This window comes from Phenylobacterium sp. (genome assembly GCF_030645195.1).
In the GTDB taxonomy this organism is placed as follows: Bacteria; Pseudomonadota; Alphaproteobacteria; order Caulobacterales; family Caulobacteraceae; genus Phenylobacterium.
Genome location: NZ_JAUSLW010000110.1, coordinates 1 through 48,096, shown reverse-complemented (window position 1 = coordinate 48,096; position 48,096 = coordinate 1). Strand labels below are relative to the sequence as shown.

The window sequence follows — 48,096 nt, the reverse complement described above, 5'->3', positions numbered from 1 at the left end:
TGAACGGCGCCATCGCCACGGCCCAGAAGCGCGTCGAGCAGCGCAACTACGAGATCCGCAAGAACCTGCTGAAGTACGACGACGTCGTGAACGACCAGCGCAAGGCGGTGTTCGAGCAGCGCGCCGAGTTCATGGACGCCGCCGACCTGTCCGACGTCATCAACGAGATGCGCCAGGACACCATCGAGGACCTAGTGACCCGCCACCTGCCGCCCAAGGCCTATGCCGAGCAGTGGGACGTGGCCGGCCTGCACGAGCACGTGGTCGCCATGCTGGGCATGGACCTGCCGATCGCCCAGTGGGCGGCCGAGGAGGGCATCGCCAACGAGGAGATCCAGGAGCGCATCCAGAAGGCCGCCGACACCCGCGCCGCCGAGCGCGAGGCCGCGGTCAGCCCTGAGCAGATGCGCACCATCGAGAAGAGCTTCCTGCTGCAGATGGTGGACCTTCAGTGGCGCGAGCACCTGATGCACCTGGACCACCTGCGCAACGTCATCGGCCTGCGCGGCTACGCCCAGCGCGATCCCCTGAACGAGTACAAGACCGAAGCCTTCTCCCTGTTCGAGAAGCTGCTGGTGGACCTGCGCCAGAACGTGACCCGCTGGCTGATGACGGTGGAGTTCAGCTACGCCGAGCCGGAGGAGCCCGCGCCGCTCTCCAACTACACCGAGGTCCACATGGACCCGCTCACCGGCGAGAATGCCGCCGAGATGGGCGCCCTGCCCGACGGGCTGTCGGTGGAGCAACGCCAGGCCCTGCCGCTGTCGGCTCTGCCGGACGGCTGGCAGCAGACCGGGCGCAACTCGCCCTGCCCCTGCGGCTCGGGCAAGAAGTTCAAGCACTGCCACGGGGCGCTGATCTAGGTGTCAGGCTTCCTGCTGGAGGTCGATGGCGTCTGCCCGGTCTGCGAACAGCAGGCCACCTTCACCGCCAAGGACGAGTGGCTGCGCGACCATTTCCTGTGCGGGAATTGCGGCAGCCAACCCCGCGAACGGGCGCTGATGAAGGTCCTGGCCGACCTGCGCCCCGACTGGCGGAGCCTGGCCATCCATGAGAGCTCGCCGGGCACGGCGGCCAGCCGCCGGCTGGCGGCCGAGGCGCCGGGCTATGTGTCCAGCCACTACGGCCCCGACGTGCCCCTGGGCGCCGCTCATCCGCAATGGGGCTGGCGCTGCGAGGATCTGGAGAACCAGACCTTCCCCGACAAGAGCTTCGACCTGGTGGTGACCCAGGACGTGTTCGAGCACCTGTTCGCGCCCGACCGGGCCATCGCCGAGGTGGGGCGCACGCTCAAGCCCGGCGGATTCCACATCTGCACCGTGCCAATCGTCAACAAGGCCGCGCCCTCGGTGCGGCGGGCCCGGCGCGACCGGCAGGGCAAGGTCGAGCACCTGATGGAGCCGGTCTATCACGCCAATCCCATCGACGTTCAGGGCTCCCTGGTGACCGTCGACTGGGGCTATGACATCGCCGACTACCTGGACGAGGCCAGCGGGCTCTCCACCACCATCTGGACCCTGGACGACATGAGCCGGGGCATCCGGGCTGAGTACATCGAGGTGCTGGTCTCCCGCAAGGAGCCCCAGTCCCAGGTCACCCCCGACGGCCTGCCGGCGCCCTGGAAGGGCGTCCGTGAGACGATCCGCCGCCTGCTGAGCTGACCGCCGAGCCCGCATCCAGGCTTGCGCCCTCGCCCCCGCCCGCCTAGCAAACGAGCGCAATTACGGGGAAGGTTCAACTATATGCGTGTCGTCATTGTCGGCGCCGGGATCGGCGGCCTCACCCTGGCGCTCAGCCTGCACGCCGCCGGGATCGAGGCGGAGGTCTACGAGGCCGCCCAGGAGATCCTGCCCCTGGGGGTCGGGATCAATGTCCTGCCCCATGCGGTGCGGGAGCTGACGGACCTCGGCCTCGCCGAGCGGCTGGCCGACAACGGCGTGGCCACCGAGGCCCTGATGTACGCCAACAGGTTCGGCCAGGAGATCTGGCGCGAACCGCGCGGGCGCCACGCCGGCTACAACTGGCCGCAATATTCGATCCATCGCGGGGTGCTGCAGCTCTTGCTGTTCAACGCCGTGCGCGAGCGCCTGGGCAAGGGCGCGGTGCGCCTGGACCACGAGGCGACCGGCGTCGAGACGGGCGAGGACGGCGCCACGGTGCGCTTCCGCTCGCGGACGACGGGCGCCGACCTGCCCAGCGCGCGAGGCGACGTGGTGGTGGCCGCCGACGGCATTCACTCGGCCCTGCGCGCCCAGTTCTATCCCGACGAGGGGCCGCCGATCTGGAACCGCCGGGTGCTGTGGCGTGGGGTGACCGAGGGCGCGCCCTTCCTGGGCGGGGCCACCATGGTCATGGCCGGCCACCAGGACATGAAGTTCGTCTGCTACCCCATCGACCCGAAGGCCGAGGGGCGAGGGACCTCCACGATCAACTGGATCGCCGAGCTGCGTTTCCCCGAAACGGTGGAGTGGCGCCGCGAGGACTGGAACCGCAAGGGCGAGCTGGCCGACTTCCTGCCCCGGTTCGAGACCTGGGACTTCGGCTGGCTGGACGTGCCCGACATCATCCGCGGGGCGAGCCAGGTCTACGAATACCCCCTGGTGGACCGCGACCCCGTGGAGCGCTGGACCTTCGGCCGCACGACCCTGCTGGGGGACGCGGCCCATCCCATGTACCCGATCGGCTCCAACGGGGCCTCCCAGGCCATCCTGGACGCCCGGACGCTGGCCTATGAGCTGGCGACCCGGGCCGACGTCGACGCGGCCCTGGCGGCCTATGAGGGGGCCAGGCGGCCCGCCACCAGCCGCATCGTGCTCTCCAACCGAGGCAACGGCCCGGAACAGGTCATGCAGATGGCCGAGGAGCGGGCGCCCAAGGGCTTCTCCCACGTCCACGACGTGATCAGCCGCGAGGAGCTGGAGGCGACCGCTGGGGAGTACAAGAAGCTGGCCGGCTTCGATCGCGAGGCGCTGAACAGCCGGGCCTCGCTGATCCCGGCGAGGGTCAAGGCCTAGCCCTGACCCGCCCATCCCGGCCTTCGCCGAGATGGGCCGATAGGTCTAGCTGAAGGCGTGACCGGACCAGGTCGACATCGCCATGCTGATCGTCACGCCGAGCGTCAGCAGCGGCCAAAGGATTTTCACGTCTATCTCCAAGAGCAGGATCGTCGCCGGGGGAGCGGCGACGATCCTGATATGGTGCGAGCTTGGCCTTTGCGGGAGGGGTCAAGATTGCAGACCCGCTCTGCAGGACTGCATGGGTCTCAGGCGGCGGCGAGCGTCACATAGAGCTCGGACTCGATCACCCACTGGCCGGTGACCTTCTTCCAGACCGCCAGATAGATCCCGGTCAAGGTGGGCGACCCGCGCCAGGTGGCGACCCAGGTTCCGGTCTCGGCGGCGCGGGCCTCCTCCTGGTCGGGGCGGACGGCCTCGGTGGTGCGCAGGTAGGTGACGAAGCTCGCGTCGCGGAACTGAGCTTCGAAGGCTGCCAGCACCGCCTCGATCCCCACCAGCAGGCCGCCGTCCCCGGAAATCAGGTTGATGTCGGACGCGAGGAAGGGGCGCAGGCGCGCGGCCTCGTGGGACGCGATCAGCTTGTTGGTCAGCTTGCGCCGGGCGCGGATGGCGGTCTCGGCCGGGGTCACGGCTCCACCACCACGGTGCCGATCTTGCCGCCGGACTCCACCAGCTCGTGGGCGCCGGCGCAGTCGGCCAGGGGGAAGCGGCCCGCCACGGAGAGGATGCGCTCCCCGGTCGCGATCCAGCGGGTGATGTCGGCTTGCGCCCGCCTGCGGGCCTCGTGGGGCGTCACCGGCAGGTAGACGCCGTGGACGCCGAGGTTCAGCCCCATGACCGCGCCCGCCGGAACGACCGGCTCACGATTGCCTTTGGTGGCGTAGAAGGCCACCGAGCCGTTCATCCGCAGCACCTGCAGGGTGGTGGCGATGTTGCCGCCGAAGTCGACGTCGACGACGTGGTGGACACCCTCCCCGTCCGTCAGATCCCGGACGCGCCGGGCGACCTTTTCCTGGCGGTAGTCGATGACGTGGTCGGCGCCGCCGGCCAAGGCGCGCTCGCCCTTCTCGTCGGAACTGACGGTGGCGATCACGGTGGCGCCGGCCCACTTGGCGAGCTGGACGGCGTAGTGGCCCACGGCGCCGGCGCCGCCAGTCACCAGCACGGTGCGACCCTGGACCGGGCCTGCCACGAACAGGCTGCGATGGGCGGTCATGCAGGGGATGCCGAGGGTCGCGCCCTGCGCGAACTCGACGCTGTCGGGCAGCTCCATCAGCAGGTCTGTGTCGAGCTCGATATATTCAGCCGCCGAGCCGAAGGCCCGGCCATTGCGCTGGCCGTTGTAGAACCAGACTCGCTTGCCGACCCAGGTCTGCGCCACGCCGGGGCCCACCGCCTCGACCACGCCGGCGCCGTCGCTGTTGGGGGTGATGCGCGGATAGGCCATGGCGGCGGGGCCGGCGCGCATGCCGGCGTCCGACGGGTTCACCCCGGACGCCTTCACACGGATCAGGGCGTGGCCGTGGCCGGGCTCCGGGGTCGGCCGCTCGCCATACTCCAGCACCTCGCGAGCCGGGCCGGTGCGGTCGTACCAGATCGCCTTCATGTCGCGCTCCGCTTGAAGGGCCAGTCGATCACGCCGCCGACGAACAGGGCCCACCAGACGAAGATCGGCTGAAAGGCCAGGCGGGGTCCGTGGCGCCACCAGCTTGAGGGAAGACCGCTCGGGGCCACCCCGGCGAAGGCGTGGTGCAGGTTGGCCGGATAGACGCAGACGGCGTAGAGCGCCAGCATGACGCCCGACGCCCATCGCAGGCGCGGGATCAGTAGGCCGATCGCGCCAAGGATTTCGCAGACCCCGGTGATCAGCACGACCTCCAGCGGATACGGGACCCAGGCCGGCATGATCGCCAGGAAGCCCTGGGCGCCGCGCAGGTGCGCCAGGCCAACCACCCCATAGGTCAGGGCTAGCAGCCACCGCAGCCCCATCCGCAGGCGCGGGTGGGATCGGGACGGATCGGGAGTCACAAACAGGGCGGTCATCGGACCGACCATCGCGGCGAGCCGGCCGAGGGGCAAGCCCTCGGCCGCTTTGAAGACCTAGTCGGCCACCCAGTTGCCGTGGAAGCCGAAGGGCACGCGGCGGGGCATGTGGGCCATGCCGATGGGACCCTTGGCCACGTCCAGGGCGTCGAAGACCACGAAGTCGCTGCGGTCCTCGGCGGCCCGATAGACCACCGCCGTCAGCCAGCCGTCGCCCTCGGCCGCGTCGGCGGAGCGCGGCGTGAAGACCGGCTCGGAGGTCAGGTCGCCGCCGGTGAAGGCGTGGACCTGCCGCTTGCCGGTGGCCAGGTCGATGTGGGCGATGGCGTTGAGCTTGACCGATTTCGAGTTGGTGGTGTCGCCGGCATAGAAGCCGTGGCGATAGGCGCTGCCGGCCAGGCGCTCGTCGAAGCGGGGGAACTCGCAGTCGAGGTCGTCGATGGCCTCTTCCTTGATGGCGTCGCTGGCGCCCGACAGGTCGAAGGTCCAGCGATAGAGGCGCGCCGCGGTGCGCAGGCCCGGCGAGCCGTCGGCCATGGGGAACAGGGGGGCGGCGTCGTAGCGCGCCACCTCGGCGACGATCTTGCCGTCAACCTCATGGGCGTTCATCGGGTGGAAGACGTAGCAGGCCGCCACGTTGAACCAGCGGATCGTGGAGACGTCGGCGTCGCGGCGCATGACCCCGACATAGCCGCCCTTCTCCGGCTCCCAGGCATAGGGGGGCAGGCCCTTCATGGCCCGCTCCAGGCTGCCGGTCAGCGGCAGGACCGGGAACAGCACGTAGTTCTCGGTGACCAGGAAGTCGTGGATCATGGCCGAATAGGGCGCCTGGAAGTCCGAGCGGCGGGTGACCACGCCCTTGGCGTCGGTGACTCCGTAGCTCATCCCGGCCGAAAGCGGCATATCGCCGACGCCATAGCCGAACCACACCATCTCGCCGGTCTTGGGGTCGATCTTCGGGTGGGCGGTGACCCGGCCCTTGTACTGTTCGACATAGCCCTTGGGGGCCATGGTCCCCGGGGCGACCTCGAAGGGCATGTGGCCTTCCTCCAGGGCCAGCAGATGGCCGGCGTGCCAGAGGATGTTGGTGTTGGCCACGCCGCCGTCCTTGCCGGCGGCCAGCGGGTCGCTGAGCATGGGGTTGAAGCCGCCGAACAGGGACCGGCCGTGTTCGTGCTCCAGCTCCCACTTGGGCGTGCGGACATAGCGGTTACGGTAGCTGACCTTGCCATCCTCGACCCGGAAGGCGTGCAGCATGCCGTCGCCGGTGAACCAGTGATAGTTGGGGTCCCGCGGCTCGAACTGCGGATTGGGGCCGGTGCGGTAGAGCGTGCCGCGAAGGCCCGCCGGAATCTCGCCGGTGACGGCCAGATCGAAGTCGTCCTCCGACCGCACGGGGGCGAAGTTGCCCGACAGATAGGGGTTGATGCGAACCTCGCCGTCCATGGCGTGTCTCCCTCTGATGACCGGTTCAGCCCGGCGTTATGATGTGTCCGTCCTGCGGCCGAACGCGGCCTTCCAGGACCTGGTGATAGGCCTCGGTAAGGCCCTGGGCGCCTTGGTGACACACCAGGCTCAGCCAGGGGTTGGCGGCGACGAAGCCGCGCAGGCCCTTGTCGAACCGGGTCTCCACCTCCCCCGGGCCCCAGTCGGCCATGCGCTTGCGGATCTGGTCCGGCGCGAAGAACAGGGTGGGCGTGGGCCCGACGATGGCGGCGTCCTCGCGTCCGGCTTCCCAGTGGGTGGCGCCGACGATGAGGCTGCGGGTCAGGGTCGCACCCAGGGCGGCGTGCACCGCCGCGGTGGTGGCCCGGTCGCCGGCGAAGTCCACGAAGGCGGCGGAACCGGCGGTCTTGAGCGAGCCCACCTGATCGTAGGTCAGGACCTTGTCATAGAGGCCCAGGCCCGCGATGGCCGCGGCGTTGGCGGGCGAGGAGAGACCGATGACCTCCAGGCCGCGCGCCTTGGCGAACCAGGCCAGGCCCATGGCGGTCTTGCTCGAGGCGCTGGAGAGCACCAGCGACTTCAGGCCGGCGTCCTCCCCCAGGAAGTCGTCCAGCAGGAAGGAGGTCATCAGCAGGGGCCGCAGCAGGGCGCGATGGTCGTCCAGGGGATCGGCGGGCGCCTCGGCATAGGCGTTGTAGGTCGGCGGCAGCTCGGCGCGGTGGGGCGCCCGGTCGACGAAGCCGGCGCGGCCCTTGGCGAGCTGCATGGTGAAGGCGCTCGACATGGGCAGGTAGCCGAACAGGCGCAGGCCGACCGGGGCCTCGGGGACCTTCGACTCGACGATGGTGGCGAAGCCCCAGACCGGGATGCGGCCCTGGCCCTCGGGGGCCGGGAAGAACTTCCAGTAGCCGAAGGAGTCGCCCATCAGGCCGTAGGTCACGTTGTTGGCGGTGAACGAGAACCGCTCGACCCGGAGGCGAACCTCGCCGTCGGCCAGGGGCGGCGCCTGCGCCGGCGCGATTCGCGCCTTGCGCAGGTCCTTGCGGTCCACCAGCAGGTCCCAGTCACCCATCGTCCGCCCTTGTATTTTCTTACGTTGTAAATTTATTGCGTAAGAGGTAACGCCTTGCAAGCGAATTGTTTGCTAGAGTTTCCGGTATGCCGCGCGTTCTATCCGAGACCGATGTCGCCGAGTTCCGGGAGCGCCTGTGCGTGGCCGCCGAAAGGCTGTTCGCCGAGCGGGGGCCTGACGCGGTGACCATGCGCCAGCTGGCCGCCGAGCTCGGGGTCAGCCCCATGACCCCCTACCGCTACTTCGCCGACAAGGAGGACATCCTGGCGGCGGTGCGCACCAACGGATTCAACCGGTTCGCCGAAGCCCTGGAGACCGCCTACGCCTCGGCCAAGGGCGCGCGGGCCAAGGGGGCGGCGGTGGGCGAGGCCTATCTGAACTTCGCCTTCGAGCACCCTCAGACCTACAAGCTGATGTTCGACCTCGATCAGCCGCACGTCGAGAAATATCCCGATCTGGTGGCGGCGGGACACCGGGCCCACGAGACCCAGACCCAGTACGTCAAGACCCTGGTGGCCGATGGCGTGCTGGCGGGCGACCCCGAGGAGATCGGCAAGATGTTTTGGGCCGCGGCCCACGGCGCGGTGGGCCTGGAGCTGGCCGGCAAGCTGCCACCCGGCGCGGCCCGCGAGCTGCACCGCCACCTGAACCACGCCCTGGCCCGGGGCCTGCGCCCGGGAAACTAGCTCCACGCTTGACCGCCCCAGCGTCACTGGCCGAGCTTGCCGCCAAATCATAAGAGGAGGCGCGCGTGGCCGAGATCCAACCGTTTGAAGTCCGCTGGGCCGAGGCCGACGTCCAGGCCGTGCTGGACCAGGTGCGCGCCTATCCCTGGCCGGCGATCCCGGAGGTTCCGGACGGCTGGGCCTATGGCTGCGACGGCGCCTATCTGAAGGGACTCTGCGAGCACTGGACCGAGCGCTACGACTGGCGCTCGGCGGTGGCCGACCTCAACCGCTTCCCGCAGTTCACCGCCAAGGTCGAGGACTACGACCTGCATTTCCTGCATGTGGTGGGCGAGGCCGGCGGCAAGCGGCCCCTGCTGGTGACCCACGGCTGGCCCGGCTCCCACTACGAGTTCTGGGGCGCCATCGAGAAGCTGGCCTTCCCCTCCCGCTTCGGCGGGGACGCCAAGGACGCCTTCGACCTGGTGATCCCCTCCCTGCCCGGCTTCGGCTTCTCCTCCAAGCCCGTCCGCCCCATCGGCCAGAGGACCACGGCGCGTCTGTTCAACACCCTGATGACGGACGTCCTGGGCTATCCCAGCTACATCGCCCAGGGCGGCGACTGGGGGGCCATGGTGACCTCGTGGCTGGGCCACGATCACGGCGCCCAGGTTCGCGCCATCCACCTGAACATGATGGCCTTCCGCCCCTTCGGCGGCCCTCAGACCCCCGACGAGATCGCCTGGCTCACCCGCCAGGGCGCCATGATGGACGTCATGGGCGCCTATTTCCGGCTGCAGGCCTCCAAACCCCAGTCGCTGGCCTGGATGGGGGCGGGCAATCCGGTGGGCCAGGCCGCCTGGATCGCCGAGCGCTTCCACGACTGGTCGGACCTTCGCGAGAAGTCCCTGGATCAGGCCCACCCCAAGGACCGGATGCTCACCAACATCATGATCTATGTGATGACCGGCAGCTTCGCGACCGGCGCCTGGTACTATCGCGGCCTGCTGGAGGAGGGCGGGATCGCCTTCCAGGAAGGCGAGCGCTGCGAGACCCCCACCGCCTTCGCCAACTTCCCCGGCGAACCGCTCTACACCGCCCCGCCGCGCTCCTGGGCCGACCGGGCCTACAACATCACCCGCTGGACCGAGATGCCCCGCGGCGGGCATTTCGCGGCCATGGAGGAGCCGGACCTCTTCGTCGCCGACGTGCGGGACTGGGGACGAGGCGTCTAAGCGCAAAAGCGGTTTCCAAGGACGCGGGATCGGTTCTATTCGGCGGATGGCCCGATACGACTTCGCATCCGACAACACCGCCCCCGCCACGCCCGAGGCGATCAACGCCCTGGTGGCCGCCAACACCGGCGCGACCTCCGGCTACGGCTCCGACCCCATCACCCGGCAGGGGGCCGACGCGGTGCGCGCCCTGCTGGACGCCGACGCCACGGTGCGGTTCGTGGCCTCGGGCACGGCGGCCAACGCCATCTCGCTCGCCACCCTGTGCCAGCCCTTCGAGGCGGTGCTCTGCCACGAGCATTCCCACGTCGCCACCGACGAGACCGGGGCGCCGGGCTTCTTCGGCCACGGCCTGGGGATGATCGGCCTGCGCGGCGCCTCGGGACGGATCGACCCGGCCAGTCTGACGGCGCCCCTGGCGGCCCCCGACCAGCCCCACTGGCAGGCGCCGGCGGCGCTCTCGGTCACCAACGCCACCGAGTACGGCACGGTCTATTCGGTCGAGGCCCTGAAGGCCCTGATCGAGCCGGTGAAGGCCAAGGGCTACCGGGTCCACCTCGACGGCGCGCGCCTGGCCAATGCGGCGGCGGCCGGCTTCGACCTGAAGGCCATCAAGGGCCTGGGGGTCGACATCCTGGTGGTGGGCGGGACCAAGGCGGGAATGACCCCCTCGGAGGCGGTGGTGATCTTCGACCCCGCCCTGGCCCGCCGGCTCGACGCGCGGCTGAAGCAGTCGGGGCAGCTGCCCTCCAAGGGCCGGTTCTACGCCGCCCCCTTCATCGGCATGCTGGCCGACGGCGCCTTCCTGCGCCACGCCGCCCAGGCCAACGCCATGGCCCAGCGCCTGGTGGGCCTCATGCCCTTCCCGCTGGCCCATCCCGTGGAGGCCAACGCGGTCTTCGTGACCATGGACGAGCCCACCCTGAAGCGGCTGCACAAGGCCGGCTGGTTCGTCTACCGGTTCATCGATGGCTCGGTGCGGTTCATGTGCTCCTGGGCCACGACGCCCGAGGCGGTGGACGAGCTGGGCGAGGCGCTCGCCCAAATCGCCTGAAACATTGATTGTGTGCGATAAGTAATTGGCACGAATTGACGCTTTTTCGCCACAACACGGCCGCAATTCGTAACAGGCCCGTAACTTTATCTTTGATCCTGTGACGGCGGCGTGACAGCGTCTGGCACCGCCAAACAACATGTGTCGGCTTCTGGCCTTGATCTCGGAAGGCTGGAGTTCACGCCGCTGTTTGGCCCCATGGCGTGGGATCCAACCCCACATATTCCGCAGCTAGATCAGGCCGGGGGCCCGAATGACCAATCCTATGAAGAACGCCTTGAGAGCGGCTCTGCTCGCGTCCGTCGCTGCGGCCAGCTTCGCCGCGCCGCAATTCGCCTTCGCTCAGACCAATGAAACGGCCAAGTCCGTCGATGTCGAAGAACTGGTCGTCACCGGTTCCCGCATCCGACGCGCCGATCTGACCTCCATCCAGCCCATCCAGGTCATCACGACCGAAACCATCGACAAGCGCGGTTTCACCAACGTCGCCGACGCCCTCAATGAGCTCCCCTCTTCCGGCATCCCGGTGAACGGCATCGGCGACCAGGGCTCCTTCGGCACCGGCCGTCAGTACATCAATATTTTCAACCTTGGCACGAACCGCACGCTCACGCTGGTGAATGGCCGCCGCTTCGTCGGCGGCAACGCTGCGTCCATCTTCACCGGCGCCAATGCTGGCGGCCAGGTGGACTTCAACGTCATCCCCACCGCCCTGATCGACCGGATCGAAACGATCCAGGCCGGCGGCGCGGCGGTCTACGGCTCCGACGCCATCGCGGGCGTCATCAACATCATCACCAAGACCCGCTTCGAGGGCTTCGAGGCCGACGGCCTCTACGGCGTGGCTCAGGAAGGTGACGCGGCGACCTATCGCGCCCGCTTCACCGGTGGAAAGTCCTTCCTCGATGACCGTCTGAACATCCTGGGCAGCTACGAGTACGCCAAGGTCGAGGGCTTGGCCTATACCGACCGCGACGTGACGGCCCGCCAGATCGCCTTCGCCGCCAACCCGCAGAACACCAGCGCGACGGACAACATTCCGGGCACCATCCTGATCCTGAACCGCCGCATTCCGGAGGTCACCACCGGCGGCCTGGCGTTCCGCAACAGCGGTTCATCGCTCGCCAACCTGCTGACCATCGTGGATCCGAGCAATCCGGCCGCACGCGTCACGGCCCAGTTCGGCCCCGGCGGCAACCTGGTGCCCTACAGCACCGGCGCCTTCTATCAGACGTCCATCGCCTCGGGCGGTCAGGGCATGAACCTGGCCGAACTGACTTCGCTGCAGTCGCCGGTGGAACGGCACGTCGTCACAGGTTTTGCGAAGTACGAGTTCACCGACAACATCCGCCTGTCGGGCGAACTGTTCTACAATAAGCAAAAAAGCAACGAGCCCTTCAACCAGCCGATCTACAATGCCGCCCTGTTCGGCGGCAACTCAGCAGCTCTCCGCTTTTCGACCGCCAACCCGTTCCTGACCACCCAGGCCCGCACGGCGATCCTCTCGCAGCCGACCCCGCTTCCGGCGGATACGGCCTCGCCGGGCGATCAAATCTTCTTCCTGGATCGCGCCTCGATCGACATCGGCACCAACAAGACCACCGCCGAGGGCGAAACCCTGCGCGGCGTCCTCAATCTCGACGGCGACCTGCAGCTCTTCGAGCAGAATTTCTACTGGAACCTGTCGGCCAACCGCGGCAGGGCGGAAGGGTTCTTCTCCTCGCCCAACATCAATCAGTCGAAGTTCCTTCTGGCCATCGACGCCGTGCGTGACGGGGGCGGCGCCATCGTCTGCCGCGACGTCGCGGCCCGCGCCGCCGGTTGCGCCCCGCTCAACATGTTCGGCCTGGGGTCTCCGAGCGCCGCGGCCCTGAGCTACGTGCAGGTCCAGTTCCGCAGCGACTTCGAGATCACCCAGACGGTCTATGAAGGCAACTTCGGCGGCGACCTGATCGATCTGCCCGCCGGTCCGCTGAGCTTCAATGTCGGCTTCGAGCACCGCACGGAAGAATCGAGCTTCACGCCGAACGATCCCGCCCGACTTGGAGTCGGCCGCAGCTCCGCCATTACGGCGATCGACGGCAAGTTCGACACCAAGGAATATTACGGCGAAGCCCTGCTGCCGGTGTTCGGCGGCGACTTCACCTTGCCGGGTATGAAGAGCCTGGAGTTCGAGGGGTCCTATCGGAAGATCGACAACTCACAGTCGGGCGAAGACAAGGCCTGGAGCTATGGCTTCCGGTGGAAGCCGGTGGATGACATCATGTTCCGGGCGTCCAAGAGCCGTTCGTTCCGGTCGCCGGCCATCGTTGAACTGTTCCTGCCGACGGCGGCGATCTTCACCTCCGCCACCGACCCCTGTGACCAGCGCAACATCGGCACCGGCCCGAACCCGGCCACTCGGACCGCCAATTGCCAGGCCGCATTCCAGGCGCTGGGCCTGCCCGCAAACTACGCTCTGACCTCGAACGTGCAGTCGGCCACGGTCCAGGGCCAGACTCGGGGCAACCCGAGCCTCCAGAACGAGGTCGCCGAGCAGTGGTCGGCAGGCTTCGTGATCCAGCCTCACTTCGTGCCGGGCCTGGCGATCACCTTCGACTGGACCAACATCGACCTGAACGACGCGATCTTTAACTTCAACCTGAGCTCGATCCTTCAGGTTTGCTACGACTCCCCGACGGCCCAGCCGGATGCGTGCTCCCGCTTCCAGCGCGGCAACGCGGGGTCGGGCGCCCAGGCCGGTCAGATCCTGACCCAGAACCTGCCGGCGGGGATCCCCGGCCCGACCACCGGCTACGTCAACGCCGGCTACATCAACTTCCAGGGCTTCACCTTCGGCATCGACTACGAGATCGACCTGTCGAACCTCTCGGACATCGGCCAATGGTTCGGCGGCAATCCGGGCCGGCTGGGCTTCGGCTTCGACCTGTTCGCGGTGAACAAGCAGCAGACCTCGGTGACGGGCCTGGGCTTCGACCTGAACGACGACAAGAACGAGATCGGCAACTCGGACCTGCAGTGGAAGCTTGAGACCGCTTACGATCGCGATCCCTTCAGCGTGGTCTGGACGGTCAACTATATCGGCCAGTCGGAGTTCAATCACGACTTCACCCTGGAGACGCGTCTCCCGCTGAAGGTGGAGTCCTACATGATCAACGACCTGGCCTTCAGCTACGACCTGACCAAGCTGGTGGGCCAACCGCTGGGCCTCGACAAGATCAAGGCGCGCTTCATCGTGAAGAACGTCGCCGATGTCGAGCCGCCGTACGGGACGACTGGGATCGGCGTCTATGACGTCATCGGCCGCTACTTCGAGTTCGGCCTGAACGCCCGCTTCTAGGCTCGGACGAGCCCCGGAGAGCACGAGAACCCGCCGGCGTTCCACGCCGGCGGGTTTTTCGTGTCAGGCGGCCAGCCAGGCCAGCACCTCGGGCCAGTGCTTGTGGGGCAGGAAGTGGCCGACGCCCGGGAAGGTGCGGACGGTCTGCTGGCGGGCGTTCAGCCAGGCGGTGACGTCGGCGGCGCTGGACATGGGGTCCTCCTCGCCGTGCCAGACGGTGATGGGGGCGGCCAGGCCCGACAGGTCCAGGGTGGGGCTGCGGGCCGAGCACTTGATCTCGTCGGCGATGCCCCGGCTGGTGAGCGCCAGGGACTCCGAGATGTAGTCGACGATGAACTCCAGCACGCCCGGATGGCTGCGCAGATAGGCCGCGTCGCCGGGGGCCGAGGCCGCGGCGCGGACGAACTTCTCCAGCTGCCGGCGGGTGAGCTGCAGGCGCATGACCGCGAAGACCATGTCGGCCAGCCAGGCGTTGCGCAGGATGCGGCGGCGGAACAGCACCACGGCGTGGCCCCTGTCCTGCTCGGTCTCCAGGGTCTGACCCGAAGGCCGGGCGGAGGCCAGCAGCACCCGGCTGGCCAGGGGGCCAAGGTCGCGGGCCGCCATCAGGGCGAAGGGGGCGCCGGACATGAAGGCCGCCACCTGGACCTGGGACAGGCCCTGGTCGCGGCAGAGGTCGGCCAGGTCACGCCCGACGCCCTCATAGCTGAAGTCCGGTCGCGGGTCGGAGCGGCCCGCGCCGGGGCGCTCGGGACAGAGCAGGCGCAGGCCGAGATCCCGGGCCAGGATGTCGGTGCCGCGCGGCATGACGCTACAGCCCAGGCCCTGGTGGACCATCAGCACCGGCCGGCCCCTAGGATCGCCATAAGCCCGCCAGGCCAGGCGGCGGCCGTCGGGCAGGGTCAGGTGGCGGATGGGCGGCGCGGCCTCCACGGCCCCGCGCTCGGTGGCGGCGATGGGCGGGCCCAGCAGGCCGCGGCCGGAGCTTTCCTGGAAGGAGGTGGCCAGGGATCCGAGCTGGGTCAGGGTTCGGATCAGCTCGCTCTGCCGCGACAGGCCCACCTTGTCGAAGATGGCGCGCAACTGGTTGCGGACCGTGTTGAAGCTGACGTTCAGTTCGCCCGCCGCCTCCTTCAGGGTCAGGCCGTCCTTCAGGCGGGCGGCCAGCCGGGTCTCGGCCGGGGTCAGGCCGAAGCTTTCGCGCAGGTTGGCCCACAGGCGGTCGGTGGCCTCCACGGCCGGGAAGACCACCGCGCAGGCGCCCTCCCCCGCGGTCGCGGCGCCGCCGAGGCCGGCGGCCAGGGCGGGGGGCAGGCCGTCGGCGGGGACCACATAGGCGAAGTGGGGCGCTTCGTCATTGGCCTGGGCGAACTTGACGATGACCTGGCGGCCCTGGGTCCCGCGCAGGCGACGGCGGGCCTGGTCGAGGGCCTCGTGGTTGGCGGGATTGAAGAACCTCAGGCCCTGAGCCTCGATGACCCCCAGGCGCTGGTGGAAGACCGCCTCGCCCGCCGCGTTCCAGGCGCTGGCCCCGCCAGCGGCGTTGATCAGCACCACCCCCACCGAGGCGGGCTCGGCCCGGTCGGCGGCGAGGACGGCCAGGCGGGCGGCGCCCTCAGCTTCCGGCGGCGGCTCGCTGGCCTCCACGTCCAGGGCCTGGACGATCTGCTCCCACTTATCGGGTTCGGCGGCGATGGCGTACATCGTCTCGATCACCATCGAGACGTTGGCCTTGGTCTTGGGCGTCAAACTGGGGGGCGGCACGGGCGGGCTGTGTCTCGAAGGCTCGGGGGAACCTTCAGCTTACACAACCCGCGCCGAGAACGACCGCGGATATCAGGCCCTGGCCATCTGCTTCTTGGTGACGAAGCCCGCCAGCCGCCCGGTGATCAGGGCCTCGGCCTCGGCCACGATGCGGGAGATCAGCTCCTCGCAGGAGGGGATGTCGTGGATCAGGCCCTGGATCTGACCGGCCGACCAAATGCCGGCGTCGTTGTCCCCCACCTCGTAGACATTGCGGCCGCGGCTGCCGGCCACCAGTTCGCGGACGTCCTCGAACTTGGCGCCCTGCTTCTCCAGCGCCACCACCTGCTGGCTGACGGCGTTGCGGGCCACCCGGCTGGTGTTGTGCATGGTGCGGAAGATCAGATCGGTGGAGCGCTCGTCATTGGCGACGATCTGCTCCTTGATGGCCTGGTGGATGGGGCTTTCCTTCGTCGCCATGAAGCGGGTGCCCATGTTGATGCCCTCCGCGCCCAGGGCGAGGGCCGCCACCAGGCCGCGCGCATCGCCGAAGCCGCCCGAAGCGATCATCGGGATCTTGATCTTGTCGGCGGCGACCGGGATCAGGATCAGGCCGGGGACGTCATCCTCGCCCGGGTGGCCGGCGCACTCGAAGCCGTGGATGGAGATGGCGTCCACGCCCATCCGCTCGGCCGACAGGCCGTGGCGGACCGAGGTGCACTTATGGACCACGATGATGCCGTGCTTTTTGAACTCGTCGACGTGTTCCTGGGGCTTGTTGCCGGCGGTCTCGACGATCTTGACGCCGCTATCGATGATCGCCTGGCGGTACTCGGCGTAGGGCGGCGGGTTGATGGCCGGCAGGATGGTCAGGTTCACGCCGAAAGGCTTGTCGGTAAGCGTCCGGCAGCGGGCGATCTCCTCGCGCAGCTTGTCCGGCGTCGGCTGGGTGAGAGCGGTGATGAAGCCCAGGCCCCCGGCGTTGGCCACGGCGGCCACCAGCTCGGCGCGGCCGACCCACTGCATGCCGCCCTGGACGATCGGGTGTTCGATCCCGACGAGCTCGGTGAAACGGGTCTTCAGCGCCATGACGTCCTCCCAAACGGATGTTTGAGATCACTCAATCTGTTGAACGGCGTTTGAGCAAGCCGTCCCGTTACGTCAGCGGTCGGGATAGTTCGCCAGCTCGTCGGCGCGTTCGGATGTGCGGTCGAGGACGCACATATTGGCGGTCACCCGGGACAGGGTGCCCCAGTCATCGTCCCAGAGCGATTGGCAGTCAGCGTCCTTGAAGGCGATCCAGGCGCGCTGGGCGGCGCGGAGCTTGACCTTCTGCTCCGGAGTCAGGGCCTTCATGGCCTTGGCGTAGTTCTGGTTCAGCCGCGCGTCCTGCGCCTTCACGGCGTCGCCGATGCACTGGATCTGGCCCATGGTGCTGGCGCCGGCCGGCGAGGCCAGGCAGCGGTCGAGGGCTGTCTGGGGTTTCGGCGCCGCCTGCGCGGTCGCCGGGACCCCGGTCGCCAGCACCGCGGCGATCAGCAGGGCCCTCATTGCAGGCCCGTCCGGCCGATGGCGTAGAAGCGGTCGGCCCGCTGCTTCTTGAGCTCCGGCGCGGTCATCTTGATCAGGCCCGCCAACTCCTCCTCCACCGCGTCCCCCACCGAGGTGATGGTGGCTTCCGGATCTGAGTGGGCGCCGCCTGGGGGCTCGGGGATGACGCGGTCGACGATCTTCATGCCGATCAGGTCCTGGGCGGTGATCTTCAGGGCCTTGGCGGCCTCCTCGGCAGTGCGGGCCCCGCGCCAGAGGATGGAGTTGGCCCCCTCCGGCGGGATCACGGTGTAGATGGCGTGCTCCAGCATCAGCACCCGGTTGCCGCAGGCGATGCCCAGCGCCCCGCCCGAGCCGCCCTCGCCGGTGACCACGGCCACCATGGGCACCCCCAGCATCAGGGACTTCTCGGTTGCCCGCGCGATGGCCTCGGCCACGCCGCGCTCCTCCGAGCCGACGCCGGGATAGGCCGCGGCGGTGTCGACGAAGCTGATCACCGGCAGGTGGAAGCGTTCGGCCATCTCCATCAGGCGGACGGCCTTGCGATAGCCCTCCGGGCGGCCGGCGCCGAAATTGTGCTTCACCCGAGTGACGGTGTCGCGGCCCTTCTCGTTGCCCATGACCACCACCGGCTGGCCGCGGAAACGGCCCAGACCGCCCATGATCGACTGGTCGTCGGCGAACTTGCGGTCGCCGCGCAGCTCCACGAACTCCTCGATCAGGCCGGCGGCGTAGTCGACGAAGTGCGGGCGCTCCGGGTGTCGGGCCACCAGGGTCTTCTGCCAGGCGTCGAGCTTGGAATAGGCCTCGCGGCGCATTTTCTGCGCGCGTTTGCGCAGGGCCTCGATCTCGGTCTCCAGGGCGCCGGACCCGGTGGTCTCCGACAGCTTGGAGAGCTCCTCGATCTTGGTTTCGAGGTCGGCGATGGGGCGCTCGAACTCGAGATAGTGGCCGACCATGCGCGGAATCTTCCTTCCGTTTGCGGAAGCGCCGGAAACTAGGCGGGAACCTTCAGCCTAACAAGTACGTGGCGCGGCGCCAGGTCCCTGTGGGCCCGAACGGGAACGAAATCGGCCCTGAAGACCTCAGCCAGGATGAAATTCGCCCTTCCCCTGCTGTTGGCCGCCGGCCTGGCCTCCCCCGCCCTGGCCGCCGGCGGCTTCAACGCCCCGCCCACCGTGTCGGCGAAGGCCGAGGGCGGCTCGGCCGGGGTGATCCGCGCGGCCATGGACGTGGCCGCCCCGCCCGCCGTGGTCTGGAAGGTGCTGAGCGACTGCGCCGGCGCTCCGCGCTATATGCCCAAGCTGCTCTCCTGCAGGACCCTGGAACGCGACCCTGCCGGCAGGTGGGACGTGCGTGAGCACCGCCTGCGGGGCAACGCCTTCAAGCCGGTGATGCGCAATGTGTTCCGCACGACCCTGGAGCCGCCCCGTCGCCTGGCCTTCCACCGCACCGGCGGGGACTGGAAGCGCTCGGACGGGGAGTGGCAGCTCACCGCGATCCCCGGGGGCACGCACGTGACCTACGAGCTGCACGTGGCCGTCGACGCCCCGGTCCCCGCCGGCATGGTGCGGGGCGCGGTGGCCAAGGGCATGCCCGCCTCCATGCTGGCCCTGCGCAAGGAAGCGCTCGCCCAGGCGCGCGCCTCGTGACGGCGGAGGATGAGGCCCTGGTGGCCCTGCTGCAGGCCCTGAAGGCGCGGGACTACCGGTTCGTCACCCCCACCCCCGACACCCACCGCAAGATGCTGTGGCGGCTGTTCCAGGGCGGACGCCACACCCTGCGCGACGTCTTCGGCTGGAACCGGCCGTTCCGGTCCGGCGACGTGGACAGCGAGATCCTCGACCTGATGCGGGCCGGCGGGGTGTTGGCCGAGCGCGGCCAGCGGCTCTCCAGCAAGGTGCGGGTCGCCAGCCTGGGGGAGGACCTGTTCCTGCACTCGGGCTTCCCGCCCCGGGCCAGGGACGCGGTGTTCCTCGGTCCCGACAGCTATCGATTCGCCGACTTCCTGCGGGCCGAGTTGGGACCCGCACGGCGCATCGTCGACATCGGCGCGGGGGCGGGCGTCGGCGGGATCGCCGCGGCGCGGGTCTGTCCGCAGGCCGCCATCGTGCTGGCCGACATCAATCCCCAGGCCCTGCGCCTGGCGCGGATCAACGCCGCGGCCGCCGTGGTCAGCGCCGAGATCGTCGAGAGCGACGGCCTGGCCAAGGTGATCGGGCCCTTCGACACGGCGATCGCCAATCCGCCCTATCTGCGGGGCTCGGGCGGCCGCACCTATCGCGACGGCGGCGATCTGCTGGGGGCGCGGCTGTCCCTGGACTGGGCGCGGGCGGCGCTCGCGCGCCTGCCGGCCGGTGGCCGCCTGCTGCTCTACACCGGCAGCGCCATCGTCGAGGGGCGCGACCGCCTGAAGGCCGAGCTGGAGACCCTGGCGACCGAGCAGGGAGCGAGCCTACGCTATCGCGAGATCGATCCCGACGTGTTCGGCGGCATGCTGCTGCACCCGGCCTATCGCCGTGTCGACCGCATCGCCGCGGTGGGGGCGGTGATGGAGATGGGAGGGAACGCCTCGCCAGCTTGAGCGTACTGGCCAGGCGGGTTCACTATGGGGTCGTGCCCGGTCTCTGAGACATTGCGAGGCTCCCATGAGCGAACTGCAGACGCCCTCGCCCCTGCTGCCGGGGGCGTCAAGCCTCTCGCCCAAGGGCGGCTGGTTCAGCGACTTCCAGTTCCATCCCGGCGGCCTGACGGTCCACAAGACCGGGACCAAGATTAGGTTGGACGCCACCCTGATCGGGGAGTGCCTCAACTGGTTTGGCTACCACGTGATCGTCCGCGCGCGGTCCTGGTGGCTGATGGCGACGCGGGCGCCGGGGCCGGCCATCTGGTTCGTCCCCGACAAGCCAAGGCCCTGGTACCTGATCTGGGCGGCCATGGCCTGGAGCGGCTGCCGCATGGCGCGCGCGCCGGAGGCCGCCGACGCCTGCTTCCGCTTCGAGGACGCCACCTGGGGCCTGCGGGCCGCGCCCACCCATGAGCGGGCCTTCAACTTCGGCTGCCTGGACGTCTCCAAGAGCCATGTGGCGGCGGTGTTCGAGGCGGTGTTCGGCTATCCCCTGGCCATCGATCCGGAGACCTTCGTCGGCCCGGCCGTGGAGAAGGGCGAACTGAACGGCGTGCACGACGGCCGGGTGATCACCTGTCCGCACCCCCGGACGCCGGGCAAGACCTATCAGAAGCTCGTCGACACCGCGGTCGGCCCCTACATCCACGACCTGCGCACCCCCTGCGTGGGCGGCAAGCCCGTCGTGGTCTGGATCAAGCGCAAACCCGCGGAGAACCGCTTCTCCATCCACAACCTGGCGGTCACCCGCGCGGCGCCGGAGGACATCTACAGTCCCGAGGAGCTGGAGCTGATCGCGCGGTTCGCGGCGCGGATGGGGCTCGATTGGGGCGGCCTGGACATCCTGCGCGACCAGCCCAGCGGCAGGATCTACATCGTCGACGTCAACAAGACCGACGTCGGCCCCGTCATCGCCTTGAGCCTGGCCGACAAGCTGAGATCGACCCAGGCCCTGTCCCTGGCCTTGCTAGAGTTGCTCAAAGGCAAGACGCGCAAGGCGTTGCGGTAATCGAACAGCGTTCGTGCAACTCCGATCACGACTCCACGTTTGGTAAACTGAGGTCAACACGGCCCCAGTGTTCACGTGGCTGCCCAGACGGCGGCTCTACGTCGTTTGTTCGAGGAGAACGTTCACCATGAAGACGCTCAAGACCGCCTTGGTGGCGACGGCGATGCTGGCCATGGCCGCCCCCGCCTTCGCCCAGTACCAGCCCACCCAGCAGTACCAGCGCGACATGCGCAACTACGAGCAGGAGCAGGCCGATTATCAGGCGAAGCTGGCCGACTACGAACGCGCCCGCGCCGACTATGACGCCCGACGCGATCGCTACGAGCGCGACCGCGCCCGCTACGACGCGCGCTACGGCTACGGCGCCTACGCCCGCAATTACGGCCCGGCCCCTGCCTGGGGTTCGGCGGACGCTGACCGTTATGGGCGCGACACGTCCTATACCGGCTCGGCCTATGCCGATCCCTGCCGGTCCTACCGCAACAACAACAGCCAGGTGGCCGGCGGCCTGATCGGCGCCCTGGCCGGCGCGGCCCTGGGGTCCAATATCGCGGCCCGCAACGCCCGGACCGAGGGCGCCGTGCTCGGCGCCGTCGTCGGCGGCGCCCTGGGCGCCAGCATCGGCAAGCAGGCCGGCAAGGCCAAGTGCGACCAGGCCGGCTACTACTACAACTACGCCGAGACCAAGCCCTATCGCGAGAGCCGCTACGACCGCGGTCAGCGCACCGGCCAGTACGACTACAGCTACTACAGCCGCCAGCGCTGCCGCCTAGCCCTGGCGCCGACGGACAACTACGGCGATGAAGTGCGCTACGTCCGCGTCTGCCCCGACAGCCAGGGCCGCTATCGGATCACCGGCTGACCCCCAGCCTGATCCAGAGCCCTGAGGGAAGCCGTCCGCGTGAGCGGGCGGCTTTTCCCGTTTTCAGGTCACGATTTGCGTGACAGCGGATGCTTGCTGGCCACCACCTGGGCCAGGCGGTCGCCGGCCACGTGGGTGTAGATCTGGGTGGTGGCGATGTCGGCGTGGCCCAGCAGTTTCTGCACGACCCGCAGGTCGGCGCCCCCCTCCAGCAGGTGGGTGGCGAAGGCGTGGCGCAGGACGTGGGGGCTGACCCGGGCGGGGTCGATCCCGGCGTCGGCGGCGGCCTCGTCCAGCAGCTGGGCGAAACGGCGCGGCGTCATGCGTCCGGCCTTGCCTCGGGACGGAAACAGCCAGGGATTGGCCAGGTCGCCCTTGGGCAGGAAGGCCTTGCGGACCTCCAGATAGGCCTTCACAGCCGTGCGCGCGGCGTCGTTCAGAGGCGCCAGGCGGTCCTTGCCGCCCTTGCCGGTGACCATCAGATAGGCCGGGTCCCGCGCCAGGGCCGCCAGGGGCAGGGCGGTGAGCTCGGAGATTCTTAGGCCCGAGGCGTAGATCAGCTCCACCACGCAGCCGATCCGCAGGCCCTGGGCGCCGTCCTTGGCGCTGGCGGCGGCGATGATGCGATCCACCTCGTCGCGACTCAGCACCTTGGGCAGGGGCCGGCCGCGCTTGGGGGCGTCCACCCGGCGGGAGGGATCGTCGTTGCGCCAGCCCTCCCCCAGGACGAAGCGGTAGAACTGCCGCACCGCCGCGCGCCGCCGTGAGGCGGTGGCCGGCGACAGACCGCGCGCGCCGAGCGCCGCGAAATAGGCCTCGATGTCCTCAGCCGAAGCGTCCCCGAGGTCGCGGCCGCGCCCGGCCAGGAAGCCCGAGGCGTCGGCGAGGTCCTTACCGTAGGCGGTGATGGTGTTCTTGGCCGCCGCCCGCTCGACGGCCATCATCTCCAGGAAGGCCTCGGCCCAGCCGGACGCGGCGCTCATCGGACGGCCAGCAGGCCTTCGACGGCGAAGGCCCGCGCATCCTCCTCCAGGCCGGCGGCCTTCAGCGCGCGCACGATCCGCGCCCGGTCGCCGGCGGCCGGACCGCCCGCCCCGGCGTCGGCCGAGATCCATAGGGCCAGCAGGGCGGTCTCCCCCGGCAGCTTCTCGGCGCCCGCGAGGTCGAGGGCAAAGGCCCGGGTCGCCGGCGCCTTGGCCTCGGCGGCGGTGAAGCCGGCGAACTGGCCTCGGGCCTGGGGGCTCATGGGGGCGCCGAGGGCGGCCAGCAGCAGGGCGGCCTGCTGGGCCCGGGCGCGGGTCTTGGGATCGGCCACCGCGCCGCGCTCGATCAGGCGGTCCAGGGTCTGGGGATCGGCCTTGCCCGAGGCCGCCGAGATCATGGCGTCCAGCAGGGCGAGGTCGGTGATTGTGGCGCCGGGGATGGTGTCGCCGGTGAGGCCCGCGCGCATCGTCTGGACGGTAGCCAGGTCGCCGGCGGCCAGCGCCGCCATGGCGGCCTTCACCGGTCCCGGGCCGCCCTCGATGGACCAGATGGCGGGGCCCGTGGGATTGGCGGCCAGGGCCGCGGCGACGGCGGGCGAGGCCGGCCCGTTCACCGGCAGACCGAGATTGCGGGTCAGGGCGTAGTCCAGGCCGTTGCGCAGGGCGGGCGCGCCGGGATCGCCGCCGCCCGCCAGCTTGGCGCCCATCAGGCGGCCATAAACAGGATCGCGGGCCTGGCTCTGGGCCAGGTCGAAGGTGAGCTGGGCGACGCCGGAATTGCCCGCCTTGAGCTGGCAATAGGCCCGCAGGCGCAGCCAGTAGGCGTCCTCACGGCCGGCTGTGAGCTTGTCGGAGATGGCGCAGGCGCCGTCGTCGTCTCCCGACAGCAGGGCCGCCTCCGCCCCGGCCTGGGCCAGGACCGGATTCTGATCCAGGCCCGCGGTGCGCGACAGGATGGCCGCGGCGTCCTTGACCCCACCCTGGGCGATCAGGGCGCCGACCCGGGCGCCGGCCACGGCCGCGTCGCGTCCGGCGTCGTCAGGGCCCGCCGCGCCGGTGGCCAGGATCCGTCGCGCCAGGGCCTGGGCGGCCGGGGACAGGGGCTTGGCGGCCAGCAGGGGCAGGACCGTCCGCATCGTCTGGCCCGAGGCGCCACGCCACAGATCCGGCGCAAGTCCGGTCTCCCGGGCGCCGGTGGAGAAGAAGTCGGGGGCCGCCAGGGGCGCGACCTCCACGGCCTGCGCGGAGGCCTGGGCGGCCAGGACGAGGGCGGCCAGGGCCGCCAGGGAAACGCTTCGACCGATCATGGTCCCATCCTAACCCACAGCGCGGGCATTGGCGCGCGGGCTCGCCCTGATGTAGACCTGCGCCGTTCATGGACCGTTACAAACCGCTACGCGCCCGCACCATCACCCTCGTCGGCCTGATGGGGGTCGGCAAATCCAGCGTGGGCCGCCGCTTGGCCAACGCTCTGGAACTGCCGTTCCGTGACGCCGACGCCGAGGTGGAGGCCGCCGCCGGCCGCTCCATCCCCGACATCTTCGCCGACCTGGGGGAGCCCGCCTTCCGCGAAGGCGAGCGGCGGGTGATCGCCCGCCTGCTGGACGAGCCGCCCCACGTCCTGGCCACCGGCGGAGGGGCCTTCATGAACCCCGAGACCCGCGCCCTCATCAAGGCCCGCTCCATCTCAGTCTGGCTGAAGGCCGACCTGGAGGTGCTCGCCCGCCGGGTGTCGCGAAAGGACAACCGCCCGCTGATCACCGGCCGCGACCCCCTGAGCGTGCTGCAGGACCAGGCCGCCGAGCGCTATCCCATCTACGCCCAGGCCGACGTCATGGTGGAGACCGGCGACGCCGCCCACCACGTGACGGTGGACCAGGTGATCCAGGCCCTGTCGGCCTATGTGCAGTCGAAGTCCGAGGAACCCTCGTCATGACCCCCCGCATCGTCCCCGTGGGTCTCGCCGAGCGGTCCTACGAGGTCGTGATCGGCCGGGGTCTGCTGGACGAGGCCGGGGCGCGCATCGCCCCCTTCCTGAAGAACAGGCGGGTGGCGGTGGTCAGCGACGAGATCGTCTGGCGCCTGCATGGCGCGCGCCTGACCGCCTCCCTGGAGGCCGCCGGCATCGCCTGCCCGGCCATCGTGGTGCCGCCGGGCGAGCAGACCAAGAGCTTCGAGGGCCTGGCCGACCTCTCCGACCGCCTGCTGGCCCTGGAGCTGGATCGGGGCGACCTGATCGTGGCCTTCGGCGGCGGGGTGGTGGGGGACCTCGCGGGCTTCGCCGCGGCCATCTACAAGCGCGGTATCGACTTCGTGCAAATCCCCACCACCCTGCTGGCCCAGGTGGACTCCTCGGTGGGGGGCAAGACCGCCATCGACACCCCGCGCGGCAAGAATCTGGTGGGCGCCTTCCACCAGCCGCGCCTGGTCCTGGCCGACCTGGACGTGCTCTCCACCCTCAGCGACCGCGAGATGCGGGCGGGCTACGCCGAGGTCATCAAGTACGGCCTGCTGGGGGACTTCGCCTTCTTCGAGTGGCTGGAGGCCAACGCCGCCGCCGTCCTGGCGCGCGAGCCCGAGGCGCTGGCCCACGCCGTCGCGCGTTCGGTGGAGATGAAGGCGGAGATCGTCATCGAGGACGAGAAGGAGGCGGGCCGCCGGGCCCTGCTCAATCTCGGCCACACCTTCGGCCACGCCCTAGAGGCCGAGACCGGCTATGGCGCGGCCCTGCTGCACGGTGAGGCTGTCGCGGCGGGTTCGGCCATCGCCTTCCGCTTCTCCGCCGCCCAGGGGCTGTGCTCGGCCCAGGACGCGGTCCGCGCCGAGGCCGCCATCGCCGCGGCCGGCCTGCCCACCCGCATGGACGCCGTGACGCCTGCGCCCTTCGCCGCCGAGGCCCTGGTCCGCCACATGGGCCAGGACAAGAAGGCCGACGGCGGCAAGCTGACCTTCATCCTGGCGCGCGCGCTCGGCGACACCTTCGTGGCCAAGGACGTCAGCGCCCAGGCCGTGCGTGAATTCCTCATCTCGGAAGGAGCCAAGCCGTGAGCGTGCTGGCGATCATCGCAGGTCTCGCCCCCATCCTGATCGCCCTGCTCAGCCTGTCGGGCCTGATCTCGGCGGCGGAGACCTCGATGACGGCGGCCAGCCGCGGCCGGATGCACCAGCTGGAGCGCGAGGGCGACCGCGCCGCCCGCCGCATCAACGTGATGATGGCCGATCAGGAAAAGATGATCGGGGCCATCCTGCTCTCCAACAATGTCATCAACATCGGCGCCTCGGCCCTGACCACCCTGGCGCTGTCGGCCGCCTTCCCCGGCGCGCTGGGCGCCCTGATCGCCACCGGGGTGATGACCGTCCTGATCGTGATCTTCAGCGAGATCCTGCCCAAGTCCCTGGCCATCGCGCGAGCCGACGACGTGGCCCGGGCCCTGTCGATCCCGACCTATTGGGTGGTGCGCATCTTCGGGCCCCTGGCCAACGGCGCCCAGTGGGTGGTGCGCCAGACCCTGCGGCCCTTCGGCATCAAGCTGTCCATGGACATCGACGTCCTGGCCGCCCACGAGGAGATCCGCGGGGCGGTGGAGTACCACCACTCCGAGGGCCTGGTGGAGGAGCGCGACCGCCGCATGCTGGGGGGCGTGCTGGACCTCTCCCACATGGACGTCAGCGAGGTGATGGTCCACCGCATGTCGATCTCGATGATCGACGCCGACCTGCCGCCGGCCGAACTGGTGACCGCCATGCTGGCCAGCGCCCACACCCGGGTGCCGCTCTATCGGGACGACGCCGAGAACATCGTCGGCGTGCTGCACGCCAAGGACCTGCTGCAGGCGATCGCCGACTCCGGCGGCCGGATGGACGACCTCAAGGTCTCCGAGATCATCCGCGACCCCTGGTTCATCCCCGAGACCACCAACCTCAAGGACCAGCTCAACGCCTTCCTGAAACGCCAGAGCCACTTCGCCCTGGTGGTGGACGAGTACGGCGCCCTGCAGGGTCTGGTGACCCTGGAGGACATCCTGGAGGAGATCGTCGGCGAGATCGACGACGAGCACGACAGCGCCATCCACGGCGTCCGGCGCCAGGCCGACGGCGCGGTGGTGGTGGACGGCTCGGTGACCATCCGCGACCTCAACCGCGCCATGGACTGGGACCTGCCCGACGACGACGCGGTGACCGTGGCCGGCCTGGTGATCCACGAGGCCCAGACCATCCCCAAGATCGGCCAGACCTTCATCTTCCACCGCCACCGGTTCCAGGTGGTGAAAAGGGTCCGCAACCAAATCACCACCCTGCGCATCTCCGCGCCCCTGGATCACAACGCCCCGCTGGAGGCGTGACTCCGGCTCGCGCGGGAATTGTCGCGCCATGGAACCGAACCGAAGGCCGGGCTGTTCTGGCGTTAGGCGGAATGCGGGCGGGGAGCCAGCTTGACCATGAACGACACTGGACGGATGGCCAGGCCAGAGTTGATTATCGTGGCCCGGACCTGTCCTGCGGTATGGTGACGTCGGTGAACCTGCTGGAGATCTCCCAATGAGCGCTGTGACCGATCTGGCGGGTCTGCGGGTTCTCGTGGTCGAGGACGAGATGATGGTCTCGATGCTGATCGAGGACATGCTGTCGGACCTCGGCTGCGTGGTGATCGGTCCCGCCGCGCGCCTCGACGAGGCCATCGCGCTGGCCGAATCCACCCAGATCGACTGCGCGGTCCTGGACGTGAACCTGGGGGGGCAGCCGATCTTTCCGCTGGCGGACATTCTGCGGGCCAAGGGCGCGCCCTTCGCCTTCGCCACCGGCTATGGCGACGCCGGCCTGCGCGACGTCGACAAGGGCTCGCCGGTCCTGCAGAAACCCTTCCGCGAGAGCGACCTGGCCCGCATCCTGGGCGAACTGCGCGCCAAGGTCGGCTAGACCGCCATGGCGAAGTGGGCCGGCGTCTTCCTCGCCGTCATGGTGGCCGCGGCGATCGCCGGCTTCCTGATCGACGCGATCCGGGTGATCGCGGGCATCCTGTTCCTGGGCTGCGCCGCCGGCCTGGCGATCACCTATCTCAATCGAAACAGGTGACCGCCAAGGCTGAGGGTCTCTAAAGCCCCTTCGCCATCAGACCTTCCAGCACCTTGTCCGGGGTCATCGGATAGTCGCGCAGGCGGACCCCGCAGGCGTTGTAGATGGCGTTGGCCACCGCCGCCCCGGCGCCGCAGATGCCCAGCTCTCCCACCCCCTTGATCCCCATGGGGTTGGCCTTGTCGTCGGCCTCGGCCAGGAAGATGGCGTCCAGGTCGACGATGTCGGCGTGGGTGGGCACCAGGTAGCCGGCCATGTCCTGGTTGATGAAGGAGCCGTAGCGGGGGTCCACCACATTGCCCTCGGTGAGCGCCGTGCCGACGCCCCAGATCATGCCGCCGGTGACCTGGCTCCTGGCGGTCTTGGCGTTGAGGATGCGACCGGCGGCGAAGACTCCGAACATCTTGCGCATGCGCACCTCGCCGGTGACCGTGTCCACCCCAACCTCGGCGAAGTGGGCGCCATAGGTGTGCTGGGAATAGTCGCGGGCGTCGGCGGCGGGCGTGATGGAGCCCTCCACATAGACCCCCTCCGGCGCGGCCCGGGCCACCAGGGCGCCCAGGCTCTCGGAACGGTTCTCGATGGCGATATTGCCGTTGCCGAAGGTGACGTAGGTCGGATCGCCGCCATAGAGCGGCGAGTTGGGATCGCCGATGGCGAGCTCCGCCAAGGCCTTGCGCAAGTTCATATTGGCCTCGAAGGCCGCCGAACCGGCGGTGGCCGCCCCGAACTGGCCGCCGGAGCCGGGGGCCGGCGGGAAGTCGGAATCCCCCAGCTCGATCTTCACCTGCTCCATCGTCACCCCCATGGTCTCGGCGGTGATCTGGGCCAGGATGGTGTAGGTGCCGGTGCCGATGTCGGTCATGCCCTGGCGCAGGGTGACCGTGCCGTCGGCGTCGATCCGCACGCCCGCCTTGGCCGGCAGCAGGAAGTTGCCGCGGATGGCGCAGGCCATGCCCATGCCCACCAGCCAGCGGCCGTCGCGGACCTGGCCAGGCCTGGGGTTGCGGCGCTCCCAGCCGAAGCGCTGGGCGCCGGTGTTGAGGCACTGCACCAGCTGCCGGATCGAGAAGGGCTTGCCGGTTTCCGGGTCGACGTCCGGCTCGTTGCGCAGGCGCAGCTCGATGGGGTCGATGCCGAGCTTCTCGGCCAGCTCGTCCATGGCGCATTCCAGGCTGAGCATGCCCGAGGCCTCCCCCGGCGCCCGCATGGGTCCGGCGGCCGGGATGTCCATCTTCACCAGCCGGTGGCCGGTGAGACGGTTGGGGGCGGCGTAGAGGTTGCGGGAGAAGTTGGCCGCGTGCTCCACGAAGGGGGCGTTGCGGGCGCAGTGGGTGACCGCCTCGACGGCGAACGCGTTCAGCCGGCCGTCGGGCTCGGCCCCCAGCCGCACGCGCATGCTGACCGCCGGGCGGTGGATGGTGGCCTGGAACATCTGCTGGCGGGTGTAGGCGACCTTCACCGGCCGCCCGAGCGCCTGGGCGCCCAGGGCCGCCAGCGTCAGGTCGTCATAGGACTGGCCCTTGCCGCCGAAACCGCCGCCGATATAGCGGGTCAGCAGGTGGACCCGGTCCGAGGGGATGGCCAGAGTCTCGGCCAGGGCGTGCTGGCCGCCCTTCACCATCTGGATCGAGGTGTGGACCGTGACCTTGTCGCCGTCCCACCAGGCGGTGGTGGCGCAGGGCTCCATCTGCACGTGGTTCTGGATCGGGCTGAAATAGGTCTCGTCGATCTGCACCGGGGCCTTGGCGTAGGCGCCGTCGAAATCGCCGATGCGGACGTCCTCCTCGCCGTGGGGCATTTCGGCCGAGGCCAGGCTGGCGCGGAAGTCCAGCACCGCCGGCTCCACGGCGTAGTCCACCTGGATCAGGTGGGTGGCGGCGCGCGCATTCTCCCAGGTGTCGGCGGCCACGAAGGCCACCGGCTGGCCAAAGAACTCGACCCGATCGCCGGCCAGGGCCGGGTTCGACGCCCGCTGGCTGCGGGGATTGGCCCGTTCGCCGCGGCGCGCCTGTTTCGGGACATTCAGGTGGGTCCAGACGATCTGGACGCCGGGGGAGGCCTCGGCGGCGGCGGTGTCGATGGCGGTGATGCGGCCCCGCGCGATGGTGGCCGGCAGCAGGTAGCCATAGGCCGGCGGCGAGGGCGGCTCGACCTCATAGGCGTAGGCCGCCGTGCCGGTGACCTTCAGTTTGCCTTCGTAGCGGTCGACGCCCTTGCCGATGATGCCGCTGCGGTTTTCCGTGACGGGGTTCGGGGCCGCCCAATCCTTGACCGAGCTCATGCGCCTCTCCCTTGCTTGGCCTCGTCCAGGGCCGCCACCGTCATGCGGGCCACCAGGGCGATCTTGAAGCCGTTCTTGCCATTGTCCCGCGCGCCCGCCAGTTCGGCGTGGGCGGCCTCGACCGCGCTGGCGCCGGCGGCGAGCGCCGCCTCGGCCTTCTCCGCCCGCCAGGGCTTGTGGGCCACGGCGCCGAAGGCGACCTTGGTCCCCACCACCGCGACGCTGGCCAGGCCGCCCGCGTAGGAGGCCCGGTCGCGGGCCTTTTGGTAGACCTGCCCGCCCGCCGCGGCCGGGGGCAGGATCACCGCGGCGATCAGTTCGCCGGGCGCCAGGTTGGTCTCGATGTGCGGGGTGTCGCCGGGCAGGCGGTGCAGGTCGGCCACCGCCAGGGTCCGCGTGGCCCCCTGCGGCGTCACCGTCTCCACCTGGGCGTCCAGGGCGGTCAGGGCCACGGCCATGTCCGAGGGGTGGGTGGCGATGCAGGCCTCGCTGGCGCCGAAGATAGCGCTGTTGCGGTTCAGGCCCTCCAGCGCGCTGCAGCCTGAGCCGGGATGGCGCTTATTGCAGGGCTTGGAGGTGTCGTAGAAATAGGCGCAGCGGGTCCGCTGCAGCAGATTGCCGCCGGTGGTGGCCTTGTTTCGAAGCTGGCCCGAGCCGCCGGAGACGATGGACTGGGTCAGGACCGAATAGCGCGCGCGGACCCGGGCGTCGGCGGCCAGGTGGCTGTTGGTGACCATGGCGCCGATGCGCAGGCCGCCCTCGACGGTGTCCTCGATGGCCGACAGCGGCAGACGGTTGACGTCCACCAGATGGGTCGGCTGCTCGATGTCGAGCTTCATCAGGTCCAGCAGGTTGGTGCCGCCGGCCAGGAACCGGGCGCCCGGGTTTTCCGCCACGGCCTTCACCGCGGCGGCCAGGTCGGTGGCGCGCTCGTAGGTGAAGGGTCTCATGCGACCTCTCCAGCCACGTCGCGGATCGCCGCGATGATCTGGGGATAGGCCGAGCAGCGGCAGATGTTCCCGCTCATCCGCTCGCGGATCTCGGCGTCGGTGAGGGCGATGGCGGCCCCGAGGTCCTCGGTGGCCTGGCTGGGCCAGTTGTCCGCGGCCTCCTTCAGCATGCCCACGGCCGAGCAGATCTGGCCCGGTGTGCAGTAGCCGCACTGGAAGGCGTCCTGCTCCAGGAAGGCCTGCTGCATCGGGTGCAGGTTGGCTTCACCGCCGATGCCCTCGATGGTGGTGACCTCATGGCCGTCGTGCATGACCGCCAGGCTGAGGCAGGCATTGATGCGCTCCCCATTCACCAGGACGGTGCAGGCGCCGCACTGGCCGTGGTCGCAGCCCTTCTTGGAGCCCTTGAGGTTGAGATGCTCGCGCAGGGCGTCGAGCAGACTGGTCCGGGGATCAAGGTCGAGCGCCCTCGCCTGCCCGTTTACGGTGATGGTCGTCTTCAAACACGCCTCCCCAGCGCGGGGCCGCCTTGGCCGGCGGCGCCATTTCGAAAGTTAGAGTCAGTCCTCGCCCGGTGCGAGGGCCTTCACCGAGAGCGCATGCAGGGGACCTGCCAGCTCCTCGGCCAATGTCCGGTAGACCATCCGCTGACGCGCCACCTTGGGGGCGCCCTCGAAGGCCTGGGCTTGAATGACGACGTTAAAATGGCTCTCGCCCGAGGCGCTGGCCCCCGCATGCCCGGCATGGCGGGCGGAATCGTCTTCGATTTCCAGGCGGCTGGGGGAGAACGCTTCGGTGAGCTTATGTTGGATGGCCTCAAATATGGCGCCCATTTGGATTATCTTCAATTCTTGAAAGGGTCTCAGACCGCTTCATACTTGGGTCATGGCCGGCGCGTTTCAATACAAGCCTAAGTTCGTCGATATCCGGGTGCGCCCGCCGACCCCTGGGGAGGCCGCGCAGGCCGACGACGTCTATGCGCTCAAGCCCGGGGAACGGGCTTGCGACCATCCGGGATGCCGGTTGGCGGGCAGCGCGCGCGCGCCCAAGTCCCGGGACATGCTCAACGAGCACTACTGGTTCTGCCAGCCCCATGCGGCGGAATATAACCGCAACTGGAACTTCTTCGCCGGCATGAGCGAGGGCGAGATCAAGCAGCGTCAGGCCCAGAGCGCCCAGGGCGACCGCCCGACCTGGGACTTCAAGGCTGGCCGATTCTCCCGCGAGGCCGCCGCCGCGGCCCAGGGCTTTGGCCAGGGCAAGGGCTATCGCGACCCCTTCAACCTGTTCGGCAGCGGCAATGGCAATCCGCGGGCCGCCAACGCGCCCGAGCGCCGGCGTCTGGGCAAGCTGGAGCGCAACGCCCTGGCCGACCTGGACCTGGACGAGAACGCCGACGGCCCGGCGATCCGCGCCCGCTATATCGAGCTGGTGAAGCGCACCCACCCGGATTCCAACGGCGGCGACCGCTCGGCCGAGCACAAGCTGCAGCGGGTCATCAAGGCCTACCAGCAGCTTCGCAAGGCCAAGATGGCCTAGCTAGAAGTCGTCGGGCCGCATCTGTCGCGGCTTCTTCCAGGCCGGCCGCCCGCCGTCGCGCGGGTCGTAGGCGCCGGCCGCGTTGCGCCAAACGTGGCGGCTGTCCGGTTCGGTCAGGAACTTGAAGTGCAGCAGCTGCTGGTGATTGTCGAGCCAGTCGGCCACCCAGCTGTACATGGCCTGGGGCCACTTGCCCGACTGCCCGAAGCTGCCGGTGTAGACCGAGGCGATGAGGTTATCCCGGCCGAAGATGGCGCGGCCCGGGTGGTGGGGCACGGCGTCCTCCTTGCGGATGAAATGCCTGATCGCATCGCCATCGGCCTCGTTGACGGTCAGGCCCGCCTGGGCGGCGTAGGCCCGGGCGGCGTGGCTGAACCCGGCCGAGGCGATGCCCAGGCCCGAGATCGGGCGGTCGCCGAAGCCCTGCGGCGCGAGGGCCGAGCGTCCCAGGCCGCAGAGGGCGTCGGCCATGCCGCCCCCCAGGGAATGACCCGCCAGGAAGAGCCGATCGACCTGGCCCTGCGGCGCGGCGTCCCAGGCCCGCCTCAGTAGATCCACCGCCAGGGGAACCTGACCGCGGTAGAAGCCGAGCGCCATGGCCCCGGAGACCAGCCAGTCCTTCTTGGAGCGAAAGCCGTCCACCCCGCGCGACGCCACCACCAGGCTGCGGCTGGCGGGATGGTGGAAGGCGATGCCGTCATAGCCGCTGGCATGGTCGTTGGCGCGGGCCAGCTCGTTCCAGCCGGCGGGGACCAGGTCCCACAGGCCGCGATAGGCGATGCAGCCCAGCGCCGCCCCGGTGGCGTCGTCGATATCCGCCGCCGTGGCCGCTTCGGTGAGATGTTTGAGCATCTCGGCCTCAAGTCCCGCCGCCATCGAACCCCCTCCCCGGTGACAACCGAAAGATGGCGCCGGCGAGGCGCTCTCGCAATACGGTCCTAGACCGGCCTTTCGCCCGCCACTGTGGTCCTGTGCATCAGCCGCAGATGGCCGTCATAGCCGCCCTCGGCGAAGTGGACGGTGCAGCGGTTGTCCCACATCAGCAGCATGCCGGGCCGCCACTTGTGACGATAGACGAACCGGTCCTGGGTGATGTGGGCGAACAGGAAGCCGAGGATGGCCTGGGCCTCCTTGGCCTCGAAGCCCTCGATGCCCACCGTATAGACCGGGCTGACGAACAGCGCCTTGCGGCCGGTGACCGGGTGGGTGCGGACCAGGGGATGGGTGAGCGCCTGGTCGGCCTCCTCCGAGACGATGATGGCCATGGTCCGCTTCTCGGTCTCGCGGGCGAAGACCCCCTTGGTTCCATAGGCGCGGCCGGCCGAATGGATCGCCTTCATCGGCGCCAGCATGGCCTTCATGGCCGGGGAGAGGGCGTCGTAGGCGCTGGCGCAGTCGGCGAACAGGGTGTCGCCGCCCACCGGCGGGACGACCTGGGAGTGCAGCAGGGTGGCGGCGGGGGGCTTTTCCTGGAAACTCCAGTCGGAATGCCAGCCGGCGCCGAAATTCGTGGCCTTCTCGTCAGGCTCCCGGCGGAGCTCCAGGACGTTGGGGTGGCCCGGCATGGGGGCGATGAACGGATCGACCCCGAATTTTCCCATCTGCAGGGTGAAGGCCTCCAGCTCGTCCAGGCTCAGGGGCTGGTCGGGGAAGCTGACCACCGAATGACGGGCCCAGGCGGTGCGGATTTCCTCGCGGGCCTCTGGGGAAAGCGGGCGCGACAGGTCGACGCCGACGATCTCGGCGCCGAAGCCCGACTCGGTGGCGAAGACCTGAATCGCGCGATACGGCCGCACGGCTTGCTGCAACATGGGTGGACGCTCCCTTCGTCATTCCGGTATGGGTCGCAGGGACAGACCTTCATCAAACACACGTTTGCTTCGCACGCGTAAGCCTGTAATCGAACCGCACCATGACTTCCTTCGCCGAAAACCAAGACGACAAGCTCCTCACCCTGGTCCCGGACCGGAAGGTTTCCGTCCGTGAAACCTTCGGCGTGGATGTGGACATGACCGTGCCCGCCTTCAGCGAGCGCGACAGCCATGTTCCAGACCTCGACCCGTCCTACAAGTTCGATCCGGAGACCACCCGGGCGATCTGCGCGGGCTTCGCCTTCGACCGCCGGGTGATGGTCCAGGGCTATCACGGCACGGGCAAGTCGACCCACATCGAGCAGGTGGCCGCGCGCCTCAACTGGCCGCTGATCCGGGTGAACCTGGACAGCCACGTCAGCCGCATCGACCTGGTGGGCAAGGACGCCATCGTCCTGAAGGACGGCAAGCAGGTCACCGAATTCCGTGAAGGCATCCTGCCTTGGTCGATCCAGCGGCCGGTGGCCCTGGTGTTCGACGAATACGACGCCGGCCGCCCGGACGTGATGTTCGTGATCCAGCGCATCCTGGAGGCCCAGGGCAAGCTGACCCTGCTGGACCAGAACCGCGTGATCCGGCCCAACCCGTTCTTCCGGCTGTTCTCGACCACCAACACCATCGGTCTAGGGGACACCACCGGCCTCTATCACGGCACCCAGCAGATCAACCAAGGTCAGATGGACCGCTGGTCGATCGTCACCACGCTGAACTATCTGGCCCACGACGTGGAAGCCGAGATCGTGCTGTCCAAGGCGCCGCACTACAACAACCCCGAGGGTAAGCGGACGATCGCCGCCATGGTCCGCGTCGCCGACATGACCCGCAACGCCTTCATGAACGGGGACATCTCCACGGTCATGAGCCCGCGCACCGTGATCACCTGGGCGCAGAACACCGAGATCTTCGGCGGCGACATCGCCCTGGGCTTCCGGATGACCTTCCTGAACAAGTGCGACGAGCTGGAGCGCGGCACGGTGGCCGAGTTCTTCCAGCGCGCCTTCGGTCAGGATCTGCCGGAAAGCACGGCCCGCGTGCGGGTGGCCTAGAAGGCGACGCAAGGGGCCGGTCGGACTCATGGTCATGGCCGCCTAGTCGGCGTCGAATCGGCTACGCCCGCTTCGGCAAATCAGACTCTGCGGCATGGCCCAGGCCGAGACCGCCACGGGCGCAACCGCGGCGGCCTGAATCAGAAAAGGGCGCGGAGGTGACTCCGCGCCCTTGTCCGTTCGGGTGTGGGGCGGCTCAGCCGCCGCTGATCTTCTTGCCCACGAAGGCGCCCAAGGCCAGGAACAGCACAAAGCCGATCACGGCGACGACGAAGAGCAGCTTGGCGATACCCGCCGCGGCGCCGGCCATGCCGGTGAAACCGAGGGCACCGGCGATCAAGGCGACCACCGCGAAAATCAGGGCCCATTTCAACATGTCGAACTCCAGCCAGAGACATCCAAGGTCTTGCTGGCTCAACGCGGGCCTCGCCGTCGCGTTCCTGCCCGGATCAGGCGGCCAGTAGCGGCAGGGCTTCGGGGGGCTGCATGCGGCCGCCCACCGGCGCCATCTGCAGCCTGCAGACGCCCGGCCCGGTGACGAAGGGAACGTGGGCGGCGATGCAGGCGTCGAGTTCGAGGCGGTTACGCACGTTGGTGACCGCCGCCCAGATCTGCTTCTTGCGATAGAGGTGAAGCCGGTCTGCGAACCGCCGCAAGGCCGCCAGCCGCGCCCGCTGGTCGCCATGCGGCAGGACCAAGGTGACGCTGGTCACCGCCTGGGGCGGCAGCTTCTCGATCTCGAATCCGGGGTCCTGGGTGCGCAGGTCGATATTGGTGACATATCGCGAGAGGGTGGCCTTGATCGTCGCCAGGGCGGAGAAGGCGGGGTCTCGGGGGACGTCGTAGACGGCGGCGGCCAGCAGGCCCTTGTGGGCCGCCGGCAGGGTGGCGAGCATCGTTTCATAGGCCGTGCGTCGCGAGGCGCGGACGAGATTGGAATAGCAGACGGGCAGGTAGAGCATGGCATGGACTCCCGGCTCGGACAGAAGCCGGACCGCCGCCGCCGCGCAGTCGACGTCGAACGCCTGTGTGTCGGCCGGCATGTGCTCGTCGCCCTCCACCAGGCTGTAGTGTGTCTTCGCCGCGCCCGGCGTCGAGCTCACCACGTCGCCGACGAAGACCCCGCGCAGGGTGAAGTAGATGCCCTGGACCCCCTCGAGTTGCGGCATGGGTTGGTCGGCGGTTGCCTTTCCGGTCGCGCCGCGCGCCAGGTGCTGTTCGACCCAGTTGGGCCCGACCACCGCGCCGGCGGTCGTGACGGCCTGTTCGGCGCGGTGCGCCACGCCCTCGGTGATTTCGACTCGACTCAGGCGGCCCGGCGCCAGCAGGGACGGATCCAGCAGCGCCCGGCCGACGGCCGCCTCGTCCATGGCGGCGAAGGCCTGGACGGCCTCCGGCGTGCCTTCGAACAGCAGCAGCCGGACATCGCCGCCCTCCCCCTCACCGAACAGCTTGGTCTGGAGCTCTTCCCCCAGCCGGGCCAGTTCCTGGACGTCCAGCTCGTCGGCGCGAGGGTCGGTCAGCAGGAAGGAATAGTGGGTCAGGGGCGCGAACTGGCGGGGCCACTGCCAGCGGCTCTCCAGGTAGATGCCGGAAAACTTGGCGACCAACGGACCCAGGACGGCGGGGCTGAGCCCCGTCTTCTCCGCGTCCACCGCCACCCTCAGACACGCTACCGCCGTCACCGCTCGAACTCCTGGCCCAGGCCCCCGCCCCCAGAGACGCGTGGAGACGTAAACAGATTGCTGCTGACAAGTCTTCGCCGCGAGCCATCCGCCAAGCAGGACTTTCCTCGGTTCCCCCCCTCAGGCTATGACGTTTGATCATGGCCAAGAACCCGGAAAGCCCGCTCGAGCCCTTTAAACGCGCGCTTGCGAACGCGGCGCGCTCCCTGGCGGAGTCGCCTGACCTTGAGATCGTCTACTCCGGCGAGGGGCCCCTGCTCAGCGGCAACCGCGCGGTCTTGCCGCACCCGCCCCGCGACCTGACGCCGATGGACGCCGCGCGCATCCGCGGCCTGGCCGACCAGATGGCCCTGCGCATCTCCCACCACGACGCCCAGGTCCACGCCCGCACCCGGCCCGGCTCCGCCCTCGGCGCGCCGCTCTACGACGCCCTGGAGCAGGTGCGCATCGAGGCCATCGGCTCCAATGCGCTCGGCGGGGTTCGCGAGAACCTGAAGGTCGTGCACGAGCAGGCCTGGGCCAAGCGCCCCTTCAATCCCGTCGACGCCCAGGCCAATCCGCCCATGGCCGACATCGTCGCCCTGATGGCCCGCGAACGCCTGACCGGGGTCGAGTCGCCGCCGAACGCCAAGCTGCTGGTGGACATGTTCCGCGACGAGATCGAGGCCCGCGCCGGCGAGGACCTCGACAAGCTCATCGAGAAGATCGACGACCAGAAGGCCTACGCCAAGATGGCGCGCACCATCCTGCGCGACCTCTCCATGGGGGACGACCTCTCCGACGCCCCCGACCAGGCCGATCAGGACGACGAGGAAGGCGACGAGGGCGAGGCCGAGTCCTCGGAGGACGGCGGCGAGGGCGACGGCGAAGGCCAGTCCCCGCAACAGGCCTCGATGGACGACAGCGAGGCGACCCACAGCGAAAGCGAGGACGCCGACAGCCAGATGATGCAGGCCGAGGACGATCCCAACGCCGAGGACTCAGATGAACAGCCGGAGATGGGCGAGGGCGAGCAGCCGGCCCGCCCGGACATGAAGGGCGACGCCAAAACGCCGACCTACAAGGTCTTCACCACCGCCAATGACGAGGTGGTGGCCGCAGAGGAGCTGTGCGACGCCGAGGAGCTGACCCGGCTGCGGGCCTATCTCGACCAGCAGCTCGCCAGCCTGTCGAGCGTGGTCTCCCGCCTGGCCAACAAGCTGCAGCGCAAGCTGATGGCCCAGCAGAACCGCTCCTGGACCTTCGACCTGGAGGAAGGGATGCTGGACGTGGCGCGCCTGACCCGCGTCATCACCGACCCCACCGCCTCTCTGGCCTTCAAGGAAGAGGAAGACACCGAGTTCCGCGACACGGTGGTCACCATCCTGATCGACAATTCCGGCTCCATGCGCGGCCGTCCGATCATGGTGGCCGCGGTCTGCGCCGACATCCTGGCCCGCACGCTTGAGCGCTGCGGCGTCAAGACCGAGATCCTCGGCTTCACCACCCGGGCCTGGAAGGGCGGCTCAAGTCGCGAGGACTGGCTGAAGGCCGGCAAGCCGGCCCAGCCCGGCCGCCTGAACGACCTGCGCCACATCATCTACAAGTCCGCCGACGCCCCCTGGCGCCGGGCGCGGCGTAACCTCGGTCTGATGATGCGCGAGGGGCTGCTGAAGGAGAATATCGACGGCGAGGCCCTGATGTGGGCCCACCAGCGGCTGATCGGCCGCTCGGAGGCCCGCCGCATCCTGATGGTGATCTCCGACGGCGCGCCGGTGGACGACTCGACCCTGTCGGTGAACTCCGGCCACTATCTGGAACGCCACCTGCGCGAGGTGATCGCCGAGATCCAGGACAAGAGCCCGGTGCAGCTGATCGCCATCGGCATCGGCCACGACGTCACCCGCTACTACCGCCGCGCGGTGACCATCGTGGATGTCGAGCAACTGGCCGGCGCCATCGTCGAGCAACTGGCCGAGCTCTTCCAGGAGGAGCCGCGCAAGGCCAACCGCAAGACCGCCGGGCTGCTGCAGCCGCCGCCCAACACCCAAGGCCCGCAGGGCGGGGCGGCGCGCCGCTCCACCTTCAAGGAAGTCCGGAGGGCCGTGGCGTGAGGCGACTGATCCTGGGAGCGGCGCTCGCGGCGCTCACCGCCTGCGCCCAACCGGCCACCCTGCCCAAGGCGCCGGTGGCCGCCGGCGCCGGGATCACCCTCACCGCGACGCCCGTCGCGCTCAATCCCCAGGACCCGGCCCAGGATCGGGTCGGCGACTTCGTCTATGCCGGCGGCCTGGTGCTGTCCTCCGACCAGACCGCGCGCCTGCACGGCCTGTCAGACCTGCGGATCACCCCGGACGGCAAGCTTCTGTCCCTCAGCGACGAGGGCGACCTGCTGGAGACCCGGCTGGTGCTGGACAAGGCCGGGCGGCTGGCGGGCCTGGGCCCCGGCAAGCTCACCGTCCTGACCGGCCCCGACGGCAAGCCGCTGCAGGGCAAGAAGGAGGCCGACGCCGAGGGCCTGGCGGTGCTGGCCAATGGCGACCGCCTGGTGAGCTTCGAGGCCCTGGACCGCATCCTGCTCTATCCGGCCAAGGGCGGCGTCCCGCGCGTGGTTCCCGCCCCGGTGGCGACCTTCCCCTCCAACGGCGGCATGGAGGCCCTGGCCGCCGATCCCGCCGCCGGTCCCGACGCCTATGTGACGGCGGGCGAGGACTCCGGCGAGACCTGGACCTGCAAGGTCAGCAGCCCCTGCGTGAAGGGCCCGACCCTGCAGAAGCCGGTCGAGTTCGGCGTGGTGGCGGTCAACCGGCTGGCGGGCGGTAACACCGCCTGGCTGTTCCGCGCCTGGGACCCACTGCAGGGCAGCCGCACCACCCTGAAGATCCTCGGCCCCGCCGGCGAGGTGGCCCGCCTCGATTTGGCCCGCCCCCTGACCGTGGACAATATCGAAGGCGTCTCGGCGGTCCCCAACAAGGACGGCACGACCCGTTTCTACCTGATTTCCGACGACAACTTTTCAAAGTCCCAGAAGACCCTGCTGCTGGCCTTCGACTGGAAGCCGCAGAAACATTGAATTTGCGCGGGATGCGGGCGGAAAGCCGGCTCCCACCTTTTCTCATCCCACTCCCGCGAGGCGCCATTATGAGCCGCACCGAAGTCGCCCTCCCCACCCCCGAGGGCGACGGCCGCGCCTTCGTCTTCAAGCCTGACACCGGCGCCGGCCCCTGGCCCGCCGCCATCATCGCGATGGACGCCCCGGCCATCCGCCCGGCCCTGTTCGAGATGGGCGAGCGCCTGGCCGCCGCCGGCTACTATGTCCTGCTGCCGGACCTGTTCTGGCGCGCCGGGCCCTATCCGCCGGTGGATATCGTCGCGGCCCGGGCCGGCGATCCGGCGGCGGTGGAGCTGTTCGGCAAGCTGCGGGCCAGCACCGGCGTCGGACGCCAGATGACCGACGTGAAGGCCTGCCTCGACTTCATCGCGGCCGATCCGGACGCCAGGCCCGGCAAGGTGGGGGTGACCGGCTATTGCATGGGGGGCTCCATCGCCCTGCGGGCGGCCGGCACCTATCCCGACCGCATCGCCGCGGCGGCCTCCTTCCACGGCGGCAATATGGCCACCGATGACGAACGCAGCCCCCACCTGCTGGCCCCCAAGATCAAGGCCAAGGTGCTGGTGGCCGGCGCCATCGAGGACCGCAGCTTCGACGACGCCCAGAAGGCGCGGCTGGAGACCGCCCTGAGCGAGGCCGGCGTCGACGCCGAGGTTTCCATCTGGGAAGGCTGCAAGCACGGCTGGGTGCCCAGCGACATGCCGGTGCACAATCCGGCGGGCGCCGAGCGCCACTGGCGCGAACTGATCGCACTGTTCGATGAGACGCTGAAATAGGCCCATCCCCCGCTCGTCCCGGCAAAGGCCGGGACGAGCGGGGGAGTGGAAACGAAAAAGGCCGGCGTCACCGCCGGCCTTTTCCAAATCTAGAAGAGTGCGACGCCTAGGCGGCGGCGGCCGGCGCTTGCGCGGCCAGCTTGGCCTTCAGCTGGCGCTTGATCTTCAGGGCGCGGGGCGAGAGCTGCTCGTCCTTGGCCTTGACCAGGAAGACGTCCAGGCCGCCGCGGAAGTCCAGGGTGCGGCGGGCCGCGTTGGAGATGCGCAGCTTGAAGGTCTGACCCAGCGCGTCCGACTGCAGGCTGGCGGGCGCCAGGGCCGGCAGGAAGCGGCGCTTCGTCTTGATATTCGAGTGGCTCACATTGTGGCCGACCATGGGGCCGATACCGGTGAGTTCGCAACGACGCGACATGGCTTAAGACCTAAGCGAGAAAAGAGTGACGGCGAGCGGACCCGCGCGAGAGCGGGCGATATAGTCGAAGGGAAGCGGCGGCGTCAAGGCGGAGCCGCCTTTCGGGCTGCTTCATTACACTTTCCTACCACAACCCCACACCGACCTCGCTCCGATCGCCTTGTGTCCGCAAGTCCTTGGGATACAATACCTTGTAGGGAACAAACACTGAATCGGGCGGAGTCGCCGATTCGGTCCTGATTCGTTGCGGGCGCGTTCCGACAGTTCCCCTTGCCCATTAACTTCGCCCCATCCGCGCCAGTGGCGGGGAGTTTCCCCTTCCCCTAGCCTGGGCTGCAAATCACCCGCATGGGTGGCTCGGATTTCGGTTTGGGAGGGGAATTCCACATGGCGACGATGCGATCGGGCCTGCTGTGCGCCAGCGCCCTGGCGAGCCTCCTGGCGTTCCAAGCCGCCCCGGCGGCGGCGCAGGCGCCCGACTCGGAGGTTTCCGAGATCGTGGTCACCGGCACCCGCATCGCGCGGAAGGACTATGTCTCCGAAAGCCCCATCGTCACGGTGGGCGCAGACCAGATCGCCGTCGTGGGCATGGTGACGATCGAGAACACCTTGAACCAGCTGCCCCAGTTCACGCCGTCGAACGGGGCCGGGACCAACACCACCAACTTCGTCACCACCCCGGGCCAGGCCTACGCCAACCTGCGGGGCCTGGGGCCTACCCGGACCCTGGTGCTGATCGACGGGCGCCGGGTGGTGGCGGGCAATCCGAACGCCGTGGTCGACCTCAACACGGTCCCGACCTTCCTGGTGGAGAGCGTGGAGACCATCACCGGGGGCGCCTCGGCGGTCTATGGCTCGGACGCGATCGCAGGCGTGGTGAACTTCAAGCTGAAGCGCAATTTCGAGGGCTTCCAGGTCGACGCCCAGTTCGGGGCCGCCAGCCGCAACGACGCCGGCCAGACGACGGTCTCCGCCGGCTGGGGCCACAGCATCGCCGACGGCCGGGGCAATGTCGCGATGGCGCTCACCTATGACAAGCGCGAGGGCCTGCTGGCCGCCGACCGCGACTGGGCGGCCGTGGGCTATTCGATTCTCACCACCGGCCTGACGCCCTCGGGCGCCGCCACCATCCCCGACGGCCGCTTCGACCCGACCTCGAACGCCGGCGGCGCGGCCAACCTGCCCAGCCAGGCGGCGATGAACGCGGTGTTCGGCGCCTATGGCTTCGCGCCCGGGACCGTCGCCCGCGGCGCCAGCCTGAGCTTCAACGCCGACGGGACCCTGTTCTCCACCGCCCCGGTGAACAACTACAAGGGCGCCCGCGACCCCGGCTTCTCGGCCACCAGCTACACCTTCAACAGCGCCGCCTACCGCTACCTGAACCTGCCCCTGGAGCGCTGGAGCCTCTACGCCACCGGCCGCTACGACCTGAGCGACGCGGTGGAGGCCTATGGGACGGCCAGCTACACCACCTATGACGTCTCGCGGCAGCTTGGCCCCGCCTCGGCCAGCGACGGGGCCTTCCCCGGCCCCGACATCGTGGTCCCGGTGACCAACCCCTACATCCCGACCGACCTGCGCACCCTGCTGGCCTCGCGGGCCAATCCGACCGCGGACTTCTATCCGCGTCGGGCCTTCACCGAGGTGGGGGGCCGGCTCTCCAACAACACCTATGAGACCCTTCAGCTGGTGGGCGGCCTCCGTGGAGCCCTACTGATCAAAGACTGGAAATGGGACCTCTATGCCAGCTACGGCCAGATGGACCACACCGAGCGCCAGTTCGGCAATGTAAGCCGGGCGGCCATGCGCACCCTGACCTTCGCCGCCGACGGCGGGGCGGCCCTCTGCGGCGGCTTCAACATCTTCGGGGCCGGCAAGGTCAGCCCCGGCTGCGCGGCCTATATCGCCCGCGAGGTCACCAATTCCACCACCATCAAGCAGACGGTCGTCGAGGGCTACGCCACCGGCAGCCTGGTCGACCTGCCCGCGGGCGCGCTGAAGTTCTCGGCCGGCGCCCAGTACCGCAAGGACGACTTCGACTACGCCCCCGACGCCCTGCTGCAGGGCCCCGACATCGTCGGCTTCAATCCGGCGGTCCCGGTCAGCGGGGATATCACCTCCAAAGAGGTCTATGCCGAGCTGCTGGTCCCCATCCTGGCCGACCTGCCTTTGGTCGAGAGCCTGGACCTCACCCTGGGGGGCCGGGTGGCCGACTATTCCACCACCGGCCAGGTCAGCGCCTACAAGGCCGACCTCACCTGGAAGCCCGTCCCGAGCCTGCTGGTGCGCGGCGGCTACCAGCGGGCGGTGCGCGCGCCCAACATCGCCGAGTTGTTCTCGCCCCGGTCCCTGGGCTTCGCCGGGGTCGGCACGCCCGGCGCCGGAACCACGGCGGGCGATCCCTGCGACGTGCGCTCCTCGTTCCGCACCGGCGCCAGCGCCGTGGCGGTGCGCACCCTCTGCCTGGCGCAGGGCGTGCCCACGGCGATCATCGACAGCTTCAACCAGGCCTCCACCCAGGTGGAGATCACCGGCGGCGGCAATCCCAACCTCACCGAGGAGACCGCCGACAGCGTCACCGCCGGGGTCGTCTGGTCGCCTGCCGTGGACGCGCGCTTCCTGCGGCGGTTCAGCGTCAGCCTGGACTATTACAAGATCGAGGCAGCCGACGTGGTGGGGACCATCGGGGTCCCGACCATCCTCTCCTCATGCTTCAACGCCGACGGCTCCAACCCGGCGCTCACCAACGCCAACTTCTACTGCCAGCAGTTCAGCCGCCTGGCCTCGGGCAATATCACCGGGGTGAGCCAGACCCAGGTGAACCTGGCCTCGGTGAAGACCACCGGTCTCGACGCCCAGGTGGATTGGAGTTTCGACCTCGCCGACCTCGGCCTGCCGCAGGACGCCGGGGCGCTCGCCTTCAACCTGATGGTCTCCAGGCTCGACAGCTTCCGGCGCCAGGCGAGGCCCAACGCCGCCTTCGTCGACTTTGCCGGGACCATCGGCGCGGACCTGTCGGGCGGCGCCCTGCCCGAGTGGAAGTCGGTGTTGTCGGGCTCCTGGACCGTGGGGCCGGTGAAGGCCACCCTGCGCTGGCGGCATATGGCGGCCATGACCGACGCCCGCAGCGTGCCGACCTTCAGCCCCACGGCCGTCAACACGCCCGGCTACGATGTCTACGACCTATCGGGCGCGTGGAAGATCGACGACCGGGTCACCTTGCGCGCCGGGATCAACAACCTGGAAGACAAGGACCCGCCCTACTTCACCAGCTATTCCAACTCCAACACCGACCCCTCGGCCTTCGACATCCTGGGCCGTCGGGTCTTCGTGGGGATCAACGCGAGGTTCTAGGCGCGCGCTCCGTCAGCATCAGGTGCTGGATCAGCAGGATGGTCTTGGCGTCGACGATCACGCCGTCCTTCACCATGGCCATCGCCTCGCCCAACGTGACCTCCAGCACCTCGATGTCCTCGCCCTCCTCGGGATGGCCGCCGCCGGCGCCGACCTTGTCGGCGGCGGAATAGTGGGCGGTGAAGAAGCTGAGCTGCTCGGTGACGCTGCCGGGGCTCATATAGACCTTGAAGACCGGGGTGACCTCCGAGAAGCGGTAGCCCAGCTCCTCTTCGGCCTCGCGCTTGATGGCGGTCTCCGGGTCGTCGGCGTCCAGCAGGCCGGCGGCGGCCTCGATCAGGGGCTCGGGATGGCCGGTGACATAGGCCGGGATGCGGAACTGGCGGGTGAGCAGCACCGTGCCCCGTTCGGGATCGTGGGGCAGGATCACCGCCCCGTCGCCGCGGTCATAGGTCTGGCGGACCTGAGTCTCCCAGGCGCCGTCGCGGCGGCGATAGTCGAAGGTCACCCGATTCAGGGTCGCCCACTCGTCGGAGAGGGTGTGGAAGGCGAGGTTGCGGACCTGGTCGCTCATTTCTTCTCCGGCGGGGGCTTGATCTCGGACACCACGGCGACGTCGGCGGTCCCATCCGGGCACTTGTCGTCGTTGGCCACGACCCTCAAGCGGCGGCCGGCCACCACCACATCAGCCAGGGCGTTGGGATCGGCGTTCACCGCGAACTGCCCGGCCTTCAGGGCGTCGCCATCCTTCGCGCAATAGGCGCCCGACAGCGTCCCGATCCGCACCCAGACGCCCTTGTCCTGATAGACCCGGCGGTCGCGAATGGCGAAGATCACCACCTCGGGCGAGGCGTCGCCGTCGAGGTCGGCCACCACGGCGTCGCACAGCCGCCAAGTCTCGCAGTCCTGAAGGGGGTCCTCGAAGCTCTTCCACTTCTGCTCAAGGAATCCCGCCGGGAAGGCGCCGCCACCGGCGACGCGGACCAGTTCCTTGCGCTCCACCACTGAGGTGGTGGCCTCGCCGTAGCGGTCCTTGCGGGCAAGCGCCGAAGTGGCGCGCCTGGCGATCTGCGCGGCGTTTGGGCCGGTCTTGCGGGCGGCCAGCGTCTTGAGCGCGTCCATCCCCGGCTTGCCCGCCTCGAAGCGCAGGAACAGGTAGTCGAACTTCTCGGGGCTTACCGCCCCCCGATCCAGCCGCGCCACCTGGTCGTTCACCGACAGCCGGGCCGGATTGGCCAGGGGCGAGAACAGCGCCAGCAGCACGGCCACGACCACATGGGCGGTCACCACATTGGTCACCTCCAGGCGCTTGAGCCAGGGCCCGGGCCAGACCACAGCGGCGGCGTAGCCGGCGGCATAGCAGGTGGCCACGACGGTGCAGGCGATGGCGTAGATGCGGGCCGGGGTCAGGCCGTGCTGGCCGACGCGAAGCACCAGGCCGTAGGCGGCGATGGCGACCAGGGGCGCGATTATCAGGCCGGTGACCCGTCCCGCCCACCGGAGCGCCAGGGGAGGATGTTCGTTGTCTTCGCCTTCCTGATAGGCGGTGTTCAGCAGGATGATCAGCGCCGCGGCCGCCGACAGCAGGATGGCCGCGGCGCTCTTGGTGTCCCAGAGGGGCGCCAGCCCCGTAAACGGCAGGGCCGCCAGGAAACCGGTCCCGATCAGGGCCATGACCGGCGACAGCCAGGAGAGCAGGGTGAGCGCCACCGAGCGCACGCCCCGCACCAAGCTGGCGCGGACGTCGGTCAGGTGGATGGCGAGGGCGAAGAAAGTGGTGGTGGCCGGGAAGGCGAACCAGGGCTTCTGGATCGTCTCGCCCACCCACTTGATGCCGATCAGATCAAACAGGGCGCCGCCCAGGAACAGCAACAGCCAGAGCGCGCCGACGAACAGCACGGCCAGCGCCAGCCGGACCCCGTCTTTCCAGGTCTGGTCGAAATAGTGGTCGTAGCCGGCGATCCAGCGGCGGGCGATGTCGGCGCCGCTGACAAGGTGGTGGGCGATGAACAGGCCCGCGGCGGTGAAGATCACAAGGGGCGGGGCCGGCCAATGCTCCCTGTCGCCCGTCTCCAGCGTCGCCACCAGGCCGTGATAGGCGCCCAACCCCGCCACCGCGAGGGCGGCGGCCGAGCCCCAGATCACCAAGGTCCGGGTCCGCAAGCTCCCCAAGCCGCCCAGCAGGGCAACGGGCAGGAACAGGGCCAACATGGCGAGCGCGCAGAACAGAGGCGAGGAGACCCCCTCGGCCAGGCGCTTGTCCCATTCGTTGAGGCCGTAGAGGGCCAGGCCCTGGGCAAGGCCGATCCCGATCCTGGAGAGCGCGATTTCCCGCGACGCGGTGACCCTGTCGGACACTCCGGCGAACATGACGTGTTTCTCCCCGCTCACCTTACGGTCGCATGGGGGCGCCCAATGGCCAAGGGCGCGCGCCTGCTGGGGTGCGCCTGGCCTCAGAAGAACGGGCTGAGGGGCTCGCCGTCCTCGTTGGACAGCATCAGGCTGGCGACGTCCGGCGACAGGGCCGGTAGCTGCTCGGCGCTGACCCAGGCCATGAAGCGCGGATTGGCCACCGGGCCGGTGTCGAAGCCGGGGCCGCCGGCCAGCCGGAAATCGGCCGGGCCGCACCAATCCCAGGCCCGCTCGCCCTTGCGCGCCGCCACGCCGGCGAAGACCAGGGCGTCTCCCAGGTCGCGACTCTCATTGAGGGTGACGCGGGCCAGGGTCCTGCCGAAGCGGTCATGGCCTTCGCGCACGAGCTCGATGCGGGCGGCGTGACTCACCAGGTCCTGCGCCTTGGCGGCCGCCTGGACCCCCAGGGCCCCCTCGCCCCAGAAGCGGGCCTCCGGCGGCAGTTCCGGGGCGTCGACATTGGCCAGGCGCACGCCCTCGCCGTCCAACACCAGGGTGTCGCCGTCCAACACGCGCACGACCGTGTGCGCCCGCGCGTCATGCGGGGGCGAGGCGGGAACAGCGGAGCAGCCGCAGAGGCACGCTGCGGCGAGCAGGATGAGGTGGCGCATGAACATTGGAATGGGGCTCCCCGCCCCGGGCGGGCTTCATAGGCCTTCGCGTGGGCGCAGCCAGCCCCCTGCAACGCCAGATCGGTCTTTTCACGGACAGTGAGGCCTGGGCGCTACAGGGTGAAGCTTGCCATGCCCGCTGTCTGGGCATATTGATAACTGACCAGTCAGTTATTAGTGAGCGCCGATGCTCCCCACCCTTCCCGCCGGCCAGCCCAAGTTCCGACGCCGCAAGGCCGACCGCCCCGACGAGATCATCGCCGCGGCCTTCGAGGTGTTCGCAGAGAAGGGGTTCGCCGCCGCCCGCCTGGACGACATCGCCGCCCGCGCCGGTGTGTCCAAGGGG

Annotated in this window: 46 protein-coding genes; 23 read left to right on the top strand and 23 right to left on the bottom strand. The window is 69.3% G+C overall.

Going from position 1 to position 48,096, the window contains the following annotated elements; genetic code table 11:
• The 3 genes from Q7T09_RS09750 to Q7T09_RS09740 form a co-directional block, all read left to right on the top strand.
• The coding region (locus tag Q7T09_RS09750; protein WP_304699409.1) for an SEC-C metal-binding domain-containing protein at positions 1-863 on the top strand (863 nt) is incomplete at its 5' end.
• Entirely contained in the window at positions 864-1,661 is a 798-nt protein-coding gene (locus Q7T09_RS09745) for a class I SAM-dependent methyltransferase (RefSeq protein ID WP_304699408.1), read from the top strand. It abuts the gene before it with no gap.
• A gap of 81 nt (positions 1,662-1,742) precedes the next feature.
• On the top strand, positions 1,743-3,014 hold the full coding sequence (locus Q7T09_RS09740) for a flavin-dependent oxidoreductase (RefSeq protein ID WP_304699407.1): 1,272 nt from the start codon (positions 1,743-1,745) through the stop codon (positions 3,012-3,014).
• A gap of 248 nt (positions 3,015-3,262) precedes the next feature.
• On the opposite strand, the gene Q7T09_RS09735 is transcribed toward Q7T09_RS09740, so the two are convergent.
• Genes Q7T09_RS09735 through Q7T09_RS09715 form a run of 5 tightly spaced genes read right to left on the bottom strand, consistent with a single transcriptional unit; the run spans position 3,263 to position 7,578 of the window.
• On the bottom strand, positions 3,263-3,646 hold the full coding sequence (locus Q7T09_RS09735) for a nuclear transport factor 2 family protein (RefSeq protein ID WP_304699406.1): 384 nt from the start codon (positions 3,644-3,646) through the stop codon (positions 3,263-3,265).
• Positions 3,643-4,623, bottom strand: a complete 981-nt coding sequence (locus tag Q7T09_RS09730) for an NADPH:quinone reductase (RefSeq protein WP_304699405.1) — start codon at positions 4,621-4,623, stop codon at positions 3,643-3,645. The genes Q7T09_RS09735 and Q7T09_RS09730 overlap by 4 nt, the downstream gene beginning before the upstream one ends.
• Complete coding sequence (locus Q7T09_RS09725) at positions 4,620-5,060, bottom strand: DoxX family protein (RefSeq protein ID WP_304699404.1); 441 nt, start codon at positions 5,058-5,060, stop codon at positions 4,620-4,622. The genes Q7T09_RS09730 and Q7T09_RS09725 overlap by 4 nt, the downstream gene beginning before the upstream one ends.
• Positions 5,061-5,117: 57 nt before the next feature.
• A complete protein-coding gene (locus Q7T09_RS09720; protein WP_304699403.1) occupies positions 5,118-6,506 on the bottom strand; it encodes a carotenoid oxygenase family protein in 1,389 nt (462 codons plus the stop codon).
• 25 nt (positions 6,507-6,531) lie between these two features.
• Complete coding sequence (locus Q7T09_RS09715; RefSeq protein WP_304699402.1) at positions 6,532-7,578, bottom strand: DUF2855 family protein; 1,047 nt, start codon at positions 7,576-7,578, stop codon at positions 6,532-6,534.
• A gap of 86 nt (positions 7,579-7,664) precedes the next feature.
• On the opposite strand from Q7T09_RS09715, the gene Q7T09_RS09710 reads away from it, so the two are divergent.
• The 4 genes from Q7T09_RS09710 (at position 7,665) to Q7T09_RS09695 (ending at position 13,872) form a co-directional block, all read left to right on the top strand.
• Entirely contained in the window at positions 7,665-8,264 is a 600-nt protein-coding gene (locus Q7T09_RS09710) for a TetR/AcrR family transcriptional regulator (RefSeq protein ID WP_304699401.1), read from the top strand.
• 65 nt (positions 8,265-8,329) lie between these two features.
• Positions 8,330-9,478 (top strand): epoxide hydrolase family protein, encoded by a 1,149-nt coding sequence (locus Q7T09_RS09705; protein WP_304699400.1) that lies wholly within the window; start codon positions 8,330-8,332, stop codon positions 9,476-9,478.
• Between the two features lie 46 nt (positions 9,479-9,524).
• Entirely contained in the window at positions 9,525-10,532 is a 1,008-nt protein-coding gene (locus Q7T09_RS09700) for a low specificity L-threonine aldolase (RefSeq protein ID WP_304699399.1), read from the top strand.
• A 253-nt stretch (positions 10,533-10,785) separates the two neighbouring features.
• The gene (locus tag Q7T09_RS09695; protein WP_304699398.1) at positions 10,786-13,872 is read left to right on the top strand and encodes a TonB-dependent receptor domain-containing protein; all 3,087 of its coding nucleotides are present in this window, start codon (positions 10,786-10,788) and stop codon (positions 13,870-13,872) included.
• 63 nt (positions 13,873-13,935) lie between these two features.
• On the opposite strand, the gene Q7T09_RS09690 is transcribed toward Q7T09_RS09695, so the two are convergent.
• The 4 genes from Q7T09_RS09690 to Q7T09_RS09675 form a co-directional block, all read right to left on the bottom strand.
• Positions 13,936-15,636 carry an alpha/beta fold hydrolase gene (locus Q7T09_RS09690; protein WP_304699397.1) on the bottom strand — a complete coding sequence of 567 codons (1,701 nt, stop codon included), beginning with the start codon at positions 15,634-15,636 and terminating at the stop codon, positions 13,936-13,938.
• Between the two features lie 72 nt (positions 15,637-15,708).
• A complete protein-coding gene (locus Q7T09_RS09685; protein ID WP_370689226.1) occupies positions 15,709-16,704 on the bottom strand; it encodes an NAD(P)H-dependent flavin oxidoreductase in 996 nt (331 codons plus the stop codon).
• A 72-nt stretch (positions 16,705-16,776) separates the two neighbouring features.
• Positions 16,777-17,166, bottom strand: coding sequence for a lysozyme inhibitor LprI family protein (locus Q7T09_RS09680; protein ID WP_304699396.1), 390 nt, complete (start codon positions 17,164-17,166; stop codon positions 16,777-16,779).
• Entirely contained in the window at positions 17,163-18,125 is a 963-nt protein-coding gene (locus Q7T09_RS09675; protein ID WP_304699395.1) for an acetyl-CoA carboxylase carboxyltransferase subunit alpha, read from the bottom strand. The genes Q7T09_RS09680 and Q7T09_RS09675 overlap by 4 nt, the downstream gene beginning before the upstream one ends.
• 135 nt (positions 18,126-18,260) lie before the next feature.
• Between Q7T09_RS09675 and Q7T09_RS09670 the strand changes: the two genes are divergently transcribed.
• The 4 genes from Q7T09_RS09670 (at position 18,261) to Q7T09_RS09655 (ending at position 21,663) form a co-directional block, all read left to right on the top strand.
• Positions 18,261-18,818, top strand: a complete 558-nt coding sequence (locus Q7T09_RS09670; protein ID WP_304699394.1) for an SRPBCC family protein — start codon at positions 18,261-18,263, stop codon at positions 18,816-18,818.
• Entirely contained in the window at positions 18,815-19,750 is a 936-nt protein-coding gene (locus Q7T09_RS09665; RefSeq protein ID WP_304699393.1) for a methyltransferase, read from the top strand. The genes Q7T09_RS09670 and Q7T09_RS09665 overlap by 4 nt, the downstream gene beginning before the upstream one ends.
• Positions 19,751-19,814: 64 nt before the next feature.
• Positions 19,815-20,801, top strand: a complete 987-nt coding sequence (locus tag Q7T09_RS09660; protein WP_304699392.1) for a hypothetical protein — start codon at positions 19,815-19,817, stop codon at positions 20,799-20,801.
• Positions 20,802-20,928: 127 nt separating this feature from the next.
• Positions 20,929-21,663 (top strand): glycine zipper 2TM domain-containing protein, encoded by a 735-nt coding sequence (locus Q7T09_RS09655; RefSeq protein ID WP_304699391.1) that lies wholly within the window; start codon positions 20,929-20,931, stop codon positions 21,661-21,663.
• A 68-nt stretch (positions 21,664-21,731) separates the two neighbouring features.
• Here Q7T09_RS09655 and Q7T09_RS09650 read toward each other — a convergent pair whose 3' ends face one another.
• Together Q7T09_RS09650 and Q7T09_RS09645 are read right to left on the bottom strand one after the other, a co-directional pair.
• Positions 21,732-22,646 carry a site-specific tyrosine recombinase XerD gene (locus Q7T09_RS09650; RefSeq protein WP_304699390.1) on the bottom strand — a complete coding sequence of 305 codons (915 nt, stop codon included), beginning with the start codon at positions 22,644-22,646 and terminating at the stop codon, positions 21,732-21,734.
• Positions 22,643-23,953, bottom strand: a complete 1,311-nt coding sequence (locus Q7T09_RS09645; protein ID WP_304699389.1) for a hypothetical protein — start codon at positions 23,951-23,953, stop codon at positions 22,643-22,645. The genes Q7T09_RS09650 and Q7T09_RS09645 overlap by 4 nt, the downstream gene beginning before the upstream one ends.
• Positions 23,954-24,021: 68 nt before the next feature.
• Here Q7T09_RS09645 and Q7T09_RS09640 point away from each other — a divergent pair, with 68 nt between their 5' ends.
• The 5 genes from Q7T09_RS09640 (at position 24,022) to Q7T09_RS09620 (ending at position 27,719) form a co-directional block, all read left to right on the top strand.
• Positions 24,022-24,582 carry a shikimate kinase gene (locus Q7T09_RS09640; protein WP_304699388.1) on the top strand — a complete coding sequence of 187 codons (561 nt, stop codon included), beginning with the start codon at positions 24,022-24,024 and terminating at the stop codon, positions 24,580-24,582.
• Complete coding sequence (aroB, locus tag Q7T09_RS09635) at positions 24,579-25,694, top strand: 3-dehydroquinate synthase (protein ID WP_304699387.1); 1,116 nt, start codon at positions 24,579-24,581, stop codon at positions 25,692-25,694. Before Q7T09_RS09640 ends, aroB begins: the two co-directional genes overlap by 4 nt.
• A 2-nt stretch (positions 25,695-25,696) precedes the next feature.
• Positions 25,697-26,989: an HlyC/CorC family transporter gene (locus Q7T09_RS09630; RefSeq protein ID WP_304699413.1), complete on the top strand. Its 1,293-nt coding sequence runs from the start codon at positions 25,697-25,699 to the stop codon at positions 26,987-26,989.
• Positions 26,990-27,185: 196 nt separating this feature from the next.
• On the top strand, positions 27,186-27,563 hold the full coding sequence (locus Q7T09_RS09625; protein WP_370689225.1) for a response regulator: 378 nt from the start codon (positions 27,186-27,188) through the stop codon (positions 27,561-27,563).
• A gap of 6 nt (positions 27,564-27,569) precedes the next feature.
• Positions 27,570-27,719, top strand: coding sequence for a hypothetical protein (locus tag Q7T09_RS09620; RefSeq protein ID WP_304699386.1), 150 nt, complete (start codon positions 27,570-27,572; stop codon positions 27,717-27,719).
• A 19-nt stretch (positions 27,720-27,738) separates the two neighbouring features.
• Here Q7T09_RS09620 and Q7T09_RS09615 read toward each other — a convergent pair whose 3' ends face one another.
• The 4 genes from Q7T09_RS09615 to Q7T09_RS09600 are packed head-to-tail and all read right to left on the bottom strand — an operon-like array spanning position 27,739 to position 31,786.
• The gene (locus tag Q7T09_RS09615; protein WP_304699385.1) at positions 27,739-30,003 is read right to left on the bottom strand and encodes a xanthine dehydrogenase family protein molybdopterin-binding subunit; all 2,265 of its coding nucleotides are present in this window, start codon (positions 30,001-30,003) and stop codon (positions 27,739-27,741) included.
• On the bottom strand, positions 30,000-30,953 hold the full coding sequence (locus Q7T09_RS09610) for a xanthine dehydrogenase family protein subunit M (protein ID WP_304699384.1): 954 nt from the start codon (positions 30,951-30,953) through the stop codon (positions 30,000-30,002). Before Q7T09_RS09610 ends, Q7T09_RS09615 begins: the two co-directional genes overlap by 4 nt.
• Complete coding sequence (locus Q7T09_RS09605) at positions 30,950-31,456, bottom strand: 2Fe-2S iron-sulfur cluster-binding protein (protein ID WP_304699383.1); 507 nt, start codon at positions 31,454-31,456, stop codon at positions 30,950-30,952. Before Q7T09_RS09605 ends, Q7T09_RS09610 begins: the two co-directional genes overlap by 4 nt.
• 57 nt (positions 31,457-31,513) lie before the next feature.
• Positions 31,514-31,786 (bottom strand): BolA family transcriptional regulator, encoded by a 273-nt coding sequence (locus Q7T09_RS09600; RefSeq protein WP_304699382.1) that lies wholly within the window; start codon positions 31,784-31,786, stop codon positions 31,514-31,516.
• A gap of 52 nt (positions 31,787-31,838) precedes the next feature.
• On the opposite strand from Q7T09_RS09600, the gene Q7T09_RS09595 reads away from it, so the two are divergent.
• Entirely contained in the window at positions 31,839-32,492 is a 654-nt protein-coding gene (locus Q7T09_RS09595) for a J domain-containing protein (RefSeq protein WP_304699381.1), read from the top strand.
• On the opposite strand, the gene Q7T09_RS09590 is transcribed toward Q7T09_RS09595, so the two are convergent.
• Both Q7T09_RS09590 and Q7T09_RS09585 read right to left on the bottom strand, forming a co-directional pair.
• Positions 32,493-33,368 (bottom strand): hypothetical protein, encoded by an 876-nt coding sequence (locus tag Q7T09_RS09590; protein ID WP_304699380.1) that lies wholly within the window; start codon positions 33,366-33,368, stop codon positions 32,493-32,495. It abuts the gene before it with no gap.
• A 62-nt stretch (positions 33,369-33,430) separates the two neighbouring features.
• Positions 33,431-34,303 (bottom strand): TauD/TfdA family dioxygenase, encoded by an 873-nt coding sequence (locus Q7T09_RS09585; protein ID WP_304699379.1) that lies wholly within the window; start codon positions 34,301-34,303, stop codon positions 33,431-33,433.
• A gap of 101 nt (positions 34,304-34,404) precedes the next feature.
• Between Q7T09_RS09585 and cobS the strand changes: the two genes are divergently transcribed.
• A complete protein-coding gene (gene cobS / locus Q7T09_RS09580; RefSeq protein WP_304699378.1) occupies positions 34,405-35,409 on the top strand; it encodes a cobaltochelatase subunit CobS in 1,005 nt (334 codons plus the stop codon).
• A 196-nt stretch (positions 35,410-35,605) separates the two neighbouring features.
• Here the strand turns inward: cobS and Q7T09_RS09575 are convergent, their stop codons facing one another.
• Together Q7T09_RS09575 and Q7T09_RS09570 are read right to left on the bottom strand one after the other, a co-directional pair.
• Complete coding sequence (locus Q7T09_RS09575) at positions 35,606-35,785, bottom strand: DUF1328 domain-containing protein (protein WP_304699411.1); 180 nt, start codon at positions 35,783-35,785, stop codon at positions 35,606-35,608.
• 73 nt (positions 35,786-35,858) lie between these two features.
• On the bottom strand, positions 35,859-37,094 hold the full coding sequence (locus tag Q7T09_RS09570; RefSeq protein WP_304699377.1) for a hypothetical protein: 1,236 nt from the start codon (positions 37,092-37,094) through the stop codon (positions 35,859-35,861).
• A gap of 140 nt (positions 37,095-37,234) precedes the next feature.
• Between Q7T09_RS09570 and cobT the strand changes: the two genes are divergently transcribed.
• The 3 genes from cobT (at position 37,235) to Q7T09_RS09555 (ending at position 40,961) form a co-directional block, all read left to right on the top strand.
• Positions 37,235-39,187, top strand: coding sequence for a cobaltochelatase subunit CobT (cobT, locus tag Q7T09_RS09565; protein ID WP_304699376.1), 1,953 nt, complete (start codon positions 37,235-37,237; stop codon positions 39,185-39,187).
• Positions 39,184-40,146, top strand: coding sequence for an esterase-like activity of phytase family protein (locus Q7T09_RS09560; RefSeq protein ID WP_304699375.1), 963 nt, complete (start codon positions 39,184-39,186; stop codon positions 40,144-40,146). Before cobT ends, Q7T09_RS09560 begins: the two co-directional genes overlap by 4 nt.
• Positions 40,147-40,214: 68 nt before the next feature.
• Positions 40,215-40,961: a dienelactone hydrolase family protein gene (locus Q7T09_RS09555; protein WP_304699374.1), complete on the top strand. Its 747-nt coding sequence runs from the start codon at positions 40,215-40,217 to the stop codon at positions 40,959-40,961.
• A 106-nt stretch (positions 40,962-41,067) separates the two neighbouring features.
• Here Q7T09_RS09555 and rpmB read toward each other — a convergent pair whose 3' ends face one another.
• Positions 41,068-41,373: a 50S ribosomal protein L28 gene (gene rpmB, locus Q7T09_RS09550; protein WP_304699373.1), complete on the bottom strand. Its 306-nt coding sequence runs from the start codon at positions 41,371-41,373 to the stop codon at positions 41,068-41,070.
• A gap of 387 nt (positions 41,374-41,760) precedes the next feature.
• On the opposite strand from rpmB, the gene Q7T09_RS09545 reads away from it, so the two are divergent.
• Positions 41,761-44,727, top strand: a complete 2,967-nt coding sequence (locus tag Q7T09_RS09545; RefSeq protein WP_304699372.1) for a TonB-dependent receptor domain-containing protein — start codon at positions 41,761-41,763, stop codon at positions 44,725-44,727.
• On the opposite strand, the gene Q7T09_RS09540 is transcribed toward Q7T09_RS09545, so the two are convergent.
• The 3 genes from Q7T09_RS09540 to Q7T09_RS09530 form a co-directional block, all read right to left on the bottom strand.
• Complete coding sequence (locus Q7T09_RS09540) at positions 44,711-45,301, bottom strand: NUDIX domain-containing protein (RefSeq protein ID WP_304699371.1); 591 nt, start codon at positions 45,299-45,301, stop codon at positions 44,711-44,713. The genes Q7T09_RS09545 and Q7T09_RS09540 overlap by 17 nt on opposite strands.
• The gene (locus Q7T09_RS09535) at positions 45,298-47,097 is read right to left on the bottom strand and encodes a DUF4153 domain-containing protein (protein ID WP_304699370.1); all 1,800 of its coding nucleotides are present in this window, start codon (positions 47,095-47,097) and stop codon (positions 45,298-45,300) included. Before Q7T09_RS09535 ends, Q7T09_RS09540 begins: the two co-directional genes overlap by 4 nt.
• A gap of 83 nt (positions 47,098-47,180) precedes the next feature.
• Positions 47,181-47,756, bottom strand: coding sequence for a thermonuclease family protein (locus Q7T09_RS09530; protein WP_304699369.1), 576 nt, complete (start codon positions 47,754-47,756; stop codon positions 47,181-47,183).
• A 181-nt stretch (positions 47,757-47,937) separates the two neighbouring features.
• Here Q7T09_RS09530 and Q7T09_RS09525 point away from each other — a divergent pair.
• Positions 47,938-48,096: TetR/AcrR family transcriptional regulator (locus Q7T09_RS09525; RefSeq protein ID WP_304699410.1), on the top strand; the 159-nt coding region annotated here is incomplete at its 3' end.

Excerpts from the sequence above, each read along its gene's own strand:
- Q7T09_RS09740 (WP_304699407.1), top strand. The coding sequence starts at position 1,743 with ATGCGTGTCGTCATTGTCGGCGCCGGGATCGGCGGCCTCACCCTGGCG.
- Q7T09_RS09730 (WP_304699405.1), bottom strand. The coding sequence starts at position 4,623 with ATGAAGGCGATCTGGTACGACCGCACCGGCCCGGCTCGCGAGGTGCTG.
- Q7T09_RS09725 (WP_304699404.1), bottom strand. The coding sequence starts at position 5,060 with ATGACCGCCCTGTTTGTGACTCCCGATCCGTCCCGATCCCACCCGCGC.
- Q7T09_RS09720 (WP_304699403.1), bottom strand. The coding sequence starts at position 6,506 with ATGGACGGCGAGGTTCGCATCAACCCCTATCTGTCGGGCAACTTCGCC.
- Q7T09_RS09715 (WP_304699402.1), bottom strand. The coding sequence starts at position 7,578 with ATGGGTGACTGGGACCTGCTGGTGGACCGCAAGGACCTGCGCAAGGCG.
- Q7T09_RS09710 (WP_304699401.1), top strand. The coding sequence starts at position 7,665 with ATGCCGCGCGTTCTATCCGAGACCGATGTCGCCGAGTTCCGGGAGCGC.
- Q7T09_RS09700 (WP_304699399.1), top strand. The coding sequence starts at position 9,525 with ATGGCCCGATACGACTTCGCATCCGACAACACCGCCCCCGCCACGCCC.
- Q7T09_RS09695 (WP_304699398.1), top strand. The coding sequence starts at position 10,786 with ATGACCAATCCTATGAAGAACGCCTTGAGAGCGGCTCTGCTCGCGTCC.
- Q7T09_RS09685 (WP_370689226.1), bottom strand. The coding sequence starts at position 16,704 with ATGGCGCTGAAGACCCGTTTCACCGAGCTCGTCGGGATCGAACACCCG.
- Q7T09_RS09680 (WP_304699396.1), bottom strand. The coding sequence starts at position 17,166 with ATGAGGGCCCTGCTGATCGCCGCGGTGCTGGCGACCGGGGTCCCGGCG.
- Q7T09_RS09675 (WP_304699395.1), bottom strand. The coding sequence starts at position 18,125 with ATGGTCGGCCACTATCTCGAGTTCGAGCGCCCCATCGCCGACCTCGAA.
- Q7T09_RS09670 (WP_304699394.1), top strand. The coding sequence starts at position 18,261 with ATGAAATTCGCCCTTCCCCTGCTGTTGGCCGCCGGCCTGGCCTCCCCC.
- Q7T09_RS09660 (WP_304699392.1), top strand. The coding sequence starts at position 19,815 with ATGAGCGAACTGCAGACGCCCTCGCCCCTGCTGCCGGGGGCGTCAAGC.
- Q7T09_RS09655 (WP_304699391.1), top strand. The coding sequence starts at position 20,929 with ATGAAGACGCTCAAGACCGCCTTGGTGGCGACGGCGATGCTGGCCATG.
- Q7T09_RS09650 (WP_304699390.1), bottom strand. The coding sequence starts at position 22,646 with ATGAGCGCCGCGTCCGGCTGGGCCGAGGCCTTCCTGGAGATGATGGCC.
- Q7T09_RS09645 (WP_304699389.1), bottom strand. The coding sequence starts at position 23,953 with ATGATCGGTCGAAGCGTTTCCCTGGCGGCCCTGGCCGCCCTCGTCCTG.
- Q7T09_RS09640 (WP_304699388.1), top strand. The coding sequence starts at position 24,022 with ATGGACCGTTACAAACCGCTACGCGCCCGCACCATCACCCTCGTCGGC.
- aroB (WP_304699387.1), top strand. The coding sequence starts at position 24,579 with ATGACCCCCCGCATCGTCCCCGTGGGTCTCGCCGAGCGGTCCTACGAG.
- Q7T09_RS09625 (WP_370689225.1), top strand. The coding sequence starts at position 27,186 with ATGAGCGCTGTGACCGATCTGGCGGGTCTGCGGGTTCTCGTGGTCGAG.
- Q7T09_RS09620 (WP_304699386.1), top strand. The coding sequence starts at position 27,570 with ATGGCGAAGTGGGCCGGCGTCTTCCTCGCCGTCATGGTGGCCGCGGCG.
- Q7T09_RS09615 (WP_304699385.1), bottom strand. The coding sequence starts at position 30,003 with ATGAGCTCGGTCAAGGATTGGGCGGCCCCGAACCCCGTCACGGAAAAC.
- Q7T09_RS09610 (WP_304699384.1), bottom strand. The coding sequence starts at position 30,953 with ATGAGACCCTTCACCTACGAGCGCGCCACCGACCTGGCCGCCGCGGTG.
- Q7T09_RS09600 (WP_304699382.1), bottom strand. The coding sequence starts at position 31,786 with ATGGGCGCCATATTTGAGGCCATCCAACATAAGCTCACCGAAGCGTTC.
- Q7T09_RS09595 (WP_304699381.1), top strand. The coding sequence starts at position 31,839 with ATGGCCGGCGCGTTTCAATACAAGCCTAAGTTCGTCGATATCCGGGTG.
- Q7T09_RS09590 (WP_304699380.1), bottom strand. The coding sequence starts at position 33,368 with ATGGCGGCGGGACTTGAGGCCGAGATGCTCAAACATCTCACCGAAGCG.
- Q7T09_RS09585 (WP_304699379.1), bottom strand. The coding sequence starts at position 34,303 with ATGTTGCAGCAAGCCGTGCGGCCGTATCGCGCGATTCAGGTCTTCGCC.
- cobS (WP_304699378.1), top strand. The coding sequence starts at position 34,405 with ATGACTTCCTTCGCCGAAAACCAAGACGACAAGCTCCTCACCCTGGTC.
- Q7T09_RS09575 (WP_304699411.1), bottom strand. The coding sequence starts at position 35,785 with ATGTTGAAATGGGCCCTGATTTTCGCGGTGGTCGCCTTGATCGCCGGT.
- cobT (WP_304699376.1), top strand. The coding sequence starts at position 37,235 with ATGGCCAAGAACCCGGAAAGCCCGCTCGAGCCCTTTAAACGCGCGCTT.
- Q7T09_RS09555 (WP_304699374.1), top strand. The coding sequence starts at position 40,215 with ATGAGCCGCACCGAAGTCGCCCTCCCCACCCCCGAGGGCGACGGCCGC.
- rpmB (WP_304699373.1), bottom strand. The coding sequence starts at position 41,373 with ATGTCGCGTCGTTGCGAACTCACCGGTATCGGCCCCATGGTCGGCCAC.
- Q7T09_RS09545 (WP_304699372.1), top strand. The coding sequence starts at position 41,761 with ATGGCGACGATGCGATCGGGCCTGCTGTGCGCCAGCGCCCTGGCGAGC.
- Q7T09_RS09540 (WP_304699371.1), bottom strand. The coding sequence starts at position 45,301 with ATGAGCGACCAGGTCCGCAACCTCGCCTTCCACACCCTCTCCGACGAG.
- Q7T09_RS09535 (WP_304699370.1), bottom strand. The coding sequence starts at position 47,097 with ATGTTCGCCGGAGTGTCCGACAGGGTCACCGCGTCGCGGGAAATCGCG.
- Q7T09_RS09530 (WP_304699369.1), bottom strand. The coding sequence starts at position 47,756 with ATGTTCATGCGCCACCTCATCCTGCTCGCCGCAGCGTGCCTCTGCGGC.